The organism is Allokutzneria oryzae (assembly GCF_042429765.1).
Taxonomy (GTDB): Bacteria; Actinomycetota; Actinomycetes; order Mycobacteriales; family Pseudonocardiaceae; genus Allokutzneria; species Allokutzneria oryzae.
Window position 1 is genome coordinate 288,358 of the sequence record NZ_JBHLZU010000009.1, and the last position, 57,671, is coordinate 346,028.

Below are 57,671 nucleotides of genomic sequence, written 5' to 3' on the forward strand. Positions count from 1 at the left end.
CGCCGCCGACGCCGGAGGCAGCCTGGGCGTGGCCGATGTTGGACTTCAGCGAGCCGAGCCACAGCGGCTGGTCCTCCGGGCGCTCCGCGCCGTAGGTCGCCAGCAGGGCCTGCGCCTCGATCGGGTCGCCGAGGACCGTGCCGGTCCCGTGCGCCTCAACCGCGTCGATGTCCACAGAGGACAGTCCGGCGTTGGCGAGGGCCTGGCGGATGACCCGTTGCTGCGAAGGTCCGTTCGGGGCGGTCAGGCCGTTGGACGCGCCGTCCTGGTTGATCGCCGAGCCCCGGATGACCGCGAGCACGTGGTGCCCGTTGGCCTCCGCGTCGGACAGGCGCTCCAGCAACAGCATGCCGACGCCCTCCGACCACGTGGTGCCGTCGGCCGAGGAGGAGAACGGCTTGCAGCGGCCGTCCGGCGCCAGACCACGCTGCCGGGAGAACGCCACGAAGGACTCCGCCGTCGGCATGACCGTGACACCACCGGCGAGGGCGAGCGAGCACTCACCGCTGCGCAGCGCCTGGGCAGCCCAGTGCAACGCGACGAGCGAGGACGAGCACGCGGTGTCCACCGAGACCGCAGGGCCTTCAAGACCGAAGGTGTAGGCGATGCGACCGGAGGTGACACTGCCCGAGGTTCCGGTGCCCATGAAGGCTTCCAGCTCCTCCGGCACAGAGTCCACATGGGACCCGTAGTCGTAGTACATGACACCCGCGAAGACGCCGGTGTCGGAGCCCTTCAGCGAGGCCGGGTCGATCCCGGCGCGCTCCATGGCCTCCCACGAGACCTCCAGCAGCAACCGCTGCTGCGGGTCCATCGCCAGCGCCTCGCGCGGGGAGATCCCGAAGAACTCCGGGTCGAACTCCGCCGCGTCGAGCAGGAAGCCACCCTCACGGCTGTACGAGGTGCCGGGGTGCTCCGGATCGGGGTGGTAGAGCCCTTCCAGGTCCCATCCACGGTTGTCGGGGAAGAAGGAGATGCCGTCCCCGCCGGAGGCCACCAGCTCCCACAGCTGCTCCGGCGTGCTCACCCCACCCGGGTAGCGGCACCCCATCCCGACGATGGCGATCGGGTCGTCCGCGCCGGCGGACACGGCCGCGCGCACCACAGCACCCGTGGACTCGCCGAGCAGCTCGGCGCGGATGTGGGCCGACAACGCGGCGGGCGTCGGGTAGTCGAAGATCAGCGTGGCCGGCAGGCGGAGCCCGCTCGCGGTGGTCAGGCCGTTGCGCAGCTCCACTGCGGTCAGCGAGTCGAACCCGAGGTCGGTGAACGCGCGGTCCGGCTCGATCGCCCCGCCACCCGCGTGGCCGAGCACCTGGGCGACCTGGGTGCGCACGAGCTCCAGCAGCGCGCGGTCCTGCTCGGCCGCGGACAGCGACACCAGGCGGTCCCGCAGCCCGGCGGCCTCGGCCGCCTGCGCGGCGCGACGAACCGGGACGCGAACCAGGCCGCGCAGCACCTGCGGCACGAAACCGGTGCGGGCGAAGGAGGTCAGCGCCGGAACGTCGAGCTTGACCGGGACGAAGAACGCCGCGTCCTGGGCGAGCGCGGTGTCGAAGAGCTCAAGGCCCTCCTCCGGGGTGAGCGCGGCGAACCCGTCGCGGCGCATCCGGGCCAGCTCGTCCTTGGTCAGCTCGCCGCTCATGCCGCTGTCCTGCTGCCACAGGCCCCACGCCAGGGAGCTGGCGGCGAGGCCCTGCGCACGGCGTTGCCGCGCAAGGGCGTCCAGGAACGAGTTGGCGGCGGCGTAGTTGCCCTGACCGGGTGCGCCGAGCACACCGGCGGCCGAGGAGAACACCACGAACTGCGCCAGGTCGAGGTCCTTGGTCAGCTCGTGCAGGTGCCACGCGGCATCGACCTTCGGCGTGAACACGCGACTGATGCGCTCGGGGCTCAACGCGGACACCACACCGTCGTCGAGCACACCGGCGGTGTGGATCACGCCGGTCAGCCCGTCGATGTCGTCGATCACGGCCTTGAGCGCGGCGCGGTCGGAGACGTCGCACGCGGCGAACGTCACCTTAGCGCCCAGGGAAACCAGCTCATCCCGCAGCTCGACGGCACCGGGCGCGTCCAGACCACGACGACTGGTCAGCACCAGGCTCGTCACACCGCGCTCGGCCACCAGGTGCCGCGCCAGCAGCACGCCGAGCCCACCGGTGCCACCGGTGATCAACACAGTGCCCTCGGCGTCCCACTCCGCGGGCGGAGCCGCGACACCGCGTGACAGGCGCGGCACGAACAGCTTGCCGTCGCGGACAACCACCTGTCCCTCACCGGTCGCCACGGCGGCGCCCACCTCGGAAAGGGGGCCGTCCACCAGTACGAAGCGGTCCGGGTTCTCCGACTGCGCCGAGCGGACCAGGCCCCACACAGCGGAGGAAGCCAGATCGGTCACGTCCGGGCCTGCCGCGCCGTCGGTGACGACAACGAGCTTCGAGTCGGCGAAACGGTCCTCCGCCAGGAACTCCTGGACCGTGACGAGAACGCTTGTCGTCACCGCGTGCGTGTCGGCGATGACATCGCCGTTGTCCGTCTGGACAGCCAGCACGACGACGTCACCGGCCTCCGGGTACGTGACCCACTCGACGGGAGTCCCCGAGGCGACGGGGACCCAGTCGAGCTGGAACAGCGAGTCCTGCTCCAGTGCTGCGGCCTGCACCTGCTCGGCGGAAACGGCGCGCAGCGCAAGGGAATCCACGGAGATCACCGGAGCGCCGGTCGGATCGACGGCGGTCAGCGACACCGCGTCCGTCCCGGCAGGCGCGAGCCGAACCCGCAGCGACGTGGCTCCGGCGGCGTGCAACGCGACACCGCTCCACGAGAAGGGCAGCGAAGCACCCGCGTCCTCACCGAGACCCGTGGCGTGCAACGCGGAGTCCAGCAAGGCGGGGTGGATGCCGAACTTGTCGCCCCCCTGTTCCTGCGTGGGCAGCTCGACCTCGGCGAAGACCTCCGCACCACGCTTCCACGCGGCCTTGAGGCCCTGGAAGAGCGGTCCGTAGCGCAGACCGGACTCGGCGAGCTTGTCGTAGACACCGTCCAGCTCAACGACGGTGGCATCGGCCGGGGGCCACTGCGCGAAGTCGAAGGAAGCCGGAGTTCCTTGTGTGGCAAGCACACCGGAGGCGTGGAGGGTCCACTGGTCGTCGGAGCGCGAGGAGAACACCGACACCGAACGACGCCCGGTCTCATCGGCGTCGCCCACCGTCACCTGGACCATCACCGCGCCAGCGGCTGCCAGCACCAACGGCGCGTGCAGCGTCAGCTCCTCGACGACGCCGCAACCCACCTCGTCGCCCGCGCGGATCGCCAGCTCCACCAACGCGGTCCCCGGCACGAGCACCGAGTCCATCACGACGTGGTCGCCGAGCCAGGCGTGCGAGCTGAGCGAGAGGCGTCCGGTGAACAGGAACCCGTCCCCGTCGGCCAGCGAGATCGCCGCGCCGAGCAACGGGTGCTTGGCCGCGGTCAGCCCCGCGGCGGCCACGTCGGCGCTACCGGTCGGCCCGTTGAGCCAGAAGTGCTGGTACTGGAAGGCGTACGTGGGCAGATCGACGCGCCGCGCGTTGGTCGGCGCGAACACCTTCGCCCAGTCGATCCTGCCACCGGAGACGTGGTACTGCGAGAGCGCGGTGACGATCGTGCGGGCCTCGTCGCGATCGCGACGGGACAGCGCGACGAAGACACCCTCGTCCACGCAGTCCGCACCGGCGGCGGTGAGCACACCGTCCGGACCGATCTCGACGAACTTGCTGACACCAAAGGACTGGAGCGTGCGCACCGCGTCGGCGAACCGCACGGACTCCCGCACGTGGCGAGTCCAGTAGTCCACAGAGGACAGTTCGGCGGCGGTGGCGCTCCTGCCGGTCAGCGTGGAGACGATCGGGGTGGTGGGGGCGTTGGCGGTGACCGATCCGACGACCTTGCCGAACTCCTCCAGCATCCCGTCCATCAACACGGAGTGGAACGCGTGCGAGACGGAGAGCTGCTTGGTCTTGCGGCCCTCGGCCTTGAAGTGCTCGGCGACCGCGAGCGCCGCGTCCTCGTGACCGGAGATGACGACCGACGTGGGGCCGTTGATGGCGGCGATGCCCACGCGGTCGTTGAGGAGCGGCGTGACCTCGTCCTCGGTGGCCTGAACCGCGATCATGGCTCCGCCACTGGGCAGCGCCTGCATCAGACGCCCACGCGCGACGACCACGCGAGCGGCGTCCTCCAGCGACCACACACCCGCGACGTGCGCTGCGGCCAACTCGCCGATGGAGTGGCCCGCCAGGAAGTCGGGCTTGACACCCCACGACTCGACCAGCCGGTACAACGCGACCTCGATCGCGAACAACGCGGGCTGGGCGTTCCCGGTCTGGTTCAACGCCTCCGCGTCGTCACCGAAGATCACCTCACGGACGCCGGGCAGGTACGAGAGAACCTCGTCGAAGGCCGAGGCGAACACCGGGAAAGCCTCGTACAGCCCACGCCCCATCGCCAGGCGCTGCGAACCCTGACCGGTAAACAGGAACGCGGTCTTGCCCTTGGTGGCGCGCCCCTGCACGGAAGCGCGAGCACCCTCGGCGAGCGCGGTCAGGCCAGAGATCAGCTCGTCACGGTCCGCGCCGACGACCGCCGCGCGAACGTCCAGCGCCGCCCGGCCGGTGGCGAGGGAGAAACCGACGTCCACGGGGTGCGGCTCGTCGGCGGTGACCCGGGACAGCAGGCGCGCGGCCTGGGCCTTCAGCGCCTCCTCGGTCTTCGCCGACAGCACCCACGGGATCGGCGTGGTGAAGGCGCGCGGAGCCTCCTGCACCGCCTCCTCGGCGGGCGCCTGCTCCAGGATGATGTGCGCGTTGGTGCCGGAGATGCCGAAGGACGACACCGCCGCACGGCGCGGGCGGTCCACCTCCGGCCAGTCGCGGGCGGAGGTCAGCAGCTCCACGTCGCCGGCCGACCAGTCCACGTGCGGGGTGGGCTCGTCGATGTTGAGGCTCTTCGGCAGCCTGCCCGCGCGCAGGGCCTGCACCATCTTGATCACGCCGCCGATACCGGCCGCCGCCTGGGCGTGGCCGATGTTGGACTTCAGCGAGCCCAGCCACAGCGGCAGCCCCTCCGGGCGGTCCTGCCCGTAGGTGTTGATCAGCGCCTGTGCCTCGATCGGGTCACCGAGCACGGTGCCGGTCCCGTGCGCCTCGACGACATCGACGTCCCTTGTGGACAGTCGAGCGTTCTCAAGCGCCGCGAGGATCACCCGCTGCTGCGAGGGCCCGTTGGGGGCGGTCAGGCCGTTGGACGCGCCGTCCTGGTTGATCGCGGTGCCCCGGATGACCGCGAGGACCTCGTGCCCGTTGCGCTTGGCGTCGGAGAGCTTCTCGATGAGGATCATGCCGACGCCCTCGGACCAGCCGGTGCCGTCGGCGGAGGCTGCGAAGGACTTGCAGCGGCCGTCCGGGGAAAGACCGCGCTGGCGCGAGAACTCCACGAAGATGCCCGGCGCGCCCATGATGTTCGCGCCGCCCGCGAGCGCCATCGTGCACTCACCGGCCCGCAGCGCCTGCACCGCCCAGTGCAGCGCGACCAGCGACGAGGAGCACGCGGTGTCCACCGAGACCGCGGGCCCTTCGAAACCGAAGGAGTACGCGACGCGTCCGGAGTGGACGGAGCAGGTCGTGCCGGTGAGCAGGTAGCCCTCGACGCCTTCGGCGGGCTCGTGCAGGCGCGGACCGTACTCCTGCGAGGCGACGCCCGCGTAGATGCCGGTCGAAGAGCCCTTCAGCGTGGTGGGGTCGATACCCGCGCGCTCCATGGCCTCCCACGAGACCTCCAGCAGCAACCGCTGCTGCGGGTCCATCGCCAGCGCCTCGCGCGGGGAGATCCCGAAGAACTCCGGGTCGAACTGGCCAGCGGTGTGCACGAACCCACCGGTGCTGGCGTAAGACGTGCCCGGGTTGCCGGGATCGGGGTGGAACAGGCCGTCGAGGTCCCAGCCCCGGTTGTCGGGGAAGCCGGTGATGCCCTCGCGGTCGGAGTCGACCAGCTCCCAGAGGTCCTCCGGCGAGGAGACACCACCCGGGAACCGGCAGCCCATCCCGACGATCGCGATCGGCTCGTTGTCGGCCGCCTCGGCCTCCCGCAGGCGCGCCCGCGTCTGGTGGAGGTCCGCCGTCACCTTCTTCAGCAGCCCGAGGAGCTTGTCTTGATCCGCCATCTCACAACCCCACACACGCTATTCACGCCGCACGATGGTCGCGGCTCGGTCAGGAAATGCCGAGTTCTCGTTCGAGGAAGTCCACGACCTCGTCGGCCGAGGCGTCCTCAAGGGTGTCGCCAACCCCCGTCTCCGCTGGCGGGGCACCGGCGGAGGAGAACTTCGACAACAGCTCCTCCAGCCGCAGGGTGATCGACAGCCGGCCGCCCCCGTCCTCCCCGACGGCGTCCAGGCTGGCCTCCAGCCGGTCCAGCTCGGCCAGCACGGACGCGGCCGACAACGCGGTCGTCCCCTCGGGCGCCACGGTCTGGCGCAGGTGGCCGGCGAGCGCGGTGGCCGTCGGGTAGTCGAAGACCGCGGTGGCCGACAGCCGCACCCCGGTCGCGTTGCTGAGCCGGTTGCGCAGCTCCACCGAGGTCAGCGAGTCGAAGCCCAGCTCGGTGAACGCCTGCTCGGCGTCGATGGCCGACGCGCCGCTGTGCCCGAGCACCGCGGCGGCGTGCGTGCGCACCACGTCGAGCAGGATGCCGTCCTGCTCGGCCGGGGTGAGCCCGGCCAGCCGCTGGGTCAGCGAGGACGCCTTGCCCTCCCCCGCCTGCGCCGCCCGCCGCGCCGGAGCGCGCACCAGGCCGTGCAGGATCTGCGGGAGCTCGTTGTTCCTGGCGTGGGCCTGCAACGCCGCGCGGTCGAGTTTCACCGGCGCGGCAACGGCTTCCCCTGCGGCGAGCGAGGCGTCGAACAGCGCCATGCCCTCGTCCTCGGTCAGCGCGCCGAAGCCCTCCCTTGCCATCCGCGCCAGGTCGGCGTCGGTCATGCCCGCGCCCATACCGCCCGCCCACAGACCCCACGCCTGGGACTGCGCGGCGAGGCCAAGCGCCCGCCGGTGCTCGGCGAGGGCGTTGAGGAAGGCGTTGGCGGCGGCGTAGTTCGCCTGCCCGGCCGTGCCCATGAGGCCGGTGATCGAGGAGAACACCACGAACTGCGCCAGGTCGAGGTCCCGGGTCAGCTCGTGCAGGTGCCACGCCGCGTCCACCTTGGGCCGCAACACCGTGTCCATCCGCTCCGGGGTCATCGACGCCAGCAGCCCGTCGTCCAGCACGCCCGCGGTGTGGACCACCGCGGTCAGCGGGTGCTGGGCCGGGATCGCCGCGAGCGTCGCCGCGACAGCGTCCCGGTCGGCCGCGTCGCAGGCCGCGATGGTCACGGTCGCGCCCAGCTCGGTCAAGGCGGCGTTCAGCTCCGCCGCGCCCGGCGCGTCGGCCCCGCGACGGCTGGTCAGCACCAGGTGCCGCACGCCGTGCTCGGCCACCAGGTGCCGCGCCAGCACGCCGCCGAGGCCGCCGGTGCCACCGGTGATCAGCACCGTGCCGTGCGGGTCCATCGCCTTCGGCAGGGTCAGCACGACCTTGCCGATGTGCTTGGCCTGGCTGATGAACCGGAACGCCTCGGGGGCCTGGCGCACGTCCCACGCCTTGGTGGGCAGGGGCTTCAGCGCGCCCTGTGCGAAGAGCTTGTCCAGCTCGCCCCACATCTCGCCGATGCGGTCCGGACCCGCGTCGATCAGGTCGAACGCGTGGTACTCCACGCCGTCGTACTCGGCGGCCACCACGACGGGCTCGCGGACGTCGGTCTTGCCCATCTCCACGAACCGGCCGCCCTCGGCGACCAGCCGCAGCGACGCGTCGACGAACTCGCCCGCGAGCGCGTCCAGCACGACGTCGACGCCGCGGCCCCCGGTCGCCGCGCGGAAGGAGTCCTCGAAGTCCAGGGTGCGCGAGGACGCGATGTGCCTGTCGTCCAGCCCGGCGGCCCGCAGGGTGTCCCACTTGCCGGTGCTCGCCGTGCCGTAGACCTCCGCGCCCAGGTGCTTGGCGATCTGCGTGGCTGCCATGCCGACACCACCGGCGGCGGCGTGGATCAGCACCGACTCGCCCGCCCGCAACCGGCCGAGGTCGCACAGGCCGTAGTAGGCGGTGAGGAACACCAGCGGGACCGCCGACGCCTCCTCGAAGGTCCACCCGTCGGGCATCCGCGTCACCAGGCGGCGGTCGGCGTCGGCGATCGGGGCGATACCACCGATCACCAGGCCCATCACCTTCTCGCCCGGCTTGAGGTCGGTGACCTCGGAACCGACTTCGAGCACCACGCCCGCGGCCTCGTTGCCGATGATCCCGGCGTCACCGGGGTACATGCCGAGCACCGTGAGCACATCGCGGAAGTTCAGCCCGGCGGCGCGGACCGCGATCCGGACGTCGCCGGGCGCGATCGGCTCCAGCACCTCCGGGTTCGGCTCCAGCACCAGGTGGTCCAGGGTGCCCTTGCCGGAGATGCCCAGGCGCCACGCCTCGGTCCCCGTGGGCGGCAGCAGCCGGTCGTTGCCCATCGGCACCAGCCGCAGCGCGTACGCGGCTCCGTCGCGGATCACCACCTGCGACTCGCCGGAGCCGAGCACCTTGGCGAACAGCTCGTCGTCGGACGCGCCGTCCACCAGGACGAACCGGTCCTGGTTCTCCTGCTGCGCGGTGCGCACCAGGCCCCACGCGGTGGTCGCGGCCAGATCCTCCACAGTGGACTGGAACGACATCGCACCTGTGGTCCGGACGACGAGCTTCGAGTCCTCGAACCGCTCGTCCGCCAACCACTTCCGCACGACGTCGAGCACCCGGTGGGACACCTCACGCGCCGCACCGGGAACATCACCGGTGCTCGGCGCGATAGTGATCACCGCGTACTCGGGCGCGGAGTCGCCGATCTCGTCGTAGGCGGTCCACTCGGCGGCATCGCCCAGCGCGACCGGAACCCAGTCGGGGCGGAACAGCAGGTCACTGTCCGAAGAGGACTGGAGCTGCTCGGCGGATACCTCACGCAGCGCCAACGACTCCACGGTCATGACCGGAGCACCGGTGCCGTCGGCGATCTCGATCGCCACCGCACCGTTGTCCTGCGAAGCGAGCCTCACGCGCAGCGAGCTGGCTCCGGAAGCATGCAGGGTGACACCGCTCCACGAGAACGGCAGCGAGGCCGGGATGTCCTCGCCGATCCCGATCGCGTGCAACGAGGCGTCCAGCAGAGCCGGGTGCAGTCCGTACTTGGCTCCATCGCCCTCTTCTGGCAAGGAGATCTCAGCGAAGACGTCGGTTCCCTTGCGCCACGCGGCACGCAGCCCCTGGAAGGTCGGGCCGTAGACGAGCCCGGTCTCGGCGAGCCCTTCGTACTGCCCTTCGACGGAGACGGCCTCAGCACCGGCCGGCGGCCACTCGGCGAAGTCGAAGGCCGGAGCGGGACCGCTCGGTGCGACCGTTCCGGTGGCGTGCAACGTCCACTCCATGGCGTCCTGCTTGCGGGAGTGCACATTGATGCCGCGGCGGCCGTCGTCGTCGGCCTCGCCCACGTGCACCTGCACCTGGACCGCGCCGGACTCCGGCAGCACCAGGGGCGCTTGGAGCATCAGCTCTTCGACGCTCCCACATCCGGCCTCGTCGGCCGCGCGCACCGCGAGCTCGATCAGACCGGCACCCGGAACGAGCACCTGGCCCATGACGGCGTGGTCGGCCAGCCACCCGTGCGTGGAGAGCGAAAGCCGTCCCGTGAACAGGAATCCGTCGGTGTTGGCCAGCGTCACCGCCGCGCCGAGCAACGGGTGCTCGGCGGAGGCGAGCCCGAGTCCGGTGGCGTCGCCGCCGGAGCCGGAGGCCCGCAGCCAGTACCGCCCGTGCTGGAAGGCGTAGGTCGGCAGGTCGACGCGCTGAGCACCGGGGAAGACAGCGTTCCAGTCGATCGGGACGCCACGGGCGTGCAGCTCCGCGAGCGCGGCGACGGACGTGACCGCCTCATCGCGCCCCTTGCGCAGCACCGGGATGAACACGGCCTTCTCGCTCGCGCAGTCCGCGCCCATCGCGGAGAGCACGCCGTCCGGACCCAGCTCGACGAACTTGGTGACGCCCTCGGCCTCCAGCGTGGCGATGCCGTCGGCGAAGCGCACCGCGTCGCGCACGTGGCGAACCCAGTACTCCGGGTTGGTCACCTGGGCGTCCGCCGCCAGCGAACCGGACACGTTGGACACGAGCTGGATGGTCGGAGCGGAGTAGCTGATCGACGCCGCGACCTCGCCGAACTCCGCCAGCATCCCGTCCATCAGCACCGAGTGGAACGCGTGCGACACCGTCAGCTGCTTGGTCTTGCGGCCTTCGCCCTTGAAGTGTTCGGCGATCCTCGCGGCCGCGTCGGCGTCACCGGAGACGACCACGGAGCTCGGCCCGTTGATCGCGGCGATCCCGACCAGGTCGTTGAGCAGCGGCGTGACCTCGTCCTCGGTGGCCTGGAGCGCGATCATGGCTCCACCACTGGGAAGCGCCTGCATCAGCCGACCACGGGCGGAGACGAGCCGCGCCGCGTCCTCCAGGGAGAACACACCGGCGACGTGCGCGGCGGCCAACTCGCCGATGGAGTGCCCGACCAGGTAGTCCGGGCGAACGCCCCAGGACTCGACCAGCCGGTACAGCGCGACCTCGATCGCGAACAACGCGGGCTGCGCGTTCCCAGTCTGGTTGAGCAAGTCCGCGTCGTCGCCGAAAACGACGGCCTTCACATCCGGCAGGTACTCGCACACGGAGTCGAAAGCGGCGGCGAACACCGGCGAGGCGTCGTACAGCTCACGCCCCATACCCAGGCGCTGGGACCCCTGACCGGTGAACAGGAACGCCACCCGACCAGCGACCGCGGCCCCGCGCACGATGTTCGAGGCGGAACCCCCCTCGGCGAGAACCTCAAGCCCCGCAAGCATTTCCTCGCGACCAGCACCGATCACAGCCGCACGGCTGTCGAGGTTGGCCCGAGCGGTGGCCAACGAGAACCCAATGTCCGCAACATCGACATCGGGATTCTCAACCACCCACCCCCTCAACCTCCGCGCTTGCGCCTTCACCCCTTCCTCACTCTTCCCCGACACCACCCAAGGAACGCCATTCGCGGGCTTAAGGACCTTTTCAGAGCCCTCAACACGTCCATAAGCCCGCGAATGGCCCTCTTCCAAGATCAGGTGGGCGTTGGTGCCGGAGATGCCGAAGGAGGAGACGGCGGCGCGGCGGGGGCGGTCCACGGCGGGCCAGGGAAGGGACTCCGTCAGCAGGGAGACGGCGCCGGCGGACCAGTCGACGTGCGGGGTGGGCGAGTCCACGTGCAGGCTCTGCGGCAGCACGCCGTTGCGCATGGCGTGCACCATCTTGATCACACCGGCGACACCCGCCGCCGCCTGGGTGTGACCGATGTTGGACTTGATCGAGCCCAGCCACAGCGGCTTGTCCTCGAACCGGTCCTGACCGTAGGTCGCCAGCAGCGCCTGCGCCTCGATCGGGTCACCGAGCCGAGTACCGGTGCCGTGCGCCTCAACCGCGTCAACGTCCGAAGTGGACAAACCAGCGTTGGCGAGCGCCTGACGGATCACCCGCTGCTGCGAAGGCCCGTTCGGAGCGGTCAAGCCGTTCGACGCGCCGTCCTGGTTGACCGCGGAGCCCCGCACCACGGCGAGGATCTGGTGTCCATTTCGGACAGCGTCGGACAGCCGCTCCAGCACGACCATGCCAACGCCCTCGGACCAGCTGGTCCCGTCGGCGGCGGCCGCGAAGGACTTGCTGCGCCCGTCAACCGCCAAGCCCCGCTGACGGGAGAAGTCCACGAAGGTCTCCGGCGTTGACATGACCGTCACACCACCGGCGAGCGCCAGCGAGCACTCCCCCGACCGCAGGGCCTGTGCCGCGAGGTGCATCGCGACCAGCGACGACGAGCACGCGGTGTCCACGGTGACCGCCGGGCCTTCGAGCCCGAACGTGTAGGCGACGCGGCCGGAGAGCACGCTCGCCGAGGTCCCGGTCCCCACGTAGCCCTCGACCTCTTCGGGAATCGAGCTGAGGCCGTGCGCGTAGTCGTAGTACATGATCCCGGCGAAGACACCGGTGTTGCTGCCCTTCAGCGAAGCCGGGTCAACACCCGCGCGCTCCAGCGACTCCCACGAGACCTCCAGCAGCAGCCGCTGCTGCGAGTCCATCGCGATGGCTTCACGCGGGGAGATCCCGAAGAACTCCGCGTCGAAGGCGTCCGCGTCGTGCAGGAAGCCGCCCTCGGAGGCGTACGAGGTACCGCGGTGGTCGGGGTCCGGGTGGAACAGCGTGTCCAGGTCCCACCCACGGTTCACCGGGAAGCCGGAGATGCCGTCGGTCCCGGTGGCGACCAGGTTCCACAGGTCCTCCGGCGAGTTCACGCCGCCCGGGTACCGGCACGCCATGCCCACGATCGCGATCGGCTCGTCCAGGCCCACGGCGGCGGTGACCGGCGCGGCGGTCTCCACGTCCGCGCCGAGCAGCTCGGAGCGGATGAACGCGGCCAAAGCGGCGGGCGCGGGGTAGTCGAAAACCAGCGTCGCCGGGAGCCGCAGCCCGCTGGCGCTGTTGAGCCGGTTGCGCAGCTCCACCGCAGTCAGCGAGTCGAAGCCGAGATCGGTGAACGCGCGATCCGGTTCGATGGCGTCCGTCGTGGCGTGCCCCAGCACAGCCGCGACCTGGGTGCGCACGATGTCCAGCAGCGCACGGTCCTGATCAGCTTCGGAGAGCCCGGCAAGCCGCTGCGCCAGCGGAGAGGCACCGCCGTCACCGGCCTGCGCGACGCGGCGCGAGGAGGTCCGCACCAGCCCGCGCAGCAGCGACGGGATCGTGGCGGTGCGGGCGTGCGCCTGGAGCGCCGAGGTGTCGAGCTTCACCGTGACGGTGACGTCGCGGCCTGCGGCCACGGCGGCGTCGAACAGGGCGAGACCGTCAGCCTCGGAGAGCGCGGCGAAGCCCTGCCGCGCTGCGCGGTCCACATCGGACCGTGCGAGCTGGCCACCCATGCCCGAGGCCCACAGGCCCCACACCAGCGACTGGGCGGCAAGCCCCTGTGCGCGCCGGTGCACCGCGAGCGCGTCGAGGAACGAGTTCGCGGCGGCGTAGTTGCCCTGTCCCGCACCCTCGAACAGACCGGCCGTCGACGAGAACAACACGAACAGCGAGAGGTCGAGGTCCTTGGTCAGCTCATGCAGGTTCCACGCGGCGTCCACCTTGGGGCGCAACACCTTCGAGACCTGCTCAGCGGTCAGCGACGTGATCAGCCCGTCTTCGAGCACACCAGCGGCGTGCACAACGCCCACGAGCGGCTTGTCACCGGGAACCGCGCGCAGCACGGCGGCCAGTGCGTCGCGGTCGGCCACATCGCACGCGGCAATGGTGACGTTCGCACCGAGTGCGACAAGCTCCGCCTTGAGGTCCGCGACGCCAGGCGCTCCGCCGCCGCGACGGCTGGTCAGCACCAGGTTGGTCACACCGTGACTGGCCACCAAGTGCTTGGCCAGCAACGCTCCCAGGCCACCCGTGCCACCGGTCACCAGCACGGTGCCTCCGGCGGCCGGCTGCCACGCCTCGCCTTCGGACGGCGTCCGCAGCAGTCGCGGCGCGTACAGCGAGCCATCGCGCACAACCACCTGCGGCTCACCGGTTCCCACCGCGACGCCGACCTGCTCAAGCGGCCCGTCGACGAGAACGAACCGGTCCGGGTTCTCCGACTGCGCCGACCGCAACAGGCCCCACACAGCGGAAGAACCGAGGTCGGTCACATCGGGACCAGCAGCCCCGTTGGTCACCACGACGAGCTTCGAGTCGGCGAACTTCTCATCCGCCAGGAACTCCTGCACAGCAACCAGAACGCTGTTGGTCACCGCGTGCACGTTGGCGACGACGTCGCTGTCCTCCAACGGAACGGGCAGCACCACAACAGCCGGAGCCTGGTCACCGACCTCGTCGTAGGAGACCCACTCCACGGATTCGCCCAGAGCGACCGGAATCCAGTCCACGCGGTAGAGCGGGTCCTGGTCGGCCGCCTTCAACTGGTCAGCGGAGACCGCGCGCGACACCAGCGACTCAACGGTGATCACCGGAGCGCCCGTGGCATCGACGGCGTGCAGCGAGATCTCGTCGGCGCCCTTGGCGGTCAGCTTGATCCGCAACGCGGTCGCGCCAGTGGCGTGCAGCGACACACCAGACCACGCGAACGGCAGCCGTGCCTGGCCGTTGTCCTTGCCGACCCCACCAAGGCCCATCGCGTGCAGCGACGCGTCCAAAAGCGCCGGGTGCAGCCCGAAGTCCCCAGCAGCGTCCTCGATGCCCTCCGGCAGAACGACTTCCGCGAAGACGTCGTTGCCCTGGGCCCACGCGGCGCGCAGCCCCTGGAACAACGGGCCGTAGATCAGCCCGGTCGCGGCCAGCTCCTCGTAGACCCCTTCGAGCGACACGGCCCTGGCACCGGCGGGAGGCCACTGCGACGGCGCGAACGACGGCGACGCCGCCTCCGCGGCCAGAGTCCCGGACGCGTGCTGCGTCCACTGTGGAGCGTCCTTCGGCCGCGAGTGGATGCTCAGCGCGCGCCTGCCGGTGACGTCCGGCGGGCCCACCCACAGCTGGACCTGCACCGAGCCGGACTCCGGCAGCACCAGCGGGGCCTGGAGCGTCAGCTCCTCCACCTGCTCGCACCCGGCCTCGTCGGCGGCGCGCACGGCCAGCTCGACCAGCGCGGTGCCCGGCACCACGACCCGGTCCAGCACGACGTGATCGGCCAACCACGGGTGGGTAGAGACGGACAGCCGACCGGTCAGCACGTAACCGTCGACGTCGACCAGCGGCACCGCCGCGCCCAGCAGCGGGTGGTCGGCGGAGCCGATGCCCAGCGACGCGAGATCACCGGTCGACGCCGAGCCCTGGAGCCAGAAGTGCTGGTGCTGGAAGGCGTAGGTCGGCAGGTCGACGCGACGTGCGTCGGCCGGGAAGAACGCCGCCCAGTCCACCTCGACGCCCCGCACGTGCGCCTGGGCGAGCGCGGCCAGCACCTCCGGCTCCTCCGGCCGGTCACGGCGCAGGGTCGGCCGGAACACCACGTCGGCCTCTGCCGTCACGCAGTCCTGGGCCATCGCGGTCAGCACGCCGTCCGGGCCGAGCTCCAGGTACGTGGTGACCCCGGCGGCCTCCAGCGCGCGCACGCCGTCGCAGAACCGCACGGCCGCACTGACGTGCGTGACCCAGTACTCGGCGGAGCACAGCTGCTCCGCGCTGACGAGCTGCCCGGTCACGGTGGAAACAAAGGGAACCGTCGGCGCGGAGTAGGTCAGCAGCTCGGCCAGGTTCCCGAACTCGCGCAGCATCGGCTCCATCAGCGGCGAGTGGAAGGCGTGGCTGACGTTGAGGCGCTTCGCCTTGCCGCCCTTGGCCTTCCACTGCTCACCGATGCCGACGACGACCTCTTCCGCACCGGAGATCACCACGGAGTTCGGCCCGTTGATCGCGGCGATGCTCGCGACGGCCTCGTGCCCGGCGAGCAGCGAGAGCGCCTCCTCCTCGATACTGATGCTCGAACCCGCAAGCGATTCTTCGGAAGCGCGCAAAGACACCATCGCCCCACCGGCCGGCAGAGCCTGCATCAACCGACCGCGCGCGGCGACAAGGGTCGCGGCGTCCTCCAGGTTGAGCACCCCCGCGACGTGCGCGGCGGCGATCTCACCGATGGAATGACCGCAGACGTAGTCAGGGCGAACGCCCCACGACTCCAGCAACCGGTACAGCGCGACCTCGATCGCGAACAACGCGGGCTGCGCGTACGCGGTCTGGTTGAGCAGCTCGGCTTCCTCGGACCCCTCCTCCGAGAAAAGCACGTCGAGCAAAGGCACATCGAGCTGGATGTCGAGGTAGCCGCACGCGTCGTCGATGGCGTCGGCGAAGACCGGGAACCGCTCGTAGAGGTCGAGCCCCATCGCCCACCGCTGCGAACCCTGCCCGGTGAACAGGAAGGCGAGCTGGCCTGCGGACACCTGCCCCCGAACAGCGGTGGACGTGCCATCGGCGAGCGCGGACAGCCCGGCGAGCAGCTCGTCGCGACCGGTGCCGACCACGGCGGCGCGGTGGTCGAGCGCGGCGCGGGTGGTGGCCAGCGACAGACCGATGTCGGCGGGGCTGAGCTGGAGGTTGGCCTCCACGAAGGACTTGAGCCGCTCCGCCTGCGAGCGCAGGGCCTCCGCGGTCTTGCCGGAGAGCACCCACGGCACCGGGGTGATCCGGGCGCGCAGCGCACCGTCCTCCTCGGCCACCCGCTCCATCTCGACGACGGGCGGCTGCTCGATGATCACGTGCGCGTTGGTGCCCGAGATGCCGAAGGACGACACGCCCGCACGGCGCGGGCGGCCGACCTCGGGCCACGGCCGGGCCTCGGTGAGCAGCTCGACGTCCCCTGCGGACCAGTCCACGTGCGGGGTCGGCTCGTCGATGTTGAGCGACCTTGGCAGCACCCCGTGCCGGATGGCCATGATCATCTTGATCACACCGGCGGCGCCGGCGGCGGCCTGCGCGTGGCCGATGTTCGACTTGATCGAGCCCAGCCACAGCGGACGCCCGTCCTCGCGCCCCTGGCCGTAGGTCGCCAGCAGCGCCTGCGCCTCGATCGGGTCGCCCAGCCGAGTACCCGTTCCGTGCGCCTCAACCGCGTCAACGTCCGAAGTGGACAAACCAGCGTTGGCGAGAGCCTGACGGATGACACGCTGCTGCGACGGTCCGTTCGGAGCGGTCAAGCCGTTGGACGCGCCGTCGGAGTTGATGGCGGAGCCGCGAACGATGGCCAGCACCTGGTGTCCGTTGCGGACGGCGTCGGAAAGCCTTTCCACCACGAGGATTCCGACGCCCTCGCCCCACCCGGTCCCGTCCGCGGCGGCAGCGAAGGACTTGCAGCGCCCGTCCTGCGACAAGCCGCGCTGGCGGGAGAACGCGGTGAAGGTGCCGGGGCTGCCCATGACCGCGACACCACCGGCGAGCGCGAGGTCGCACTCCCCCGTGCGCAGCGAGTTGGCGGCGACGTGCAGCGCGACCAGCGAACCGGAGCAGGCGGTGTCCACGGTGAACGTGGGGCCTTCGAGCCCGAAGAGGTAGGCGATGCGCCCGGACACGACGCTGGGCGCGTTGCCGGTCATCAGGTGGCCCTCGAAACCTTCAGGGGCTTCGAAGAGGCGGGGTCCGTACTCCTGGGGCTCCACACCGACGAACACGCCGGAACGGCTGCCGCGCAGGGTGTTCGGGTCGATGCCCGCGCGCTCAAGCGCCTCCCATGACGCTTCGAGCACCAAGCGCTGCTGCGGGTCCATGGCGGTGGCCTCGCGCGGCGAGATCCCGAAGAACTCGGCGTCGAACTGACCGGCGCTGTGCAGGAAGCCGCCGTCGCGCGCGTAGGTCTTGCCGGGCTTGTCGGGGTCCGGGTCGTAGAGCCCGTCCACGTCCCAGCCGCGGTCGGTCGGGAACCCGGTGATCGCGTCGGCCCCGGACTCCACCAGCCGCCACAGCTCCTCAGGAGACGTTGCCCCACCGGGGAAACGGCAACCGATGCCAACGATGGCGATGTCGTCCTCACCGACCCCGGCCGAGCGCTGCGGCGCGAGCTCGACCTGCTCACCACCGGCGTGCAGGTGCTTGGCGAGCGCGCCGGGAGTCGGGTAGTCGTAGACAACGGTCACCGGCAGGTCGAGCCCGGTCGCGGCGACCAGGCGCGCGTGCAGCTCGACGACGGCCATGGAGTCGAATCCGAGTTCGAGGAACGGCCGCTTCTCCCCCACCACGGCGGGAGCACCCGGCACCATGTCGCGGAGCACCTCGGCGGTGGTCGACCGGACCAGGTCGAGCACCGACCTGGCCGCCTCGGCGGGGCTCAGTCCGGCCAGCCGGGCGGCAAGCGCCGTGCCGTCCCCGGCGGCCGGACGGAGGTCATCGAACTCGCTCATCAGCGCACTCCACAACTACTCCGGCGGGTGATAAACAACCGTGAACTCGAAACCGCACGCCATGTTCTTTATCCACTGACAAGTGCGGAATGCGTTCTCAACCTACCTGCGGGGCGCGAAGGCGCCTAAGGGGTCGGACCTCCACCACGGACCCACTGACCAGTAACGCACCCCCCATCCCCGCAGGTCAGCGCCCGTAGTCTAGAGCCTGCTGGCCCGGTTGAGCACTGGTCATACGCCTACTGATCGCGACGAATTCCCTGCTCGCCGGAGCCGGAGTTTCCCGCTGATGGGCGAGGCGCGGAACACCGGTCCTACACAATGGCGGGACACGAGATTTACGTTGTCAATCGCCGCATCGGATTTCACCAGGTGTTGTGTCACGCCCGCTGCCGACTCCGGCGACGGCTCCGAGGAGGTACCCCGATGGTCGCGATCGCAGCCGACGAGCACGACGAGCCGACGCCGACCACGGTGTTGTGCCCCGACTTCCCGTTCGCCTACGACGACTGGGTGAGCCACCCGGCCGGGCTCGGCCGGGTGCCCGAGTCCGCGCACGGCAGCGAGGTCGCGGTGATCGGCGGTGGCATCTCCGGGCTGGTGACCGCCTACGAGCTGATGAAGCTCGGCCTGCGCCCGGTGGTCTACGAAGCGGACCAGCTGGGCGGGCGGATGCGCTCGGTGAGCTTCGAGGGACACCCCGAGTGCAAGGCGGAGATGGGCGCGATGCGCTTCCCGCCCTCGGCGACGCTGTTCCACTACGTCAACAAGCTGGGGCTGAAGACCAAGCCGTTCCCCAACCCGCTCTCGCCCGCGACGCCGAGCACGGTGGTCAACCTGCGCGGCGAGTCCCACTGGGCGCGCACGCCCGAGGACTTGCCCGAGATCTACCAGCAGGTCTCCGACGCCTGGGCGAAAGCGTTGCAGGAGAAGGCGGACATGTCCCTGATGGAGGACGCGATCGCCCGCCGCGACGTCGCGACCATCAAGGCGCTGTGGAACCACATGGTCCCGGAGCTGGACAACCAGTCCTTCTACGGATTCCTCGCGTCCTCGGCGGCGTTCTCCTCATTCGAGCACCGCGAGATCTTCGGTCAGGTCGGATTCGGTTGCGGCGGCTGGGACACCGACTTCACCAACTCGATGCTCGACATCCTGCGCGTGGTCTACACGGAGGCGAGCGACAAGCACCACCGCATCCTCGGCGGCTGCCAGCAGGTCCCGCTCGGCCTGTGGGAGCACCGGCCCGACCACCTCGCGCACTGGCCAGAGGGCACCTCGCTGGCCACGTTGCACGGCGGCGGCCCGCGCCCCGGAGCGGTCCGCATCGACCGCACCGCCGACGGCTACCTCGTGGAGGACTCCGCTGGCGAGGTCCACGAGTACCCGGTCGCGGTGTTCACCGCCCAGAGCTGGAACCTGTTGTCCCGCATCAAGTGCGACCCGGCGCTGCTCCCGCAGTCGCTGTGGAACGCGGTGGAGCGGACGCACTACATGGGCTCCTCCAAGCTCTTCGTGCTCACCGACCGCCCCTTCTGGCGCGACACCGACCCCACCACCGGCCGCGACGTCATGAGCATGACCCTCACCGACCGGCTGCCCCGCGGCGTCTACCTCTTCGACGACGGCCCCGACAAACCCGGCGTGATGTGCCTGTCCTACACCTGGAACGACGACTCGCTGAAGGTCGCCACGCTGACCGCGGAAGAGCGCCTGGACGTGATCCTGGCCTCTCTCAAGCAGATCTACCCCGACGTGGACATCCGATCGCACATCATCGCGCCACCGGTCACCATCACCTGGGAGACCGAACCGCACTTCATGGGCGCCTTCAAGTCCAGCCTCCCCGGCCACTACCGCTACCAGCGCGAGCTGTTCACCCACTTCATGCAGGCGGAGTTCTCCGAGGAACACCAAGGGTTCTTCATGGCAGGGGACGACATCTCCTGGGTCGCGGGCTTCGCGGAGAACGCGGTGACGACGGCGTTGAACGCGGTGTGGGGCGTGCTGAACCACCTGGGCGGGAGCACCCATCCGGACAACCCCGGGCCGGGTGACGTGTTCGACTCCCTCGCCCCCGTCAAGCTCTGACAAGCTCTGTTCACGAACGACCGGAACGCGCGAAGTTCGCTCTAGAGAGGGGAAATCGGCCACCCGATCGCACCACGGCGCTCCGCCCGCATGGCGGTGCCGCCGCGCGCCGAGGCACGGCGAAGATCGATCGGACGCACCTCACCGGCCGAGTTCTCTGTCTAAGGAGTGGCTGTGCCGTTCAACCCCTTGCTGGTCAAGCCGATGCGCGACGAGCTGGCCAAGCTCGGCTTCGAAGACCTGCTGACCCCGGAGGCCGTGGACACTGCGATGGAGAATGCCAAGACAGGGAGAACGCTCGCGGTGCTGAACTACTACGACCGCTCCGCCGAAACGGCTCGGACCGCCGTCGGCCGCGCGCTGGAACGGACCACCCTGCGCCCCGAACAGCTGGTCACGGTGTTCGACGAACAGGACATCGAGGCGACGGCGCGGATTCGGTCCTACTTCCCCGAGATCCCCCCGTCCTCGCCCTCGTTCGCCTTCTTCATCGATGGCGAGCTGGTGGCGTTCGTGCCCCGCCACCGCATCGAGGGCCGCGACCCCGACTCCGTCGCCGAGGAGCTCACCGCCGCCCTCAACGAGAGCTACGAGTAGCTCCACCGCACGCGCGCCTGTCGCGGGTTCTCCCGCGACAGGCGCGCTCCCTCCCCCTAGTGTCCTGTCCTGCGAGTCGTCCCGATCCCCCGAGGCAGCGCGCCGCCCCCGCGCCCCGGAACCCGCGCCCCCGTATCCGCGTGAGCAAGCCGGCGTGGCCGGGTTTTTCGCGTTTTGTCACCTTGATGCGCGAAAGAGCGCTCCCATTTCGCATCAAGGTGACAAAACGCGAATGAAGGGACGGGTGGGTGAGGGCGCCAAGCGGAGTGGTGAGGGCGCCAAGGTGGGTGGGGTGGTGTTGCCACTTGCAGGACCCGACCTAGGCAGCGGGAAACAGCGAGCGGTAGACGTCGGCGGCCCGGAACTCCTTGCCGTGGTGCGGAGAGTTCCACGAGATGTCCACACTGGACAGACCGTTGCGCAGCACCTCGCCGGTCAGCTGGTAGTCCGGGTGCACGCCGTCGTCGCTGAGCGAGCGCTTGAGCTCAAGGACGACCTCGTCCCCCTGGACCACGTCGACGCCCTCCCGCGACAGCGGCACGTACACCGGCGACCAGTTGGTCCACTGGACGATCGAGTCGATCGGCTCGGCCGACTCGTCGGCGATCCACAGCCGGATGCCCAGCGCCAGCCCGTGCAGCTTGCCGGCGCGGGTGACCCGGAGCCGCACCCGGTCGATGCCGTCGCCGGGCAGCGGGTCGTTGAAGCGCAGGTCCTCCACCTCGGCCTGGGTGGACAGGAACTGCGCGTGGCCAAGGCCGATCAGGCACAGGCGCAGGTCGAACGGGTTGCCGACGCTGGCGAAGACCTCCTCCAGGTACGGAACGACCAGCGGCGAGAAGGCGAGCTCACCGTTGGGCACCAGGGACCTCAGGTCCACCGCGGCGACCGTGGTGACGCAGCGGTGCGGGATGGAGTCGCCACCCGGCTTGAGGAAGCGCTCGCGGGCGTCGTCGAGCACGTGCTCCGCGCCCTCCGAACCGCCGATGGTGCCGATGATCTCCGAGACCAGCAGGTCCACCCGCTCCGGCAGCTCGATCCGCGTGGACAGCCCCTCCAGCACCGTCACCCGGTCGGCCACCCCGGCCCTGGCGACGGCCTCGCGGGCCTTCCGCGCCGCTTCCGGGATGACCTCGATGGCGTAGACCCGGCTCGCGCCCGCCAGCGCCGCGGTGACCGCCCAGATCGCGTCCTGGCCGGTGCCGATGTCCAGCACCACCTTGCCGGGGGCCAGCGCGCGCACCGCCTCGCGATAGGCGTCGGTCCGCAGCTTGTCGGCGATCATGAACTCGTAGGCCTGCGGGTCGTAGACCGGGTATTCACCGATCGACGGCAGCAGCACGGGGGAATCCGCCGAGAACCTGGTGTCCGTGCTGACGCGCACCGGCACGCCGACGCCACCTACCGAAATCTTCTGCACGCGCGAAGAAACCATGGCGATTCCCCTCGAATTCGACCCGGAAAATCAGGTGAATGACAATCGGATTGTCCGCCGACAAAGCCGTGATTCGAGATTAACCGCCGGGTCCGGGAATGCCGAGCGCGTCGTGACACCCCGGACCCACGGCAGGAGAACTTCCACGCGGTAACTCTGGAGGTTACCGCCCGGTTCCCGCGTTGTGGCTGTCCGCCTTCTGCCCACATGCCCGCTGCCCCCCCGCGCCGGCTACTTGTAGGCGGTGACCGCGGCCATCCGGTCGGCCCACCAGTAGTTGCAGTCGGCCGGCGGCTGGAGGTCGCGGACCAGCTCCACCTTGAAGGAGGTGAAGTGCTGGAGCAGCAGCCGCTGGTGCGCGCGGCTGAGCGAGTCGATCTCGTTGGTGTAGTAGGAGAAGACCCCACCGGGGCGCAGGTGCGCCGCCGCGGCGGGGAAGAAGTTCGCCGCCAGGGTGACCACCTTCGGCCCCAGCGTCTTGACGAACTCGTCCTCACTGGTGGGGTAGGTGTCGTAGAGGATGCCGTCGAACTGGCCGAGGTCGCCGATCACCTCCTGCCACGGCCCGAACGCCAGCCGGATGTCCGAGTCCGGCCGCTGCCCGCGCCACCGCTCGAACCGCTCGGCCACCCCCTTGTTGATCTCGATGATGGTGTGCGAGCGCACGCCGCACTCCTGCACGTAGCCCGCGGAGATGCCCATGCCGAAGCCGACCTCCAGCACGTCGCCGCCGCTGACGCAGGCGTTCTCCGCCAGCTTGCGCATCAGCGGGTGCTCCCAGTCCTGCATCACCTGCTGCCCCTCGATCAGCAGCTGCGAGGAGTCCGAGTAGTCGGCGTCGCTGCCCGACCAGTCGCCCCGGATGAACGGGCGCCGGGAACCGTCCACGAACACCCGCTGAATGGTGTCGAGATGGTGGAGATCGGCGGCGAGCTCAGCGACCGCCCGTCCCAGCAGCAGGTTGCGCTGACCATTTCCCTTGGCCCGCAGGAAATCCGGCCGCTTCATATCGACGGCCACGGTGAAGTCCTCGAAGGTACGACGCATTGTCCACGCTCCAAGCAGATACGTAATCCCTGCCCCAAAAGCTAGGCAGGCGTAACTGGGGAATGCGAGGACCGCGTGTCACCGGGTGCACACCGGACGGGTGTCCCGGCGCGGTTACCGGCCCGGTTACCGCCCGGTGGGTCAGGAGTAGAGCTCGGGCCGCCGGTCGGTCAGGTACGTCGTCTCCGCGCGCGCCCGGTCCACCAGCGACAGGTCCAGGTCGGCCAGCACCATGCCCTCGCCGTCGCGGCGACCGGCGACCACCCGCCCGTCCGGCCCGACCACCCTGGTCAGGCCGCAGTAGCTGAGCTCGCGCTCGCTGCCGACCCAGTTGGTGTAGGCGATGAACAGCTGGCTCTCGAAGGCCCGCGCCGGGACGAGGGTCTCCGCGACGAAGTCCCACGGCGACATCAGCGCGGTGGGCACTAGCAGCACCCGGGTGCCCGCGAGCGCGTGCGCGCGCACGGACTCCGGGAATTCCACGTCGTAGCAGATAATCATTCCGACGGTGACGCCGCCGAGCTCCGCCTGCACCACTCCGGTCTCCCCGGGACGGAAGGCGTTGCGGTCGATATCGCCGAAGAGATGGGCCTTGCGGTAACCGGCCAGCTCGGTGCCGGTGGAATCCACCAGCCGCACGGAGTTGTACACCTCCTCCCCTGCCAGCTCCGGCCAGCCGTGCACGATGGCGACCCCGGTGTCGGCGGCGATCTCGGAGACCGCGCGGCACATCGCCCCGTCGGCGGGCTCGGCCAGCTCGCGCAGCCTGCGCGCGCCGAGGTGGTAGCCCGACAGCGACATCTCCGGGGTGACCAGCAACGACGCCCCGGCGTCCGCAGCCTCGCGAGCCCGGCTCCGCAGCGCGCCGAGCGCGGCGCTCACGTCGGAGCGGCGGGCGGTGGCCTGCCAGCAGGCGATCCTCATCGCGTCGGTCCTTCCCCCGGCGGAACGTGACGATTCCGGCGGGACGCTATCAGGTGAGTTCATCCGGGTTGGCCCGCGAGTTACTTCGCGATGGGCGCGGGGTGGAAGTGCACCCCTTCAGTGCGACCGAGCTCACGCATAACCTCAGTTTCCGGATACTTGACCGAACCTGGTGTCAAGCACGCCGAAATCGAACGACGGATCACCTGATTCTTCTCTCGAGGGGTATCCGCCTCGATCAAGACCAGGAAAGGAGTTCGATACTGATGTCCGCAAAGATTTTCGCTCCCGACTCCGTGCTCACCATGGCCGAGTTCGAGCAGGGCGCGCTGCGCGTGGCCGACGCGCTGCGGGACCGCGGGATCGGCTACGGCGACCGGGTGCTGCTCAAGGCGGACAACTCCGTCGCGTACCTCTCGACGTTGTTCGCCCTGATGCACCTGGGCACCTCGGTCGTGCTGGTGGACCACCAGGAGAAGCCGGACCAGACCCAGCGCACCACGCGCCAGTCCGGGGTCAAGCTGGTCATCGTCGACGACGACGCCCCGATCGCGGTCGGCGAGCAGGTCGTCTACACCTACGAGCTGGCCGTCGCCGCCGCGGGCCGCACGCCGATCGACTCCCACCTGGACTTCACCGCGTGGGAGGCGCTGCCGGACGCGCTGATCATGTGGTCCTCCGGCTCGACCGGCGTGCCCAAGGGCGTGGTCAAGAACGGCGGCCGCTTCCTGAAGAACCTCCAGCGCAACGCCGACCTGGTCGGCCACCACTCCGGCGACGTGCTGCTGCCGCTGCTGCCGTTCAACCACCAGTACGGCCTGTCCATGGTGCTGATCTCCTGGCTGGTCAAGTGCTCGCTGGTGATCGCGCCGTACCGCAGGCTGGACCGCGCGCTGCGCATCGCGGGCATGACCGGCGCCACCGTGGTCGACGCCGCGCCCTCGACCTACCGCAGCATCCTCAACATCGTCGGCAAGCGCCCCAGCGCCGTCGGCGAGTTCAGCAACGTGCGCATGCTGTGCAGCGGCGCCGCCCCGCTGGAGGCCGGGCTGGTCGACCGCGCCGTGGAGACCTTCGGCATGCCGCTGCTGGACAGCTACGGCAGCACCGAGATGGGCAACGTCGCCTTCGCCACCGTGGACAACCCGGTCGGCGCGGGCCAGGCCGTCGCGGGCCTGGAGCTGCGGATCACCGCCGAGGACGGCGCGCTGCTGCCCGCCGGCGAGATCGGCGAGATCGAGGTGCTCGACCCGGACCTGATGGAGGGCTACCTCGACGCCGACGGCGTGGTCGAGCCGGTGGAGCGCGGCTGGTACAAGACCAACGACTTCGGCTACCTCGACGAGAACGGCAACCTGTTCATCGCGGGGCGCAAGATGGCGGTGCACCGCAACGGCCACACGCTGCACCCCGAGATCATCGAGCACCAGCTCGCCGCCAAGGGCGTCACCGCCAAGATCGTGGCGCTGCCGTGCGAGCGCAGGGGCTCCAGCCTCACCTTCTTCGTGCAGGACGAGGAGCAGCGCGACCACGTCTACTGGCGCGACCTGATCTGCTCGGTGCTGCCGCCCTACGAGCAGCCCAACCGGGTCGCGGTGCTGGAGCGGTTCCCGCTCAACCGCAACGGGAAGTTCGACCGCAAGCAGCTCGAGGCCCTCGCCGTCGTCGAGCCGGTCTGAGGAGGATGAGGGTGACGGAACGGACGTCGGGCGTGGGGCGCACGGCCATCGTCTTCCCCGGCATGGGCCCCTCGCGCTTCGCCGAGGTCGGCAGGTTCATGATGGTCAGCCCGTTCGCCAGGCGCAGGCTCGCCGAGGCGGACGCGGCGCTGGGCTACTCGGTGCTGGACGCGCTGCGCGCGGCGGGTGACGGCTACACCGAGGTCTCCCAGATCGCGTTCGTGGTCAACTCGCTGGCGATGGCGGACTGGGCGGAGCACACGCTGGGCCACCGGCCGCAGCTGTGCGTCGGCCCCAGCTTCGGTGAACGCGCCGCCACCGCGTACTCCGGCGCGATGCCCTTCGCGGAGCTGGTCCGGCTGACCGCCGAGCTGGCCGCCTGCGAGGTGGACTACTACCGCACCGAGCAGCAGGACCTGGTCAGCCAGTTCATCGTGCGCACCCCGCTGGAGCGGCTGGAGGAGGTGCTCGCGGGGATGACCGAGCGCGGCGAGTGGCACGAGGTCTCGGCGTACTTCGACCAGGACGTCCACCTGGTCACCATGGCCGAGGAGCACCTGGAGGGGTTCAAGCAGCAGGTGCGCGACCGCGGCGGCTACTCGCTGACCACTATGAGGCCACCCGCGCACGCGCAGGTGCTCCAACCGCTGCGCAAACGGATGCAGGACGAGGTCTTCCCGCGCTTCTCCTTCGACGCCCCCGCCCTGCCAGTGGTCTCCGACCAGGACGGCTCGCTGGTGACGACCGGCTCGGACGTCCGGACGATGCTGGTGGACTCCGTCGTCAACCAGGTGCACTGGGGGCAGATCACCCGGACCCTGCTGGAGCAGGGCGTGACCCGGCTGTGCGTGGCGGGCCCGGACCTGCTCATCCACCGCCTCGGCACGCTGAAGAAGAACTTCGAGCTCGTCTCGGTCGGTCCGAAGGACGCGATGCGCCCGCGCCGCCCCGCCCGGCGGCACCTCCTCGCCTCCTGACCCGCCCCCGTTCAGGGCCCCGGACACTCCTCCGGGGCCCTGAACGCGCCCCTGGATTCTGTACCTACTGGTATGTACAGTGCGGGCGTGGACACCAGGGACCGCTTGGTCCGCAGCACCCAGGAACTGCTGTGGCGGCGCGGCTACGTCGGCACCAGCCCGAAGGCGATCCAGCAGCACGCCGAAGCGGGCCAGGGCAGCATGTACCACCACTTCGACGGCAAGCCCGCGCTCGCGCTGGAGGCGCTGCGCCGCACCGCCGAGGAGATGCGCGCGGCGGCCGAGGCGCAGCTCGGCGGGCCGGGAACCGCCTACGAGCGGATCGAGGCGTACCTGCTGCGCGAGCGCGACGTCCTGCGCGGCTGCCGCATCGGCCGGATGGCCCAGGACCCCGACGTCATCGCGAGCGCGACCCTGCGCGAACCGGTCGCGGAGACCTTCTCCTGGCTGCGCGCCCGCCTCGCCGAGGTGATCGCCGAGGAACTGGACCCCGCCATGGACCCGGCAGCCGTCGCCGCCGCCATCGCCGCGGTCCTCCAGGGCGGCTACGTCCTGGCCAGGGCCGCGGGCTCCCCCGCCCCCTTCGAGGAAGCCGTCTCCGGCGCGCTCGCCCTGCTCGCCCCGCACCTCCACCCGGACCGTTAGGAGCGGCACCGTGCTCGCGATGCAGTACGAGATCACCCTGCCCGCCGACTACGACATGGAGATCATCCGGACACGCGTCGCCACCAGGGGCCACCTGCTGGACGCCTTCCCCGGACTGGGCCTCAAGGCGTACTGCGTGCGCGAGCGCGGCGTGGACGGCTCCCCGGTCAACCAGTACGCGCCGTTCTACCTGTGGGCGGCGGCGTCGGGACAGCGGGAGTTCCTGTTCGGACCGGGCTTCCGCGGCCTGTCAGTGGACTTCGGCCGCCCGGTGGTCCAGCAGTGGACCGGCGTCACCGCGCTCAGCGGCCCCGACCACGGCGCTTTCCCGCACACCGCGACCAAGCACACCGAGGTCATCGCGCCGGACGCGGACCTGACCGACCTCATCGAACAGTCCACAGAGGACACTCGAAGGCTCGCGGCGACCCCTGGCGTGCACACCACCGCCCTCGCCGTGAACCCGCACGGCTGGGAGTTGCTGCGCTTCACGCTGTGGACCACGCCGCCCGCGGTTGACGGGGTCCACTACCAGGTCCACCACCTCAGCACGCCGCACCTGCCGGAGCTGCTCTCGAACTGACATCGATGTCCAATCAACTCCCCCGCCGCGCGCCCCCAGGTGCCGTTCGGGGCGCTCAGCGCACTGAACGACGCGACCGGCCGCCTCGCCACCGGGAATGAACCGGCCCCTGCTTTCGTTACGGTGGGGTATCGGGCGGCGCGTCCGTGCCGGCCGCTGACCGACCGACCACTGTGGACGGACACCGGCCGGACCGGTCACGGCCGCCACCGGGTCACATCATGGTCACCGCGCGTGTTCCAGCGGGTTCGCTCCGTCAGGTTCGGCCACAATGGACGCTCGGTGACCGGTCCGGCCCCGGTTCCGGCGGACATGGGGATGGACACGATGACGACGCTCGGCTGGTACGGCACCGACAAACGGGTGCTCCCTGACCGGCCGCGGTTACCGGCCCGAGGCCGCGAGGTACCCGCAGCGAATGTTCTCGGCGACCGGTGACAGCGCGGTGACACGGAGCGTACAAGGGCAGCGGGCGACCGTGAGACTACTGTAAGTCACCAAAATTGGGCTCAGTACCCCGAACGGATTGGCGATCTTGATCCGCGGGCAGTCCAGTTTGGCGAACTACACCTCACCCAGCCGGAAGCTTTTACAGTAGGGTTCCCCCGTTTGGGTGGACCCGTAGCTGAAGGGGCGGATAACGCGTCACAACTGCCGCGCGATGACATCCCTACAGGTGTGGCCCTCGTTGACCGGTGAACTACATCACCGAGGGCTACCAGTTAGCCAAAACGGGAACGACAGAGCCCTCTCCGTCGTTGCACTCAGTAAGCACGACGCTCGAGGCGGGCGGCCTCGAGCCGAGCGAAAGGACCACCGTCATGGCCGACCGCGTACTGCGGGGCAGCCGGCTCGGGGCGGTCAGCTACGAGACCGATCGTGACCACGATCTCGCCCCTCGCCGAACCATCAGGTTCGCGTGCCCGAAGGGGCACGACTTCGACGTTCCCTTCGCCGACGACGCTGAGCTGCCGGCGATCTGGGAATGTCGCCTGCACGGCTTGGAGTCGAAGGTGATCGACGGCAAGGAGCCCGAGCAGAAGAAGAGCAAGCCCCCGCGCACGCACTGGGACATGCTGCTGGAGCGGCGGTCCATCGCGGAGCTCGAGGAGCTGCTCAGCGAGCGCCTCGAGGAGCTGCGCGGGCGGCGCACCCGCTCCAGCGCCTGACCCCCACGGCCCTGTCCCCCACGGGGACGGGGCCATGCGAAAGGCCGTCCGGTTCTCCCGCCCGGACGGCCTTTCGCCATGTCAGGGGTCAGCTCATGACCGCCGGAACAACCGCTTCACCTGCGAGACGCGGTGCTGCAGGCCCCACTGGGCGACCCGGACCAGCGCCTCACCGATGATGCCGCCGCCCATCTTCGACACGCCGACCTGGCGCTCGACGAAGGTGATCGGCACCTCCGCGACCCGGTACCCGGCGAGCACCGTGCGCCAGGCGAGGTCGATCTGGAAGCAGTAGCCCAGCGACTCCACGTCGTTCTGGGTGATCTTCGCGAGCACCTCGCGCCGGTAGGCGCGGAAGCCCGCGGTGATGTCGTTGATCCGCGCGCCGAGGGCGAGCTTGGCGTAGGTGTTGGCGCCCTTGGACAGGATCCACCGCCGCTTCGGCCAGTTGACCACCTTGCCGCCGGGGATGTAGCGCGAGCCGATCACCAGGTCGGCGTCGGTGAGCGCCTCCAGCAGCCGGGGCAGGTCCTCGGGAGCGTGCGAGCCGTCGGCGTCCATCTCCACGATCACGCCGTAGTCGCGCTCAAGGCCCCACCCGAAGCCCGCCACGTACGCGGCGCCGAGCCCGGCCTTCTCGGTGCGGTGCATCACGTGCACCCGCTCGTCGGCCGCTGCCAGCTTGTCGACGAGCTCACCGGTGCCGTCGGGGCTCCCGTCGTCCACCACCAGCGCGTGGGTCTCGGGCAGCGCCTTGTGCAGCCGCTCGATGATGGGCCCGATGTTCTCGCGCTCGTTGTACGTGGGAATCACCACCAGCACACGGCCGAGATCACCGTCGACGCTCTCGCGCTGGTCCGACATCCGATTCCTCCTCGCCGAACGCGGGTGGCGACGGCCGCGTCCGGTTTCCTGTTCAGTCCGGTAAGTCAGGTCGAGCTGTGTTGTGTCGCCTCGGCCAGGTGGGCGGAGCGCCCGCGCCGGAGCGCCGACACCCCGGTGAGCAGCAGCGCTGCCAGTGCGACGGCGACCAGGGTCCCCTGGGGCCATCCACCGAGCCGAGTGGCCAGCGTAGTCGCCGACCGCAGTGGCACCGCTGCCACTAGGACGTCTGAGTCGAACAGCTCAGTCCTGCGGGTGACGGAACCGTCCGGCATGACGACGGCGCTGACCCCGCTCGTCGCGGTCACCAGCACCGCCCGGCCGTGCTCGACGGCGCGCAGCCGGGACATGGCCAGCTGCTGCTCGGTCATCTCGGTGCGGCCGAACCACGCGTTGTTCGTGGGCACCACCAGCAGCTGGGCGCCGGCCCGCGTGGCCTCGGCGAGCACCCGGTCGTAGGCCACCTCGTAGCAGATGCCCACCCCGACCGGCACGGTCCCGACGTGCTGGAACCCGATGCGGGTGCCCGGGGTCATGTCGCGGAACCCGTCGACGAAGGGGGTGAAGGCCCTCGCGGCGTCCCGGATCGGCACGTACTCGGAGAACGGCACGAGCTCCTGCTTGGCGTAGACCCGCCCGCGCCCGGTCGTCGGCGACCAGTCCACCGTGACGTTGCTCGTGGTGCCGTCTGGGTTGGTCAACCGCGCCCCGATCAGCGACGGCACCCCCAGCGAGCGCAGCACCTCGTCGAGCTCGGCGTCCTGGGCGGCCGAGCGGCCGAGGTCGGTCGCGGTCTCCGGCCAGATCACCAGGTCCGGCTGGGGCACCCGGTTGGCCCGGATGTCCTGGACGAGCTGGCGGGTCCGCCGGATGTGGTTGGCGCGGATGACGCCGATCTCGTTCATCAGGTCCAGCCCGGCGTCGGGCGCGTTGCCCTGCACCAGCGCGACGGTCACCGTGCCGTTCTGTGCGACGACGCCGACCGACGGCCACGTCAGCAGCCCGGCGAGCAGCGGGAGCACGACCAGTGCGAGCGCGGTGAGCCGGGAGCCGCCCGCGCGGGTGAGCGCGGCGAGCGCGCAGCCGGTGAGCACGACGGCGAAGCCGACGAGTGCGGAGCCGCCGAGCGAGGCGAGGGCGAGGTAGGGCCCCTCGGGCTGGGTGAAGGCGGCGCGGCCCCAGGGGAAGCCGTTGAGCGGGAAGGTGGAGCGGAGGAAGTCCCCCGCGACGTACATCGCGGCCATCCACACCGGAGCTCCGGGCAGCCCGCTGACCGCAGCCATGCCCGCGGTGGCGACGGCGATCAGCGACGCCTCGACGAGGCTCAGCGCCAACCACGGCCACGGCCCGAACCCGGAACCGAGGAAATGCTCCAGCCAGAACAAAAGGGGCAGAAGGTAGGCAAGGCCGAAAACCAGGCCGTAGCCGAATCCGGCCCGAGCCCGTCGCCGCCACAACACCGCCGCGAGCACGGCGAAGGCGATCGGCGCCAGCCACCACAGGTTCCGCGGCGGCGAACTGGCGTAGAGCAGCCCACCGGCGACAGCGGCCCCGACCACGCGCACGACGACGGACCGCCCGCGTCGCACGGGAACGGGCGCGATCTCCGGCTCCGGCTCCGAGAAGGGCGGGTCCGATGTCACAGCAGGGGTGACCACGAGGTCAGCCTACGTACCTCTTCCCCGCCTCCGCCCACCACGCCCGAGGTCCGGAGACGGCATTGTGGCGCAGCCGTGACACAGCAGCCGTGACACAGTGGAGCGATGGGAGTTCGGCTTCTTCTTGTCGGTGTGAGCGCGTTCGTTGTGCTTGTCGGTTGTGGACAGCAACCGCCTCAGCAGCACCAGATCGCGACCACCACCCCGGCGCCCTCGGCGCCGCACGACGAGAACAACCCTGGCGACGGCGCTCCGCACCACCGGGAGAACAACTCGTGGAAGCAGCCGCGTGAGCTGTCCGATGAGGCCAAGAAACCGATCGAGGCCGCCGCGGAGCAGATCCGGCCCGCGTTGGAGAAAGTGCGCGACGCCAAGGACATCACGCCGGAGTCGGTGCGACGCGTGCTGACCGGACTCGGTCACCGCGCCGAGGCCGTCACCGTCGAGGCCAGTTCGAACGCCGGAATCGTGGTCTACGGCGTCTCGGTCGGCAACGGTTGCGTCAACGGCGACGTCCGCGCGGAGCGAGTGCTCGCCCAGGTCACCGGCCCGGTGGCCGAGTGGGGCTGCATGCCCGTCCGCGACCCCCACTAACCGCCCACTCCCCCCGGGTTTCCCGCCGCACTCGGCGCTCGCGGACCGAGCACCGCACGGGCATCCCACACGAAGCGACACCACCCCACCGACCTCCCACCCCTCCCCCTCCCTCCACTCCCTCCACCCCCTCCCCCGGTCCTCCCACCCCCTCCACTCCCTTCACCCCCTCCACCCCCTCCACCCCCTCCACCCCGAAGCCCACCACGCACGCCCCTCCTTTCGCGTTTTGTAGCCTTAATGCGATTTGGGAGCGCTCTTTTGCACATCAAGGTGACAAAACGCGAAACCCCGGCCACGCCAGCGCAGGGGATCGGCGGAGGACCGCGCTGGGCGCGTTCTGGCGGGCCTATCGCGATCTGGGGACGGTCTCCTGCGCGCCGAGCGCACACAACGTGAAGACGCGGCGGGCGCGGTCGGCGGAGGCGAGGCGGTGGGCGACCACGATCAGGGTTCCCCGGCGCGCGGCGAAGGCGCGCTCCACCCGGTCCTCCGCCGCCGGGTCGAGCTCGCTGGTCGCCTCGTCCAGGATCACCACCGTGGCGCGGGAGAGGTAGACCCGGGCCAGCGCGATGAGCTGGCGTTCGCCGCCGGAGAGCGCCGCGGCGTCCACGACGGCCGAGTAGCCGCCGAGCCGGTCCACGATCGGGCGCATCCCCAGGGCGTCCGCGGCGTGGTCCAGCTCGGCATCGGTGGCCTCCCGCGCGAGGTAGCGGAGGTTCTCGCCGAGCGTGCCGACGAAGACGAACGCCTGCTGCGGGATCAGCGCGACCTCGCCGCGGTCCACTGACGTGATCGGGACACCGCCCAGCAGCACGCGCCCCGTGTCCGGCTCCTCGACCCCCGCGAGCAGCGCGGCCAGGGTGGACTTGCCGCTGCCGCTCGCGCCCACGATCGCCAGGTGGTCGCCCGCGGCGATCGCCAGGTCCAGCTCGCGCACGACCGGCTCGGCGGCCGCCCCGTAGGAGAAGGTCAGCCCCTCCGCGATGACGTCGCAGCCCTCCGGGAGCGCCGAGTCGCGGACGGTGGGCGGAGGCGCGGCGGTGGTCTCGGCGATGCGGGTCAGTGTGACGGCGAGCTGCGTCCAGAGCCCGCTGACCGTTCCCGTCAGCATGCGCAGCGCGGGCAGCAGGTGGGCGGTGACGTACGTCGCCGCGCCGACGAACTCTCCTGGCGAGAGCACCCGGGAGCCGAGCAGCCACGGCCCGAAGCCGATCAACAGCAGCAGCGGGACGTAGCCGCCCGCCATCGTGAGCAGTGCCCGGACCGCCTCGACCCTGCCCTGGGCGGCACTGGCCGCCGCGTGCCGCTCGGCGGCGTCGATGACCGGTTCGGCCGCGCGGTCCTGGACGCCGAGCGCGGTGATGTCGCGCAGGCCCAGCAGTACCTGGCCGGAACGGGCGGCGACCTCCTCGTCGGCGAGGACGACCTCGCGGCGGCGGCGAGCCAGCGCGCGGACGGTGAACGGGAACGCGACGAGCACCACCAGCAGGGGCACGCCCATGATCAGCACCAGGCTCGGCGCGAGCGCGACGAACCCGGCGACCGCCGCGACCAGGGTGAGCACCATGGGGCGGACCGTGCGCAGCAGCGCCCCGGTGAGGCCGCGTGCCTGCTCGACCTGGCCCGTCAGCCTTCCGACCGCCGCCGAGTCCACAGTGGAGCTGTGGCTGGAGCGGCTGTCGGCCGCGCGGTGGATCGTGCCGCCGACGACACGGGAGACCAGACTGTCGCGAAAGGACTCGACGACCTCCGAGAGGAGCGGGAAGACCGCTCGTTCCGCCAGCCCTCGCACCACGTGCAGCGCCGCCAGCAGCGCGAGCCAGGCCGTGCCGACCATCGGCGAACCGACGAGAAAGCCTTGGTCGAGCGCCGCCGCGATCACCAGGCCGGAGGCCAGCGCCGGAGCAGCCTCCACTGTGGACAACGCGGCGACCCGCAGCAGCACGGGCCGTTGTGAGCGCAGATGGCGCAGCAGCAAGGAACTCATCCGTCACTCCCCGAAGACCGCGCGGTAGTCCGGATCCGCCCACAGCTCGTCGTGCGTGGCCACCGCGCGAACCGAGCCCTGCTCCAGCCAGGCGACGAGATCGCAGCGCTGCGCGGTTTCCGCGCGGTGCGCGATGATCAGCCTAGTGCGCTCCGAAAGCCGCGTGGTGATCGCCGCACCCACCTCGGCCTCGGTCACCGCGTCGAGCCCCGAGGTCGCGTCGTCGAGCACGTAGACGCGGGAACGTCGCACCAGTGCCCTCGCCAGTCCGACGCGTTGCAGCTCGCCACCTGACATCGGCGCATCAGCCAACGGCGTGTCGTACCCGAGCGGCAGGTGGCGGATGAACGAGTCGGCGCGAGCGGCCTCTGCCGCGTCGACGACGTTCGGATACCTTGCGCCGTAACCGATCGCCTCACGAACGGTGGTGCCGAGCAGCACGGGCCTCGCGAAGGCGTAGGTCACCGCGCGGCGCAACACCGACCACGGCAGGTCGCGCACCGACACACCGTCGAGCACCACGTCTCCACTGGAGGGATCACAAAGCCTGCCAACGGTTTCCGCCAGCGTGGACTTGCCGGAGCCGCTTCGGCCGACGACGGCCATGGCCACGCCTGCCGGGACCGTCAGGGTGAGTCCGTTGAGCACGCGCCGCTGTCCGCGGATCACGGTCACGTTGGTGAACCTCAGCGCTCCCGGGCCGTGCAGCCCCATCACCGCGCCCGCACGAGGTGGCTCCTTGGCGAGGACCTCGTCCAACCGGGACGCGCCCGCTTTGGCATAGCCGAGTTCCAGCACGCTGTCGATCTGGTCGAAGCCCGCGCTGGCCAACGACAGATACCCCACCACAGCAAGGAGTTCGCCCGGTGTGAGTTGTCCACCGGCGACTCCCCACCCCGCGACGGCGAGCACCAGGACCTCGCTCAGCGCGACCAGCAGCCCCATCGTCCACACGGCTCCGCGCTGCACCGACCACAACGCCCTGCCGCAGGCGGACAAGGCGGGAAGCGGACTCAGCACACGGGCGGTCTCCCGGTCGGCGGTGCCGAACGCGCGAATCGTGCGAATGCCGGTGAGTGCGTTGAGAAGCCGGTCCGCGAGCTGGGACTGGACCTGGAAGTACTCGCCCTGCGCACGGGTGACGTCGCCGAGGAACCGGCGGGCCAGCAGCAGGACCACCGGGACGGAGAGCAGGAACGCGAGGCCGCAGCGCCAGTCCACCAGCCACAGCAGGACGAGCCCGCCGACCGAGCCCGCCGCGCCCGCCACGACGCGGACGATCATGAACGGGGCCTCGGCGGTCTCCGCGCTGGCGTGCACGACGCGGGAAACCCCGTCACCGGCGCTCAGGCCGCCGCGCGGGCCGAGCGCGAGCAGGTGCCGGACGGTGCGGACCCGCAGGGCGCACGTGCGGCCGCCGATCGCGGCGGCTCCCAGGAGCGCGACGGCGACCTCGCACAGCGCGCCGCACCCCAGGACGAGAGCGAGTGCGGTGAACCCTCTGGTGCTGCCGGAGATCACTGAGTCCACTGTGGACGAGATCAGCGCGGGAACGGCGAGCAGCACGACCGCCCGCCCGGCGATCGCGGCGCTGTATCCGGCGAGAAGCACGCTCACCCCCGTTGGACGTCGTTGTGGGTGACCCCCGAGGCGTCGGAGCCTGAGCTCCTCGGCTCCGACGCCCGCGGGGTCACTCCCGCCGGATCACTCCGGCAGGCGGGTGGCGATGCTGGTCCAGCTGCACGTCCAGCTGCAGGTGCGGCCGCAGGCGCTGAGCTGCGACTCCTCAGCGGGAAGCTCCTGCAACGCGTCGAGTTCGAGCTCCATGGTGTCCACCTCCATCGTTGTTCTTCTTGCCCACCGCGGTCGGTGAGTTCCTGGGCTCGGCGACGAAGGCGACCACCGCCGAGGCGACGGGGTCGGCGGCTGCGTCGCCGAGCACGAAGTGCCCGCGTTCGGGCAGTTCGTAATAGGTGCAGTCGGGGATCCGGTCGGCCAGCGCCCTCGACTGGCCGACCGGAATGGACTCGTCGAGCGCGCCGTGAGCCAGCAGCACCGGCACCCGGATCTCCCGCGCGAGAAGGGACAGGTCCTTCTCGGTGGCCTGCCCGCCGAGCCGGTCGATCATGGCCCGCACCGCGTCGGTGGTCTCTGGGTACAGCCCGCGCGCCGACAGGAACGGCGCCACAGCGACACAGCTGGACCACGCGGCCGGTTCGGCGGCGGCGGCGAGCAGGGCCAGGTGCGCGCCGTAGCTGACGCCGTAGAGCGCGGGCAGCTCCGCGTCGCCGCGCTCGGCGGTGACCCTGGCCGCGACCTCGCACACGTCGGCGAGGTCGGGGCCGCCCCAGTCACCGTTGATCGCATGGGCGTGCGCGGCGCCGTACCCGGTGCTGCCGCGCTGGTTGAGCGCGACCACGCTCACCCCGGCGGCGACCAGGCTCTGGAAGAACCGGTCGAAGCCGAACCGCCACTGGTCGGCGGGACCGCCGTGCAGGGCGATGACGACCTTGTCGCTGGTCCGCCAGTCCGGGCCGTGCACGACCGCTTCGATCGGCCCGGCCGGGCCGGTGAACGTCTCGGTGTGCCCGCGCGCCCAGGCGCCTTCGGCCCGTGACCAGTGCACGGTGTCGGGGTTGGGGACCCACACGAAGTCCTCGGGCCGCGACGGCGTCGACGCGGTGATCCACAGACCGTGCTCGGTCCACGCCGCCTGGCTGCCCAGCGTGCACGGTGGCACGTCGACCTCACGCGTCGAGCCGTCGCGGATGTCCAGCAGCACCAAGCCCGATCGCGCACCCCGGTTGACCACGAGCGCCAGCAGCGACGCGGTCGGGTCCAACGCGACCGGAGTCGCCGGACCACCGAGGTCACCGGGTTCCGGGACCGTCCACACTGGAGCGCAACCGTCCCTCAGCGCCAGGCCCAGCCGGTTCCCCTCGGCAACGAGCAGCACGTCACCGGCGGCCAGCACGGCCGAGCAGGACCGGCTCTCCGTCGGCAGCACGCTGCGCCCGGAGACCGGGTCGATCAGCACCGGCGTCCGCTCGCCCGACTCGATCGCGGTGAACAGCAGGTCCTCTCCGGCGACGACGCCGCCGGACAGCGTTGTCGGCAGGGTGCAGACCACTTCCAGCCACGGTTCCGCCGCGCTGATCCGGAACAGCGTCGTGGTGCCGTCCGGCCGCGAGCTCACCGCGCATCCGGCGAGCAGGTCGGCGGCGGGTGGCGCGGGCAGCAACCGCAGGTTGACCGGCAGGTGCACGCCGAGCTTGGTCCAGCGCCCCTCGTGCAGCAGCGCGAAGCTCTGCCCGTCCGGCTGGTAGGAGGTCAGCAGCACCCGCCCGTCGTCCTGCGGGACCGCGAGCGTCGCGGTGGCGGCGGTGGTGACCGGCCAGCGGTCCAGCCGCGCCGGGCCGTCCTGGTCCAGCGCCCACAGCTCGACGTAGGCGTGGCCATCGTCGTCGGTCGCCAGGCACGTGGCCCGGTGGCCGCCAGGGGAGAACCGGACGTTGATCCGCGACACCACCGGCGAGGAGTCCGGCTCCGTGCTGAGTGGACAGTCACTGGGCATCTCGGTCATGAACGCTCCCCCTCGGGCATCCACCAGCGCGGTCCGCCGTGCCGCAGCCGCAGCAGGAAACCGAGCGCCCCGGCCAGGCCGGTGCCGTAGTCGACGGTGACCGTCAACCGTGTCTCATCGGGCAGGACGAGAAGTCCGTCGCGTTCGGTGGCGCGCACCGCCATGCAGGTAGCGAGCTCCTGCGCCCACTCCGATCCGAGGTCCAGCAGGAAGTCCCCGTTGCCCGCGAGACCGTGACAGGCCACAGTGGACGCCGACCACCGGCTGCGCCGCACCGCAACGGCGGCTTCCTCGGCCAGGCAATGGTATTCGGCGATCCCGGTGGCACGGCCGAGCCGGAGCAGGAAGGTCCCGACTCCGGAGGAGCCGCTGCACCAGTGGTAGCGCATGTCGGTGTCGTTCTCCGCGATGCGCTGGTCGGTCCGCCAGTACGCGCTGGTCGAACCGTCCTCCCACTCCTGCCGGACGGCGGAGACCAGCAGCGTGTCCCCGGCGGCGCGAGCGGCCGTGAGGTAGTCCTCGCGACCGGTTTCCTCCGCCGCGGCAAGCAGGAACGCGCCCACCCCCGCGACCCCGTGACCGAATCCGTAGTGCCGGATGCCCGCGAGGTTGGAGTCGAAGTCACGCGGAACCGGCCAGAACACGCCTTCGTCGGTGCTGACCGACGCGCCCAGCACACCGTCGGCACAGTCCACGACCCGTTCCAGGAACTCCGTCCGCCCGGTCGAACGCCAGAAGTGCAGCTGCGCCAACCCTGAGCCGGCCGCCCCATGGCAGACATCGGGGTTCGGCCAGCGCACCGGCAGTCTCAGTGCCAGTTCGACCGCGTGCTCAGCGAGTGTGCCGTCGTCGAGATGCCTTGCCGCGTCGAGCAACGCCCACGCCGTGCCAGACCGTCCGAAGTGGAGTCCGGGAAGCAGCTGCGACACGGCGTCACGGCGCTCGTCGATCCACGCCGCCACCTTCGCGACGCCATCGCGCAACGCCGGGGTGCCGAAAACCTCACTGGCCCTGGTGAGCACACCGAGCACTCCGGCAGCGCCGTGCTGGACGTTGCACGGATCAGTCTGCTCACCGAAGTCGTTGCTCGGCCACAGCCGTTCCCCGGCGTTGTCCATGGTCCGCAGGATGTGCGCGAGACCGTCTTCCAGCAGCCGGTCCGCCTTGCACTCCGGCAGGTCCACAGTGGACAAATGCTGCGGCATGTCCACCAGGTACATCGCCGTGCGCTCGAGCGACCACCGCTCACCGGGGTCAGTGGTGGTCAGCCCGAGCACAACGGGCGCGAGGGCACGCGCGGACTCGTTTCGCCCACCGACCGCGCGCATCACCTCGGCGAGGCGTTCCCCGTGCGAGCGGCCGCCCCGCGGCTCGTCGGGGAACGCCGGGTCGACACCGGTTGCCAGGTAGAACAACACGGTGCCCAGGGAGTACAGGTCAACCGCCATGTCCGGAGCGGGACCGTGCTTCGGCGCGGTCACCGCCTCCGGGGCCGCGTAGCCGGGGGTGTAGGCGAGGTAGGTCCACTCCCCCGGTCGCGCGGCGATCTCCGGGTCGATGAGCTTGAGCTCGCCCGCCGGGGTCAGCATCACGTTGCCAGGGGTGAAGTCGCGGTAGACCACGTCCCTCGCGTGCACCTCGGCGAGCAGTGCCGTCAGCCTGCGGGCGAGGTCCAGCGCGCGGGACAGCTCAAGCCCGCGCCCGTCGCCGTCGCGCCCGAAGGTGGCGTACACCCACTGGCCGAGGCTCTGGCCGTTGACGGCGGTCTCGGCGAGGAACACGTGCTCGTCCTGCTCGAACACGTCCACGACCTCGGGCCCGAGCCCCTTGAGCTCGCGCAGCATCCGAGCCTCCCGGCGCAGCGCGTCCCGCGCGTCCTGGCCGGTGATCAGCGCGCCGATGTGGGCGCGTGCCTGCTTGATGATCACCTCGGAGCCGGTGCGCTGGTCGAGCGCGCGGTACACCCCGCCGCGCGCGGCGTGCCGGATCGCTTCGCGCACGAGGAAGCGGTCGTTGAGCACGACCGGTGCGCGCGGGCGCGGCGGCGGGGGCGGTGTGATCACCCCGCCGACCGGGATCTCCGCCCAGGCGGGCGGGGTGAACCAGGGAGACCGGGCATCCGGGACCGGGGTGCCGTCAGGAGCCTCGATCCTCGCCTCGTGCACGCCGTCGTTGGTCAACGTGGGAACCCCGGTGAAGGCGCCGTAGCGGTAGTGCACGACACTGCCGGCGCGGACCGGCCGGTCGGAGAGGATGCGCGGGCCCGGCAGCCCGGCCGTCGCTGCGTCCAGCCGCTGCGCGAGGTCGCGGAAGTGGTCGTCGTCGGCCGGGTAGGCGGTGATGAACTTGCCCGCCTGGGCGCGGTGGTAGCGGCTGGAGGTCAGCTCCTCGACCTTGCCGAGGTCGGCGGCGAACTTGAACTCGCACCCGGCTTCGACCAGCACCGTCGCGGCGCGGTGCAGCACGAGCGCCGCCGAGAGCGGGGTCGCCGAGACGTGCAGCTTCCAGCCCTGGACGCGGGCCGTGCGGGCCGGGGGCCCGACGCGGCACCAGAACCCGGCGGCCGAGACCGACCAGTCCCCTCGGCCCTGCTCGGCGAGGACGAGCTCGGCGAGCGTGCGCAGCGGGAAGCTCCCGAGCCCGGCGGCCGGGTCTCCGGTACCCGCGGCGGAGAGCTGGCTGCGCCGGACGAGGCTGTTCCTGTCGATCATGGCGTCGGACTCGCGCATCGCTCTACAGCCCCTTTCCGGTCGCGTTGTCACGTCCTCGAAGCGATGGCAGAAGCCTGCATCGGCACCGCCGCAAGGGCATCGCCGCTGTTTTGGGGTGTTGACCCGGCGGGTCCGGCCGTGTAGGTCACCCGCCCGGCCGCCCCTATCCCCGAGCTAGGGGTGGGGGATCCCGGGATCGCGGATATGATGGGACGGCCGCGTCGGGGCGGCGATCTTCCTTCCAGGACAACGGAAAACGGCCACTGGAGTACAGCGTGATCACGGTGTCGGCTGTGGACGACGACCAGATGCTGCTAGACGGTTTCACCGCGTGGCTGACCAGCTGCCCCGACCTCCGCATGGTGACGGCGGCGCGCACGGTGGACGAGCTGCTGCGCGAGGAGGCGGACCCGGCCGACGTCGTGGTGCTCGACCTGTTCCTCGCCGACGGCTCGGACCCGGTGCGCAACGTCCGCAGACTGGCCGAGCTGGGCCGGAAAGTGCTTGTGGTCAGCGTGGTTCCGCACATGACGCACGGCATCGACGTGGTCAGGGCTGGCGCGCGCGGCTTCCTCACCAAGGACCACGACCTGCGCACGCTCACCGAGGCCGTGCGCGCGGTGGCCAGGGACGGCGTCGCCCACTCCCCCGAGCTGGCCTTCGCGTGGGCCAACGACTGCGGTCCCGACCGACCACGACTGTCCACACAGGAACGCAAGATCCTGGTCGCCTACGCCTCCGGCATGACACTGGCCGCGGCCGCCAGGCGCGCGGGCGTGCAACCGGCGACGGCGAAGAAGTACCTCGACCGGGTCAAGGAGAAGTACTGCCAGGTGGGTCGCGCGACCTACACCAAGATCGACCTGGCCAACCGGGTCCGCGAGGACGAGCTGGACCGCTACCCGCGCGGCTGCTCCACCAGCCCGGTGTCGTCGAGGGTGGCCTCGATCCGGCCAGCGGGCTGACGGGACCAGCGCAGCTCGACGCTGGTTCCGTTGCCCGGCATGGAGAACAGCTCGAGCTCGCCGCCGATCTCCACCATCCGCTCGCGCACCGACCAGCGCAGCCCGAACCCGAGCGCGCCGCGTTCCTGGTCGAAGCCCTCACCCCGGTCCACCACGCGCACCACGAGCGCGCCGTCCTCGTGCGCGATGGTCACCCACGCCTGGTCGGCGCCGGAGTGCTTGAGCACGTTGTTCAGCGCCTCGCGGGTGGCTCCGACGAACGCGGCGACGACGCGGCTCGGCACCGCACCGGGGATCTCGCCGTGCATGTAGTGCACCCGCAGGCCCGCCTCCTCCGCCTCCCTGATGAGCGCGGTCAGCTCCTCGCCGAGCCCCGCAGCGCGTTCGGACCGGTCCTCCAGGATCAGCCGCCGGACGTACTCGGCGTCCTTCGCGCATCGTCGCCGGACCTGTTCCTGCCGGTGGTCCAACCCTCCGCGCGCGATGGCGGTCAAGGTCGCGAGAACGGTGTCGTGCAGTTGCCTGTGGTGGTCGATGCGCTCCTCGAAGCGAGCCCGGTCCCGCTCCACCGCGACACGTTGCGCGACGGCGTCGTCGAGCGCCTTGGACTGCCTGCACAGGTAGTGGCGCATGAAGAACAGCAGCAGCGCGAACCACACGCAGCCGTTGAGGTGGCCGACCAGGCCGGGGAACAGCCGCGCGTCCGGCCCGACCTGCTCGGTCAACGCGACCACGTAGCCCAGCATCGGGATCAGCGACGCGAAGACGGCCTGGCGGCCGGGCAGCATCGCGCCGATGAGCGCGGCGGTGGCCAACGCGTGCTTGGGGGACCAGTTCATCGAGGTCAGCTCGACACCGGGCGGGCAGTTCGCGGTGACCACACCCAGCAGCACGCAGGACAACGCGATGTCCGCCCACACCATCCACCGCGGGAACCAGCCGCGCTTCCACGCGAAGAAGACGAAGACCATCGTCCACAGCACGGCGACGGACAGCAGCACGCCGTTGAGCACCTGGCTGCGGAAGCTCATCGCGGCCGGGTTCGTCGCGTTGACCCCGGCGAGCACGAGGTAGCTCATCCGCTGCCCGATCAGGATCAGCGCGAGGAACCGCAACGCCCGGTGCTGTCCCGGCTGGGCGACCAGGTACGTCGGGTCGCCGAGCGCACGCACCCGCTGCAACAGCGAAGCCATCGTCCCCCCAGGAAGCGGTCGTGCGCGAAGCAGCGCACTCCGTGACCGTCGCATAGCGCACCCGCTTCGCTACGCGGGAGACCCGATCGGCGTCCACCGGTCGATGCACACGGATAAAGCAGTTGAGGGGCTTTGCGCTTCAAGGGCGACTCCGGTCGCCTCCACTTGGCGGCATCGGGTTCGTCCGACCCGTGCGGGGTGATCAACCGGCATGCTTCACTTCGTCCGTGCGCATCGAGTCGGGTCAGGTAGCGGTCATCACCGGGGCGGCACAGGGCATCGGCGCGGCGCTCGCCTCGGAGCTGCTCGCGCGGGACGTCCGGGTCGTCCGGCTGGACCTGTCCCAGGAAGCGCTCGACCAGGCGGCGCCGGACCTGCCCGGCGGCAGCATCGCGGTGGTCGGTGACGTCAGCGACCCGCGGGTGCTCTCCGACCTCGCGGGCCGGACCCTGGACCACTTCGGCCGGGTCGATCTGGTGGTCAACAACGCCGGGGTCCGCGACAACGGCGACCCGGTCTGGCAGATGCCAGCGCACGAGTGGCAGCGGGTGCTCGGCGTGAACCTGCTGGGCGTGGTCAACGGGATCAGGGCGTTCGTTCCCCACCTGATCGAGGCGGGCGGCGGGCACGTCGTGAACGTCGCCTCGCTGGCGGGGCTGGCGGGCGCGCCGATGCAGGGCGCCTACGCGGCGAGCAAGCACGCGGTGGTGTCGGTCTCGGAGATCCTCGCCGCGGAACTGGCGCAGACCGGCGCGGCGGTCGGTGTCACCGTGGCGTGCCCCGGGCTCGTGCGGACCTCGTTGGTCGCGGACCTGCTGGCGGCTCCGGACGCCGAACCCGGCTCGGCGGTCTACGAGTCGCTCGCGAAGAGCTTGCCGAAGGACCGGCCCGTTGAGGAGTTCCTGCGCGACATGCGCGAGCTCGTGTCCACGGCGATCGACGCTTCCACTGCGGCACAACGGATTCTGAGCGCGGTCGAGAAGGACCTGCTCTACGCGCTGCCCAACGGGGACCTGGAGGACACGGCGCGGGAACGAGCGGAGCGAGTGCTGAGCGCCCTCGACAACCCGTGGTGACACCAGGAGCGTGTCTCGTTTGGGATGGGTTGTCTCGGCGGTTGGTGCCGGAAGAGCTGCGGGCGTTGGCGGAGCCGTTGATTCCCCTGTGGGGCAACGCCCCACAGGGCGGCGGGCGTGCGGCGACCGAGCCTCGGGCGGTGTTCAACGCGATCGTGTGTGCACCTGGCGGCATCTGCCGCCCTCGGTCGGGGTCGCGGCGCACCATGGTCACGGCCATCCCGCGCGTCCGCTCCCGCCGCGGGCCGCGACGGCGCAAACCCGCCAAGCTGCACGCGGACAAGGCATACGACGTCCGTTCCTGGCTGCGCGAGCGCGGCATCGCCGTGCGCATCGCCCGCAAACACATCGACTCCTCCGAGAAACTGGGCCGGCACCGCTGGGTCATCGAACGCACCATCGCCTGAGCCCCCGGCTACCGCAGACTCACCCTGCGCTACGAACACACGGCCATGCACCACCTCAGATTCGCCACCCTCGCGGCGACCCTGACCTACTACAAGAACCCCTCCAAATGAGACACCATCTCAGGTCGCGCCCCGCAAGCGGTAACGCACCTCGCCACCTCCTGGCGCCCTCATCCGCGCGCCCCTCGTTTCGCGTTTTGTAGCCTTAATGCGAAATGGGAGCGCTCTTTCGCGCAATAAGCCTACAAAACGCGAAAACCCCGACCACGCCGACCAGCGGACGACGGGACCGGCTACTCCGGCTTCGTGGAACGGTGCCGCTGGTAATGGCGGGCGGCACGGGCGCGATTGCTGCACCCGGGGGAGCACCACCCTCGACGCGGGTGGTCCTTGCTGAAGTAGAGCACGCATCCCCGCCCGTGACAGGCTCGCAGCGTGACCGCGTCCTCGGTGAACAGGTGAGCAGCCGCCAGGCCGAGCAGCGACAGGACGTGTTCGGCGCCGTGAGCGGAGGTCGTCCAGTCCAGTGCCAGGTCGGTGCCGCGCCGGACCAGCAGCGGTGTCCTGGCCACGGCGACGGAGTTGAGGTCGGCGATCGCCGTGTCGAGATCCTCGGTGGCAGAGGCCGCCGCGGGCCGCTGGTCGTCGGTCACATGGGCGGCGATGCGGCGCAGCGCGTCGCGCAGGCGCCGGAACGCGTGAAGATCCTCGGAGTCCACTGTGGACCCGATGGTGAAGCCGGACCGCCGGAGCCACTCGCCAAGGCCCTGCGGCGCGTCCAGGTCGTCGTGGCGGCCGTCGCGGTCGGCCCAGATCGTGTTCATCAGCCGGATCGGCAGCGGCTCGGCCGGGAGTGGGTAAGCGATCTCGTCGGCGCTCACGTGCCCTCCTCGTCCTGGCGACCTTCCGATGCTAGCTCGCCCCGGGGGCGCGAGAGGCTCCGCGTCCTCTAACGGTTGATCTGTTGACAATCGTTAGAGGACGTGTGAGGGTTGTTCTAACGCAAGAGGTTCAGCCAAGCGTTAGAATGCTCCGAACTCGATCCGGGAGGACCGATGGGCGCACCTGCCCTCAAGGCCGGGCACGTCGGCATCAACGTCACCGACCTCGACCGCTCCACCGCCTTCTACCGCCGCGTCCTCGACGTCGACGTGCTCGGCTCCAGCACTGAGGCCGACCGCCGGTTCGCCTTCCTCGGCAAGGACGGCACGCTGCTGGTCACGCTCTGGCAGCAGAGCGGCGGGGCCTTCGCCACCGACCGTCCCGGGCTGCACCACATGTCCTTCGAGGTGCCCGACATCGCCGACGTGCACCGGGCGGAGAGCACCCTGCGCGAGCTCGGTGCCGAGATCCTCCACGAGGGCGTCGTGCCGCACGGCGAAGGCGCGTCCTCCGGCGGCGTCTTCTTCCACGACCCCGACGGCATCCGGCTGGAGATCTACGCGCCCAGCGGAGCCGACACCGCGACCGCGCCCACCCCTGGCGCTCCGACCTGCGGCTTCTTCTGACCCCTTCCCGTCACCACCCCGCTCCTCGTGGAGGTTCTCGTGCACCACCCCGGTGAACAGCGGCTCCAGCTGAGGTCCGGAGTCCCCGGCCCGTGGGGGTCGACACAGGTCGGGCCGGACGTCCCGCCGGTGGCCGCCGAGTTCCTCCTCTCCCAGCGCCTGGTCGTCATCGGGGCCGCCGATGACGACGGCGCGGTGTGGGCGGGGCCGCTCGCCGGTCCGCCCGGCTTCGTCCGCGCGGTGGGCGATCGGACCGTCGTGGTGGACCGGCAGCCGGTCCACCACGACCCGCTCGCCACCGTGTTCGACGCCGACCGGGACGTCGGCATGCTGGCCATCGAACCGGCGTCCCGGCGGCGAATGCGGGTCAACGGTCGTGCCCGGCAGAACGGCGACACGCTCGTGCTGCGCACCGAGCAGGTCTATTCCAACTGCCCCAAGTACATCCAGACCCGCACCGTCGTGGACGGCGACGACACCGCGCCCGCAGCGCCCGCCGCGCGCTCGTCAGCCGGGCTGGACGCGGACCAGCGGGCGTGGATCAACGCCGCCGACACCTTCTTCGTCGCCTCGCACGTGCCCGGCCTCGGCGCCGACGCCTCCCATCGTGGCGGCAACCCGGGTTTCGTCACCGTCGCCGACGAGCGGAGGCTCAGCTGGCCGGACTACGTCGGCAACTCCATGTTCATGACCCTGGGCAACCTCGAACTCGATCCTCGCGCCGGGCTGCTGTTCCTGGACTGGGAGCGCGGTGCCACGCTTCAGCTCACCGGCCGCGCCCGCACGGACTGGGACCAGCGGCGGGCGGCCACAGTGCCGGGTGCGCAACGCGTCGTCGACTTCGAGATCGACCGGGTCGTGGAACTCACCGGTCCCGCCCTGCCGCGGTGGGCCTTCGGCAAGTACTCCCGATTCAACCCCACGTGAAGGAAGTCCGATGCGCGTCCATGTCGACCGAGAGCTCTGCGAGATCCACGCCCAGTGCGTCTTCGCCGCCCCGGAGGTCTTCGACCTCGACGCCGACGACGAACTGGTCTACGACCCGGCCCCCTCTGCGGGGCAACGTGAGCCGGTCCGGCAGGCGGTGCAGCTGTGCCCGGCCCGCGCGATCACCGTCACTGAGGGATGAGGCGTGGCCCCACTCGTCGTCGGGGCGCGGCCGCGCTGGTGTGAAGCGGCGTCACGACGAGACGTGTCGGGTGGGGATCACGATGATGCGATCCATGCCGAAGCAACCCCGGCGGAGGCGGAGCCCTTCTTCACAAAGCCGGTCTCATCGACGATCAGCACACAGGCCGTCGATGGCCAGTGTCCAACCGTTCTCCCGTTCGGTTTCGCTGAGCAGACCTCGCACATACGACCGCATCTGCCGCCATCTCCACCAACACAGCAAGATCAACTACCAGATGCCCGCGTTGGATAACAACCTGTCGTTGCGCTACTAAGGTTGTAGCGAGCGGAGGAGGCGTTATGCGGCGGTGGTGGGCTGCTCTGGGTGTCGCCGTGGTGACGACGGGAGTGGGGATCGCGGTCAACGTCGCAACCGATCTCGGGTCGAACGTGTGGGCGTGGGTCGCCGTCGCGGTGCTCACGCTGGCCGCTGCCGGGGTCGCCGTATGGACCACACAGACCACACCGGCCGCACAGGCCGCACCGGCCGCCGACAAGCAGGCACCGCAGGTGCGCAACTCCATATCCGGCAACGTCACCGGGTCCGTGGTCCAGGCAGGGCACATCGAAGGAGACGTGCGCCTCGGCGAGCGGCACGAGCCTCAGGACTGAGCCATACCGCTGGTATGTTCACCGTTCGACCAGACCGGGGAGGCGCGGTGGACCGTGGGCGGCGGCACGTGCTCTTCCTCGGGGAACCGGCAGCCGAGGACATCCACCCGGTGCTCGGCGTCGTCGAGGAACTGCTCAGCAGGGGTATTCGGATCAGCTACGCGACAGGTGAGCGGTTCGCCGGACTGGTACGGGCGAGCGGAGCCGACGCCCTCGACGTCCACACGGCGCTCAGTGAGAGCGCACCTCACCTCGTCGTGTACCAGTCAGGCGCCGCAGAGGCAGCACGGAACCTCGCCCGGCACTGGGATGTTCCCGTAGTCGCCATGCACACCGGCATCGCGCCGAAAGACGACGCGCGCGAGGCGGAGGAACCCGCAGTCGTGTTCGTGCCAAGGGCGTTCCAGCCCGATCAAGAGCACTTCGGGGACGAGTTCGCGTTCGTGGGACCGAGCGTTTCCGGGCGCTTCTACACCGAGGCGCGATGGCGTCCGCCCACGAGCGAGCCGGTGCTGGTCGTGCGGCCCGACGGGCGGGACGAGGTGCTGGCGTGGTGTGCCGACGCCTTCGCCGACCAGCCTTGGCATGTCGTCGCCGACACCGAGGACGGTTCCGGGCTTCCGGCGAACTTCGAGGTGCTGCGCGACATTCCCGCGCTCGCAGTTCTCCGGCACGCCGCGGTGCTGCTCTGCGGCGGCAGCCCCGCGAGCGTGCTCAGCGCGGCGCACCAAGGGGTTCCGGTCGTCGTGGTCGCGGGCACCGCCGACCAGCGCACGGTGGCCGAGCAGGTGACCCGGCTCGGACTGGGACGCGTGATCCACACCGCGCGGGAGTTGCCGGAGGCCGTGCTCGGCGTCGCGGAGGACGGCGCGGCCATCGCGGACGCCAGGCGGCTGCAGCGGCTCGTGCTCGGTGCCGGGGGCACCGAGGGCGCCGCCGACGTCATCCAGGCGTGCCTGCTCTGCGACTGAGCAGCTGCATCAGCGGGCCGGTCGCCGCCGTGGTGACCAGCGCGATCAGCACCAGGATCGTGAAGCCGAGCTCGTTGACCAGCTTGTACTGCAGGCCGATCGTGGCGAGCACCAGCTCGGTGACCCCTCGGCAGTTCATCAGCGTGCCGATCCGCAGTGAATCCACTGTGGACATACCGGCGAGCTTGGCGCCGCCACCCGCGCCGATGAACTTGACCACGCTGGCCACGAGGAGCAGGCCGAGGAACAGCAGCCACGGCGTCACACCGCTGAGCAGGCCGAGCGAGGTGCTCAGGCCGACACCGGCGAAGAACAGCGGCAGCAGGATGGTGACCGCGAACCCCTGGAGCTGCTTGCTGATCCGCTCCACCGCCGCCGAGTCGCGCGGCACCACGACACCGAACAGGAACGCGCCGATCACCGGGTGCAGGCCGATCACCTGGCTCAGCGAGGCGAACCCGATCGCGCCCGCCGCCAGCACCGGCAGCAGCAGCTGCTCACCGGCAGGGGTGCGCTCACACCTGCGCACCACCGCGGCCAGCGCCGGGCGCACGCACAGCGCGGTCACCAGGACGAACGCCGCGGCCATGCCCATGACCGCCGCCACCGAGCCGCTGCCGCTGATGCCGGTCAGGGCCAGCAGCACCGTCAGCGCCGCCCACGCCGCGCCGTCGCCGACCGCGGCGCAGGTCAGCGCGAGCCTGCCGATCGCGGTGTCGTCGATGCGGAGGTCGACCAGGATCCTGGCCAGCACCGGCAGCGCGGTGATCGCCATCGCCAGGCCGAAGAACAACGCGTAGGCCGTGGTGCTGCCGAACCGGCCCGCGATCACGCCCTCGGCCGCCAGCGCCGCCGCGACCCCGGCGACGAACGGCAGCCCCATGCTGCCCGCCACCGTGGTCCACACCGCCTTCCGGTGCGCGCGCACCTGGTCCAGCCGCAGCTCGCAGCCGAGCAGGAACATGAACGTCACCAGCCCGAGCTGCGCGGTGACCTGGAGGGTCGAGAGCACCTCCGCCGGGAACAGCCACGCCCTGCCGGAGGGCCACAGCACGCCGAACACCGAGGGCCCGAGCAGCAGCCCGCCCAGGATCTCCCCCACCACCGGCGGCTGGTCGAACCGGCGCAGCAGCGCGGCGACCAGGTGGCAGACCAGCACGATCACCGAGACCGCCAGCAGGAACCTGGCGATCGGGTCGAAGCCACCGTGCGGTCCGGTCTCGCCGGTGAACAGCTCCCGGCCCCACACCGCGAGCACGACGCCGAGCGCGAGCAGGCTGCCGATCGCCCCGAGGGGAGCGGCGCGTCGCCTCGCGGGTCCGCCTCCGACAGGTTTGGCTGCGTGCAGGGTCATCGTCAGATCCGTTCCCCCGTGGTGTGGTCACGTCAACCCTGACGAGCGTCCTTTTCGTCTCGTTATCGCGTCGCGTCATCGCGTCGCGTCAGCTGGCGAGCTCTCCCAGCAGCTGCGTCAGCTGCCGTTCCTCGGCGCCCACCCGCGACCCCGCGAGCACCGCCTGCGCGCAGGTCGCCAGGTTCCACGCGAGCAGCACCAGTCCCATCCGCATCGACTGGCGCACAACGGCGAGCACCGCGTGCCGCTCGGTCCGCATCCACCGCGCCGGATCGCCTGCCAACTCGCCGACCTCCTCCGGCGAGAACCAGGTGGCGACGCGGCCGGGTGGCGCGAAGGCGCCCATCGCCGACTCCCGCGCGGCGCTCGCCAGGTCCAGCCAGGCGCCGAACGCGCGCTCGCACGCCGCGGAGCGCTCGCCGGGGTTCTCCTCGATGATCGCGCACTCGTTGGCGAACACGTGCAGCAGCGGGTTGACCCGGTACCGCACCGATCCGTCCACTTCGGACAGCTGGACCTCCAGCAGGTGCGCGTCGAGCAGCTCCTCCAGCAGCTTCTCCGCCTCGGGCACGCCGCAGTCCAGCAGTGCGGCGCCCGCCCACGCCGCGAAGTGCGGCACGTCGAGCACGCCGATCCTGCGGAAGAGCCGGGCGGCGTCCGGGGAGAGCCGGTGGTAGCTCGGCTCGAAGGCCGCGCGCAGCCCGCCGCGCTCGCCGACGCTGAGCTCGTCCAGCCGCCTGCGCCGGTCCTCCAGCAGCCGCACCAGGTGCGCGAGGTTCCAGTGCGGCTTGGACAGCAGCCGCGCGGTGGCGACGCGCAGCGCGAGCGGCAGGCCCGCGCACAGCTCGGCGATCCTGACGGCGTCGGCGGGGTCGCCGCCCCCGCCGGGCGCGGCGACGCGGCGGACCAGCTCCGCCGACTCCTCCGCACCCAGCCGGCCGAGCCGCAGCCGCACCGAGCCCGGGCCGCCGAGCAGCTCGGAGAGCTGGTCGCGCCCGGTCACCAGCACGCAGCAGTCGCCGTCACCCGGCAGCAGCGGACGGACCTGGGCGTAGGAGGCTGCGTTGTCCAGCACCACGAGCACACGTTTGCCCCCGAGGAGACTGCGGTACAGGGCGGCGCGTTCGCTCAGCTCGACGGGGATACCGGCGTCGGTGACCCCGAGCGCCCGCAGGAACCCGGCGAGGACGTCCAAAGAGGACAGCGGAGCGCGGTCGCGGTCGTAGCCGCACAGGTCGACGAAGAGCTGCCCGTCCGGGAAGCGCGCGGCGACGCGATGTGCCCACTGCAACGCCAGCTCGGTCTTGCCGATGCCGGGCATACCGGTGATGTAGCCGACCGGAAGCGCGGAACCGTTGTCCGACAACGACAGCAGACCGTTCAGAGTGGACAGCTCGGCCTGCCGCCCAGCGAACCGGGTGGTGCTCGGCGGCAGCTGCGCCGGAACGACCCTGGCCTCCACCGCCACGGGTGCGAGGTCCTGGACCACCGGCGTGAGCACGGGGTCGTCGCACAGGATCGCGTCGTGCAGCTCGCGGAGCACCTTGCCGGGCTCCAGGCCGAGCTCGTCGACGAACAGCGCGCGCCCCTCCCGGAAGGACTCCAGCGCCTCGGCCCTGCGGCCGGAGCGGTACTGCGCGAGCATCAGGTGCGCCCGCACCTGCTCGCGCAGCGGATGCTGTTTGACCAGGCCGGTCAGCTCGCCGATGAGCTCGCGGTGCTCCCCGGCCGCGAGCCGCAGCGCGGTGCTCTGCTCGTAGGCGGTGAGCCGCAGCTCCTCCAGTCGCGCCGCCGCAGGCTCGACGAAGCGGCCGGTGACCCCGGACAGCGCCGGGCCGCGCCACTGGCCGAGCGCCGCGGCGAAGGACCGCGCGGCGTCGCCGGCGCGGCCCTGCTGCTCCAGCCGCTGCGCCTCGTCGATGCGCCGCTCGAACTCCAGCGCGTCGATGCGGTGCCCCTCCGGCAGCAGCAGATAGCCGGGCGCCCTGGTCACGATCACGTCGTCGGCGCACCCCGCCGCCTTGAAGGTCTTGCGCAGCCCGGCGACGCAGATCGCGATCTGGGTGCGGCCCGTCGCCGGGGGCCGGTCGTCCCAGACCGCTTCGACCAGGCTGTCCACCGAGACGACGCGTCCCGGGGACAGCAGCAGCATCGCGAGCACGGTGCGCTGGCGCTGGCCGCTGATCGGGACGGCTACACCGCCCGAGGCGACCTCCAGCGGTCCGAGCACGGTGAAATCCAGACGGTCGCCCATTGAACCCCCAGTTCCCGGGAAACCTGCGTGCCAGTACCAATGTCGGTTGTACTTCGGTGCACATGCAGTTAAGCACGTTCCGATGCCCGAAATGATCGATTGGCCAGCGAGCTCCGATCATCCGGTGGTCACGGTTGCATACTTTCCCAGCAGGGAAAACATGCAGCGTGCGTACCGCGGAAGTTCAGATCGGGCCGCCGAAGGAAGAAAAAACCCACATATCAGATTCTCCGATATCTGCCGACCTTTCGGGCTAGTGCGCTCGGCCGAATCCGCGCGCGGGTCAGACGGGCTCCTCCAGCAGCCGCTGGATCTCCGACACCCTGCGGTTCACCTGGGTCAGCTCGGCGTGAAGGGTGTGGTGCCCCTCCGTGTCGCGAGCGCGGACACGCGCGTACTCGGCAAGGGCTTTCAGCCTCAGCCCACGTAAGCACAGCAGCCGTTCGGCGACCCACACGATGGTTCCCCCCGCGACGAGAGCGAGGGCCATCCGTCCGGTCTCGTTCCCCATGGCGCCTCCTTGCCTCGCGCGCCGCCGGGCCGGCGCGGTTCCGAGGGAAAAGTTATCGAGTCGTATTTTCGTCCGGATATCGCCGTTACTGCCCATTGGATGTCGTCGCGTCCCGTTGTCCCTGCGATAACGGAATGAAAAGGCGCTGTCCTACCCTGCGCGGCCGCGCGGACCGGGGCAAGCTCTTCGCCATGAGCACCCCAGCAGCACTGCGCGCCCTGCTCGACGGCAGGTGGTCCGACCTCCGCGAGCGCACCCGCAGGCAGCTCGGCGTCGTGGAGCTGCCGCCGCACGGACTGGACCGCGAACGGCATCGCGAGCACGTGCTGCGCCAACTGCGGGTGCTCGCGTCGGCGGGCCACCCCAGCACCGGGTTCCCGGTGCGCTTCGGCGGCGGCGGGGACCTCGGCGGGTCGGTGGTGTCCTTCGAGATGCTCGGCTTCGGCGACCTGTCACTGATGGTCAAGTCGGGCGTGCAGTGGGGCCTGTTCGGCGGCGCGGTGCAGGCGCTGGGCACGGAGCGGCACCACGAGCGGTACCTGCGCGAGATCATCGAGCTCGACCTGCTCGGCTGCTTCGCGATGACCGAGTCCGGCCACGGCTCCGACGTCCAGCACCTGCGCACCACCGCGACCTACGACGCGGCGGCGGGCGAGTTCGTCGTGCACACCCCGGAACCCTCCGCCCGCAAGGACTACATCGGCAACGCCGCACGGGACGGGCAGGTCGCCGTGGTGTTCGCGCAGCTGGTCACCGACGGCGGCGAGCACGGGGTGCACGCGCTGGTGGTGCCGATCCGGGAGCCGGACGGGTCGCCGTGCGCGGGCGTGAGCATCGAGGACTGCGGCGAGAAGGCCGGGCTCAACGGGGTGGACAACGGGCGGCTGTCCTTCGACAACGTGCGCGTGCCGCGCGAGGCGCTGCTCGACCGCTACGGCCACGTCGCCGAGGACGGGACGTACTCCAGCCCCGTCGACGGTGCGAACAAGCGGTTCTTCACGATGCTCGGCACGTTGGTGCGCGGCCGGATCAGCGTCGCGGGCGGAGCGCTGAGCGCGGCCAAGAAGGCGCTCACGATCGCGGTTCGGCACGGTGAGACCCGCAGGCAGTTCACCAGGCCGGGCGGCGGCGAGGAGGTCCCGATCCTGGACTACCTCGTTCACCAGCGGCGGCTGCTGCCCGCACTCGCGACCACGTACGCGCTGCACTTCGCGCAGGAGGAGCTGGTCAGCACCCTGCACGAGGTCCTGGGCGGCGAGTCCGACGTGGACGACCGGCGGCAGCGGGAGCTGGAGTCGCGGGCGGCCGGGCTGAAGGCCGTGGCCACCTGGCACACCACCCGCACGATCCAGGAGTGCCGCGAGGCGTGCGGCGGCGCGGGCTACCTCGCGGAGAACCAGCTGCCGCAGCTCAAAGCGGACACCGACGTCTTCACCACGTTCGAGGGCGACAACACGGTGCTGCTCCAGCTCGTGGCGAAGGGACTGCTCACCGGCTACCGCGACCACGTCGGTGACCTGGACGCCCTGGGCATGGCGCGGTTCGTCGCCACCCAGTTCGTCGGCGTGGTCATCGAGCGCACGGCGGCCCGGCCGCTGATCGAACGGCTGGTGGGCGCGGTCTCCGGCGACGACCTACATGACAGGGGATGGCAGCTCAAGCTCTTCGAGGACCGCGAGGAGCACGTGCTCGACGGCTTGGTGCGGCGCTTGCGGGCGGCGGGCGACGGCGACGCTTTCGAGGTGTTCAACGACGCGCAGGACCACGTGCTGCGCGCGGCCCGGGTGCACGTGGAGCGGATCGTGCTGGAGGCGTTCGTCGCCGCGATCGACCGCTGTCCCGACACGGAGGCGGCGGAGCTGCTGGAGCGGGTGTGCGACCTGCACGTGCTCTCCGCCATCGAGGCCGACGCCGCGTGGTTCCTGGGGCACGGCAGGCTCACCCCGGCGCGGGCGAAGTCGGTGACTGGCGCGGTGAACCGGCTCTGCAAGCTGCTGCGGCCGCACGCCGCAACGCTGGTCGAGGCGTTCGCCGTTCCCACAGAGTGGATCACCGCGCCGATCGCCCAGCGGTGAAGCTCACTGTCGCTGCGCCTTCGGCGGCCGATCCGGCAGAGTGGACCCGTTCGGCACCAGGTTCGAGGGAGAGCGATGAGCGACGTGCTGCGGCAGGACTGGACGAGCGTGGCCGAGGAGGTGGCGGGCAAGCTCAGGGAGGACGCCGCGGAGCGGGACCGCGCCAACGAGCCGCCCGTGCGCGAGGTCGAGCTGCTGCGTTCCTCGGGCCTGCTCACCGCGTTCATCCCGGCCGAGCACGGCGGCGGGGACGGCGATCCCACCGCCTCCGACGCGGTCACCCGGATCATCACCGCGGCCGATGCCTCCGTCGGGCACCTGCTCGGCTACCACTACCTGCACATCTGGCGTTCGGAGCTGTTCACCGACGACCCGCTCGCGGGGTCAAGCATCAACACCGACGACTCGCTTGCGGGGTCGAGCATCAACACCGACGACTCGCTTGCGGGGTCGAGCGCCAGCACCGCCGCGGACCGTGCCGCGCGGCTGCGCCGGGAGACCGCGGCCAACCGGTGGTTCTGGGGCGGGGTGGCCAACCCGCTGGACGCCGCGCTGGAGCTGACCCCGACCGACGAGGGTTTCCTGGTCAACGGGCGCAAGACGTTCGCGACCGGGGCCAGCGTCGCCGACCGGCTCGTGGTCAGCGGGACCAGGACCGACAACGGCGAGAAGGTCAGCTTCGTCGTGGACGCCCGCGCCGAGGGCGTGCGGTACCTGGAGGACTGGGACAACTCCGGGCAGCGGCTCACCGCCAGCGGCGGCGTGGTCTTCACCGGCACCCCGGTCGCCGCCGACGACGTGCTCGGCGTCCATCCGTCCACGGAGGACGAGATGGACACCCCGGCCGCACTGCGGCTGTCGCTGGCGCAGATCGCCTTCCAGGCGGTGCTCTCCCAGCTGCACGTCGGCATCGCCGAGGGCGCGATCGACCAGGCCGCCGAGTACACCAGGACCATGTCGCGACCGTGGTTCCTCTCCGGCGTGGAGAAGGCGACCGACGACCTGTACGTGCTGGTCGGCTACGGCGAGCTGGTGGCGGCGACCGAGGCGGCCGGGCTGCTGGCCGACCACGCCTCGGCGATGCTCCACGCGGCGGCGGCCGAACCGGAGCTGACCCCCGAGCTGCGCGCGGCGGCGGCGCTGACGATCTCCTCGGCCAAGGTGTTCTCCACCAGGGTGGTCAACGAGGTCACCTCGAAGATCTTCGAGTTCGTCGGCGCACGGGCGACGGCGTCGAAGTACGGCTTCGACCGGTTCTGGCGCAACGCCCGCACGATCACGCTGCACGACCCGGTGAGCTACAAGGCCCGTGAGCTGGGCGCGAACCTGCTGACCGGCGAGATCCCGCCGATCACCGGGTACAGCTGATGGTTCCGGAGATCGCGCACAGCGTCCGGCTGACCGACGACGCGGACGCGGTGCTGGTCCTGGACCGCCGCAGGCTCCCCTTCGAGCGGGTGTGGGTGCGCTGCGGGACCGTCGACGAGGTCGCTGAGGCGATCAAGGACATGGTCACGCAGTCCTCCGGCCCGTACTTCGCCGCGCTGTCGGCGATGGTGCTGGCCGCGCGCGAGGCGTCCGGCCTGTCCCCGGAGCACGCTCGCGCCCACCTGGAGCGGGCAGGTCGGCTGCTCGTGCGGACCCGGCGCACCAACAACCACCTCCGCAAGGCCGTGCACGCAGTTCTGTCCACATCGGACACTTCGGTCGACGGCGTGCTCGCGGCGGCGCGGGCGGGCGAGGAGCTGTACCGCGCGCGCAGCAGGGCGCTGGCCTCGGCCGCGGCGGAGCTGCTGCCCGACGGGGCGCGGGTGCTCACCCACTGCTGGGCCGACATCTACCTGATCGAGCTGGTCACGGCGTTGGAGCGCGCGGGCAAGCGGTTCAGCTTCGTGTGCACCGAGACCCGCCCGTACCTCCAGGGCGCGCGGCTGACCGCGCCGACCCTGGTGGAGATGGGCGTGGACACCACGCTGATCACCGACGGGATGGGCGCGGCCGTGCTCGCCGACGGCCGGGTCGACGCGCTGGTGACCGCCGCGGACCGGGTCACCATGGACGGCCACGTGGTCAACAAGGTCGGCACCCTCGGCCTCGCCGCGTCCGCGCGCGCCTTCGGGGTGCCGTTCCACGCGCTGGTCCAGGCGCCCGACCAGGACGCGGCGAGCGCCGACGCGGTGCCGATCGAGTACCGCGACCCGGCGGACGTGCTGTCCGCGCTGGGGCGGCCGGTCCCCGGCGTGCGCGGGCTCTACCCGGCCTTCGACGTCACTCCCCCGAACCTGGTCACCACGGTGGTGACCGACCGAGGCGCGTTCGCGCCCGCGGATGTCCACGAGTACTACCGAGAAGGAGAGCAGAACCAGTGATCTCACTGACCGCCCGATGGGTCGTCGTGGACATCGAGGGCACGCTGACGCCCACCAGCCAGGTGCACGTGACGCTCTACGACTACGCCCGCCCCCGGCTGGGCCCGTGGATCGACGAGCACGGCGACGACCCGGTGGTGGCGGACGCGGTCGCCCAGATCCGCTCGCTCGGCGAGCTGCCGCCGACGGCCACGACCGACGAGCTGGTCGCGGTGCTGCACGGCTGGATGGACGCCGACCAGAAGATCGCCCCGCTGAAGACCCTCCAGGGCCTGATCTGGCAGCGCGGCTACGCGGTCGGCGACCTGACCGCGCAGCTGTTCGGGGACGTTGCGGAGAAGCTGCGCGCCTGGCACGCGGCCGGCCTGACCCTGGCGGTGTTCTCATCGGGCTCGGTCCCCGGCCAGGTCGCGTTCTTCTCCCGCACCACCGAGGGCGACCTGACGGGCCTGTTCACCGCGCACTTCGACACGGTCAACGCGGGCCCGAAGCGCGAAGCGCCCTCCTACCGGGCGATCGCGAAGGCCCTCGGCGCAACCCCGGAGGAGACGGTCTTCCTCTCCGACGTCCCCGCCGAGCTGCACGCAGCCGCTGAGGCGGGCTGGCAGACCG

36 protein-coding genes and 3 pseudogenes (2 of these 39 only partly in view) are annotated in these 57,671 nt (G+C 70.8%); 20 read left to right on the forward strand and 19 right to left on the reverse strand.

What is annotated here, in order from left to right:
* The 3 genes and pseudogenes from ACFFQA_RS10860 to ACFFQA_RS10865 form a co-directional block, all read right to left on the reverse strand.
* A protein-coding gene (locus ACFFQA_RS10860; protein WP_446681675.1) for an SDR family NAD(P)-dependent oxidoreductase crosses the window boundary here: on the reverse strand, positions 1-6,199 show its 5' portion. The gene continues 4,148 nt to the left of window position 1, outside the view; 6,199 of the gene's 10,347 nt are visible here — the first part of the coding sequence; its start codon is at positions 6,197-6,199; its stop codon lies off the left edge, out of view.
* 49 nt (positions 6,200-6,248) lie between these two features.
* The gene (locus ACFFQA_RS38085; RefSeq protein WP_512699653.1) at positions 6,249-6,503 is read right to left on the reverse strand and encodes a hypothetical protein; all 255 of its coding nucleotides are present in this window, start codon (positions 6,501-6,503) and stop codon (positions 6,249-6,251) included.
* Positions 6,486-18,044, reverse strand: a pseudogene (locus tag ACFFQA_RS10865) (SDR family NAD(P)-dependent oxidoreductase); the annotation flags it as partial. The gene ACFFQA_RS38085 and the pseudogene ACFFQA_RS10865, both read right to left, overlap by 18 nt.
* 411 nt (positions 18,045-18,455) lie before the next feature.
* Between ACFFQA_RS10865 and ACFFQA_RS10870 the strand changes: the two are divergent.
* Together ACFFQA_RS10870 and ACFFQA_RS10875 are read left to right on the forward strand one after the other, a co-directional pair.
* Positions 18,456-20,120 (forward strand): flavin monoamine oxidase family protein, encoded by a 1,665-nt coding sequence (locus ACFFQA_RS10870; RefSeq protein ID WP_377851631.1) that lies wholly within the window; start codon positions 18,456-18,458, stop codon positions 20,118-20,120.
* Between the two features lie 174 nt (positions 20,121-20,294).
* Positions 20,295-20,717, forward strand: coding sequence for a BrxA/BrxB family bacilliredoxin (locus tag ACFFQA_RS10875; protein WP_377851633.1), 423 nt, complete (start codon positions 20,295-20,297; stop codon positions 20,715-20,717).
* A gap of 319 nt (positions 20,718-21,036) precedes the next feature.
* On the opposite strand, the gene ACFFQA_RS10880 is transcribed toward ACFFQA_RS10875, so the two are convergent.
* From ACFFQA_RS10880 to ACFFQA_RS10890, 3 genes are all read right to left on the reverse strand, one after another.
* On the reverse strand, positions 21,037-22,152 hold the full coding sequence (locus tag ACFFQA_RS10880; protein WP_377851635.1) for a 50S ribosomal protein L11 methyltransferase: 1,116 nt from the start codon (positions 22,150-22,152) through the stop codon (positions 21,037-21,039).
* Positions 22,153-22,383: 231 nt separating this feature from the next.
* Positions 22,384-23,199, reverse strand: a complete 816-nt coding sequence (locus ACFFQA_RS10885; protein ID WP_377851636.1) for a class I SAM-dependent methyltransferase — start codon at positions 23,197-23,199, stop codon at positions 22,384-22,386.
* Between the two features lie 141 nt (positions 23,200-23,340).
* Entirely contained in the window at positions 23,341-24,123 is a 783-nt protein-coding gene (locus ACFFQA_RS10890; protein WP_377851637.1) for a carbon-nitrogen hydrolase family protein, read from the reverse strand.
* 266 nt (positions 24,124-24,389) lie between these two features.
* On the opposite strand from ACFFQA_RS10890, the gene ACFFQA_RS10895 reads away from it, so the two are divergent.
* From ACFFQA_RS10895 to ACFFQA_RS10915, 5 genes are all read left to right on the forward strand, one after another.
* Entirely contained in the window at positions 24,390-25,802 is a 1,413-nt protein-coding gene (locus ACFFQA_RS10895; RefSeq protein WP_377851638.1) for a class I adenylate-forming enzyme family protein, read from the forward strand.
* Between the two features lie 11 nt (positions 25,803-25,813).
* The gene (locus ACFFQA_RS10900) at positions 25,814-26,779 is read left to right on the forward strand and encodes an ACP S-malonyltransferase (RefSeq protein ID WP_377851639.1); all 966 of its coding nucleotides are present in this window, start codon (positions 25,814-25,816) and stop codon (positions 26,777-26,779) included.
* An 87-nt stretch (positions 26,780-26,866) separates the two neighbouring features.
* Positions 26,867-27,424, forward strand: coding sequence for a TetR/AcrR family transcriptional regulator (locus tag ACFFQA_RS10905; protein ID WP_377851640.1), 558 nt, complete (start codon positions 26,867-26,869; stop codon positions 27,422-27,424).
* 19 nt (positions 27,425-27,443) lie between these two features.
* Entirely contained in the window at positions 27,444-28,007 is a 564-nt protein-coding gene (locus tag ACFFQA_RS10910) for a DUF4865 family protein (RefSeq protein ID WP_377851698.1), read from the forward strand.
* A gap of 821 nt (positions 28,008-28,828) precedes the next feature.
* Positions 28,829-29,176, forward strand: coding sequence for an RNA polymerase-binding protein RbpA (locus ACFFQA_RS10915; RefSeq protein WP_377851641.1), 348 nt, complete (start codon positions 28,829-28,831; stop codon positions 29,174-29,176).
* A gap of 93 nt (positions 29,177-29,269) precedes the next feature.
* Here the strand turns inward: ACFFQA_RS10915 and ACFFQA_RS10920 are convergent, their stop codons facing one another.
* Positions 29,270-30,040 (reverse strand): polyprenol monophosphomannose synthase, encoded by a 771-nt coding sequence (locus ACFFQA_RS10920; RefSeq protein ID WP_377851642.1) that lies wholly within the window; start codon positions 30,038-30,040, stop codon positions 29,270-29,272.
* A 65-nt stretch (positions 30,041-30,105) separates the two neighbouring features.
* Positions 30,106-31,716, reverse strand: a complete 1,611-nt coding sequence (gene lnt / locus ACFFQA_RS10925) for an apolipoprotein N-acyltransferase (RefSeq protein ID WP_377851643.1) — start codon at positions 31,714-31,716, stop codon at positions 30,106-30,108.
* 132 nt (positions 31,717-31,848) lie between these two features.
* On the opposite strand from lnt, the gene ACFFQA_RS10930 reads away from it, so the two are divergent.
* Positions 31,849-32,310 (forward strand): hypothetical protein, encoded by a 462-nt coding sequence (locus ACFFQA_RS10930; protein ID WP_377851644.1) that lies wholly within the window; start codon positions 31,849-31,851, stop codon positions 32,308-32,310.
* Between the two features lie 349 nt (positions 32,311-32,659).
* Here the strand turns inward: ACFFQA_RS10930 and ACFFQA_RS10935 are convergent, their stop codons facing one another.
* The 5 genes from ACFFQA_RS10935 to lanL form a co-directional block, all read right to left on the reverse strand.
* Entirely contained in the window at positions 32,660-34,300 is a 1,641-nt protein-coding gene (locus ACFFQA_RS10935; protein ID WP_377851645.1) for an ATP-binding cassette domain-containing protein, read from the reverse strand.
* Positions 34,301-34,303: 3 nt separating this feature from the next.
* Positions 34,304-35,911, reverse strand: a complete 1,608-nt coding sequence (locus tag ACFFQA_RS10940) for an ABC transporter ATP-binding protein (RefSeq protein WP_377851646.1) — start codon at positions 35,909-35,911, stop codon at positions 34,304-34,306.
* Positions 35,912-36,004: 93 nt separating this feature from the next.
* Complete coding sequence (locus ACFFQA_RS10945; RefSeq protein ID WP_512699654.1) at positions 36,005-36,142, reverse strand: ALQxL family class IV lanthipeptide; 138 nt, start codon at positions 36,140-36,142, stop codon at positions 36,005-36,007.
* On the reverse strand, positions 36,087-37,883 hold the full coding sequence (locus tag ACFFQA_RS10950; protein ID WP_377851648.1) for an alpha/beta fold hydrolase: 1,797 nt from the start codon (positions 37,881-37,883) through the stop codon (positions 36,087-36,089). The genes ACFFQA_RS10945 and ACFFQA_RS10950 overlap by 56 nt, the downstream gene beginning before the upstream one ends.
* Positions 37,880-40,612 (reverse strand): class IV lanthionine synthetase LanL, encoded by a 2,733-nt coding sequence (gene lanL, locus ACFFQA_RS10955; RefSeq protein WP_377851649.1) that lies wholly within the window; start codon positions 40,610-40,612, stop codon positions 37,880-37,882. Before lanL ends, ACFFQA_RS10950 begins: the two co-directional genes overlap by 4 nt.
* Before the next feature lie 257 nt (positions 40,613-40,869).
* Between lanL and ACFFQA_RS10960 the strand changes: the two genes are divergently transcribed.
* Positions 40,870-41,559, forward strand: a complete 690-nt coding sequence (locus tag ACFFQA_RS10960; RefSeq protein WP_377851650.1) for a response regulator — start codon at positions 40,870-40,872, stop codon at positions 41,557-41,559.
* Here the strand turns inward: ACFFQA_RS10960 and ACFFQA_RS10965 are convergent.
* On the reverse strand, positions 41,493-42,752 hold the full coding sequence (locus ACFFQA_RS10965) for a sensor histidine kinase (RefSeq protein ID WP_377851651.1): 1,260 nt from the start codon (positions 42,750-42,752) through the stop codon (positions 41,493-41,495). The two genes, ACFFQA_RS10960 and ACFFQA_RS10965, sit on opposite strands and share 67 nt — an antisense overlap.
* Positions 42,753-42,979: 227 nt before the next feature.
* Between ACFFQA_RS10965 and ACFFQA_RS10970 the strand changes: the two genes are divergently transcribed.
* Together ACFFQA_RS10970 and ACFFQA_RS38035 are read left to right on the forward strand one after the other, a co-directional pair.
* Positions 42,980-43,828 carry an SDR family oxidoreductase gene (locus ACFFQA_RS10970; protein ID WP_377851652.1) on the forward strand — a complete coding sequence of 283 codons (849 nt, stop codon included), beginning with the start codon at positions 42,980-42,982 and terminating at the stop codon, positions 43,826-43,828.
* A gap of 200 nt (positions 43,829-44,028) precedes the next feature.
* Positions 44,029-44,346: pseudogene (locus ACFFQA_RS38035) on the forward strand (IS5/IS1182 family transposase); the annotation flags it as partial.
* Between the two features lie 182 nt (positions 44,347-44,528).
* On the opposite strand, the gene ACFFQA_RS10980 reads toward ACFFQA_RS38035, so the two are convergent.
* Positions 44,529-45,116 carry a CGNR zinc finger domain-containing protein gene (locus ACFFQA_RS10980; protein WP_377851653.1) on the reverse strand — a complete coding sequence of 196 codons (588 nt, stop codon included), beginning with the start codon at positions 45,114-45,116 and terminating at the stop codon, positions 44,529-44,531.
* Between the two features lie 174 nt (positions 45,117-45,290).
* Here ACFFQA_RS10980 and ACFFQA_RS10985 point away from each other — a divergent pair, with 174 nt between their 5' ends.
* Genes ACFFQA_RS10985 through ACFFQA_RS10995 form a run of 3 tightly spaced genes read left to right on the forward strand, consistent with a single transcriptional unit; the run spans position 45,291 to position 46,872 of the window.
* Complete coding sequence (locus tag ACFFQA_RS10985; protein WP_377851654.1) at positions 45,291-45,743, forward strand: VOC family protein; 453 nt, start codon at positions 45,291-45,293, stop codon at positions 45,741-45,743.
* Positions 45,744-45,770: 27 nt separating this feature from the next.
* Positions 45,771-46,670 carry a pyridoxamine 5'-phosphate oxidase family protein gene (locus tag ACFFQA_RS10990; RefSeq protein WP_377851655.1) on the forward strand — a complete coding sequence of 300 codons (900 nt, stop codon included), beginning with the start codon at positions 45,771-45,773 and terminating at the stop codon, positions 46,668-46,670.
* Between the two features lie 10 nt (positions 46,671-46,680).
* Positions 46,681-46,872: a ferredoxin gene (locus ACFFQA_RS10995; RefSeq protein WP_377851656.1), complete on the forward strand. Its 192-nt coding sequence runs from the start codon at positions 46,681-46,683 to the stop codon at positions 46,870-46,872.
* A 101-nt stretch (positions 46,873-46,973) separates the two neighbouring features.
* On the opposite strand, the pseudogene ACFFQA_RS11000 reads toward ACFFQA_RS10995, so the two are convergent.
* Positions 46,974-47,115, reverse strand: a pseudogene (locus ACFFQA_RS11000) (IS701 family transposase); the annotation flags it as partial.
* Positions 47,116-47,213: 98 nt separating this feature from the next.
* On the opposite strand from ACFFQA_RS11000, the gene ACFFQA_RS11005 reads away from it, so the two are divergent.
* Both ACFFQA_RS11005 and ACFFQA_RS11010 read left to right on the forward strand, forming a co-directional pair.
* Positions 47,214-47,525, forward strand: coding sequence for a hypothetical protein (locus ACFFQA_RS11005; protein WP_377851657.1), 312 nt, complete (start codon positions 47,214-47,216; stop codon positions 47,523-47,525).
* 47 nt (positions 47,526-47,572) lie between these two features.
* A complete protein-coding gene (locus ACFFQA_RS11010) occupies positions 47,573-48,496 on the forward strand; it encodes a nucleotide disphospho-sugar-binding domain-containing protein (RefSeq protein ID WP_377851658.1) in 924 nt (307 codons plus the stop codon).
* Here the strand turns inward: ACFFQA_RS11010 and ACFFQA_RS11015 are convergent.
* The 3 genes from ACFFQA_RS11015 to ACFFQA_RS11025 form a co-directional block, all read right to left on the reverse strand.
* Positions 48,468-49,850, reverse strand: a complete 1,383-nt coding sequence (locus ACFFQA_RS11015; protein ID WP_377851659.1) for a cation:proton antiporter domain-containing protein — start codon at positions 49,848-49,850, stop codon at positions 48,468-48,470. The two genes, ACFFQA_RS11010 and ACFFQA_RS11015, sit on opposite strands and share 29 nt — an antisense overlap.
* An 88-nt stretch (positions 49,851-49,938) precedes the next feature.
* Positions 49,939-52,104, reverse strand: coding sequence for an AfsR/SARP family transcriptional regulator (locus ACFFQA_RS11020; protein ID WP_377851660.1), 2,166 nt, complete (start codon positions 52,102-52,104; stop codon positions 49,939-49,941).
* 283 nt (positions 52,105-52,387) lie between these two features.
* Positions 52,388-52,615: a hypothetical protein gene (locus tag ACFFQA_RS11025; RefSeq protein ID WP_377851661.1), complete on the reverse strand. Its 228-nt coding sequence runs from the start codon at positions 52,613-52,615 to the stop codon at positions 52,388-52,390.
* Positions 52,616-52,806: 191 nt separating this feature from the next.
* On the opposite strand from ACFFQA_RS11025, the gene ACFFQA_RS11030 reads away from it, so the two are divergent.
* The 4 genes from ACFFQA_RS11030 to mtnC all read left to right on the forward strand — a co-directional run.
* A complete protein-coding gene (locus ACFFQA_RS11030) occupies positions 52,807-54,690 on the forward strand; it encodes an acyl-CoA dehydrogenase family protein (protein WP_377851662.1) in 1,884 nt (627 codons plus the stop codon).
* Positions 54,691-54,765: 75 nt separating this feature from the next.
* A complete protein-coding gene (locus tag ACFFQA_RS11035; RefSeq protein ID WP_377851663.1) occupies positions 54,766-56,058 on the forward strand; it encodes an acyl-CoA dehydrogenase family protein in 1,293 nt (430 codons plus the stop codon).
* Positions 56,058-57,059, forward strand: coding sequence for a translation initiation factor eIF-2B alpha/beta/delta subunit family protein (locus tag ACFFQA_RS11040; protein ID WP_377851664.1), 1,002 nt, complete (start codon positions 56,058-56,060; stop codon positions 57,057-57,059). Before ACFFQA_RS11035 ends, ACFFQA_RS11040 begins: the two co-directional genes overlap by 1 nt.
* Positions 57,056-57,671 carry the 5' portion of an acireductone synthase gene (mtnC, locus tag ACFFQA_RS11045; RefSeq protein WP_377851665.1) on the forward strand. The gene runs 92 nt beyond the window's last position, so 616 of the gene's 708 nt are visible here — the first part of the coding sequence; the start codon lies at positions 57,056-57,058; the stop codon falls past the right edge of the window. The genes ACFFQA_RS11040 and mtnC overlap by 4 nt, the downstream gene beginning before the upstream one ends.

Excerpts from the sequence above, each read along its gene's own strand:
- ACFFQA_RS11015 (WP_377851659.1), bottom strand. The coding sequence starts at position 49,850 with ATGACCCTGCACGCAGCCAAACCTGTCGGAGGCGGACCCGCGAGGCGA.
- ACFFQA_RS10910 (WP_377851698.1), top strand. The coding sequence starts at position 27,444 with ATGCAGTACGAGATCACCCTGCCCGCCGACTACGACATGGAGATCATC.
- ACFFQA_RS10885 (WP_377851636.1), bottom strand. The coding sequence starts at position 23,199 with ATGCGTCGTACCTTCGAGGACTTCACCGTGGCCGTCGATATGAAGCGG.
- ACFFQA_RS11030 (WP_377851662.1), top strand. The coding sequence starts at position 52,807 with ATGAGCACCCCAGCAGCACTGCGCGCCCTGCTCGACGGCAGGTGGTCC.
- ACFFQA_RS10945 (WP_512699654.1), bottom strand. The coding sequence starts at position 36,142 with ATGGAGGTGGACACCATGGAGCTCGAACTCGACGCGTTGCAGGAGCTT.
- ACFFQA_RS10915 (WP_377851641.1), top strand. The coding sequence starts at position 28,829 with ATGGCCGACCGCGTACTGCGGGGCAGCCGGCTCGGGGCGGTCAGCTAC.
- ACFFQA_RS10985 (WP_377851654.1), top strand. The coding sequence starts at position 45,291 with ATGGGCGCACCTGCCCTCAAGGCCGGGCACGTCGGCATCAACGTCACC.
- ACFFQA_RS10890 (WP_377851637.1), bottom strand. The coding sequence starts at position 24,123 with ATGAGGATCGCCTGCTGGCAGGCCACCGCCCGCCGCTCCGACGTGAGC.
- ACFFQA_RS11005 (WP_377851657.1), top strand. The coding sequence starts at position 47,214 with ATGCGGCGGTGGTGGGCTGCTCTGGGTGTCGCCGTGGTGACGACGGGA.
- ACFFQA_RS11035 (WP_377851663.1), top strand. The coding sequence starts at position 54,766 with ATGAGCGACGTGCTGCGGCAGGACTGGACGAGCGTGGCCGAGGAGGTG.
- ACFFQA_RS10995 (WP_377851656.1), top strand. The coding sequence starts at position 46,681 with ATGCGCGTCCATGTCGACCGAGAGCTCTGCGAGATCCACGCCCAGTGC.
- ACFFQA_RS10870 (WP_377851631.1), top strand. The coding sequence starts at position 18,456 with ATGGTCGCGATCGCAGCCGACGAGCACGACGAGCCGACGCCGACCACG.
- ACFFQA_RS10895 (WP_377851638.1), top strand. The coding sequence starts at position 24,390 with ATGTCCGCAAAGATTTTCGCTCCCGACTCCGTGCTCACCATGGCCGAG.
- ACFFQA_RS10920 (WP_377851642.1), bottom strand. The coding sequence starts at position 30,040 with ATGTCGGACCAGCGCGAGAGCGTCGACGGTGATCTCGGCCGTGTGCTG.
- ACFFQA_RS10880 (WP_377851635.1), bottom strand. The coding sequence starts at position 22,152 with ATGGTTTCTTCGCGCGTGCAGAAGATTTCGGTAGGTGGCGTCGGCGTG.
- ACFFQA_RS10950 (WP_377851648.1), bottom strand. The coding sequence starts at position 37,883 with ATGACCGAGATGCCCAGTGACTGTCCACTCAGCACGGAGCCGGACTCC.
- ACFFQA_RS11020 (WP_377851660.1), bottom strand. The coding sequence starts at position 52,104 with ATGGGCGACCGTCTGGATTTCACCGTGCTCGGACCGCTGGAGGTCGCC.
- ACFFQA_RS10965 (WP_377851651.1), bottom strand. The coding sequence starts at position 42,752 with ATGGCTTCGCTGTTGCAGCGGGTGCGTGCGCTCGGCGACCCGACGTAC.
- lanL (WP_377851649.1), bottom strand. The coding sequence starts at position 40,612 with ATGCGCGAGTCCGACGCCATGATCGACAGGAACAGCCTCGTCCGGCGC.
- ACFFQA_RS11040 (WP_377851664.1), top strand. The coding sequence starts at position 56,058 with ATGGTTCCGGAGATCGCGCACAGCGTCCGGCTGACCGACGACGCGGAC.
- ACFFQA_RS11025 (WP_377851661.1), bottom strand. The coding sequence starts at position 52,615 with ATGGGGAACGAGACCGGACGGATGGCCCTCGCTCTCGTCGCGGGGGGA.
- ACFFQA_RS10935 (WP_377851645.1), bottom strand. The coding sequence starts at position 34,300 with ATGAGTTCCTTGCTGCTGCGCCATCTGCGCTCACAACGGCCCGTGCTG.